The 54827-nt window shown below is 61.6% G+C and carries 54 protein-coding genes, 1 tRNA gene and 3 pseudogenes; 23 read left to right on the forward strand and 35 right to left on the reverse strand.

The genetic code is table 11. The features are described 5' to 3' along the window. The first annotated feature begins 431 nt into the window (after positions 1-431). The 4 genes from BN69_RS00455 to BN69_RS00475 all read left to right on the forward strand — a co-directional run bounded on the left by BN69_RS00455 (position 432) and on the right by BN69_RS00475 (position 3995). The gene (locus tag BN69_RS00455) at positions 432-1301 is read left to right on the forward strand and encodes an outer membrane protein (RefSeq protein WP_244434997.1); all 870 of its coding nucleotides are present in this window, start codon (positions 432-434) and stop codon (positions 1299-1301) included. Between the two features lie 38 nt (positions 1302-1339). Beyond that, positions 1340-2125 carry a 3-oxoacyl-ACP reductase FabG gene (fabG, locus tag BN69_RS00460; protein ID WP_014889568.1) on the forward strand — a complete coding sequence of 262 codons (786 nt, stop codon included), beginning with the start codon at positions 1340-1342 and terminating at the stop codon, positions 2123-2125. A 196-nt stretch (positions 2126-2321) separates the two neighbouring features. Beyond that, on the forward strand, positions 2322-2633 hold the full coding sequence (locus BN69_RS18970; RefSeq protein WP_148276987.1) for a hypothetical protein: 312 nt from the start codon (positions 2322-2324) through the stop codon (positions 2631-2633). 570 nt (positions 2634-3203) lie between these two features. Continuing rightward, positions 3204-3995, forward strand: a complete 792-nt coding sequence (locus BN69_RS00475) for a hypothetical protein (RefSeq protein WP_014889572.1) — start codon at positions 3204-3206, stop codon at positions 3993-3995. A 97-nt stretch (positions 3996-4092) separates the two neighbouring features. Here BN69_RS00475 and BN69_RS18975 read toward each other — a convergent pair whose 3' ends face one another. From BN69_RS18975 to carB, 5 genes are all read right to left on the reverse strand, one after another. Beyond that, positions 4093-4632, reverse strand: a complete 540-nt coding sequence (locus BN69_RS18975) for a hypothetical protein (RefSeq protein ID WP_148276988.1) — start codon at positions 4630-4632, stop codon at positions 4093-4095. 250 nt (positions 4633-4882) lie between these two features. Beyond that, positions 4883-4958 (reverse strand) — tRNA-Thr (locus tag BN69_RS00480). 119 nt (positions 4959-5077) lie between these two features. Continuing rightward, positions 5078-6124: a mitochondrial fission ELM1 family protein gene (locus BN69_RS00485; protein ID WP_244434998.1), complete on the reverse strand. Its 1047-nt coding sequence runs from the start codon at positions 6122-6124 to the stop codon at positions 5078-5080. A gap of 65 nt (positions 6125-6189) precedes the next feature. Beyond that, positions 6190-6663, reverse strand: a complete 474-nt coding sequence (gene greA, locus BN69_RS00490) for a transcription elongation factor GreA (protein WP_014889574.1) — start codon at positions 6661-6663, stop codon at positions 6190-6192. Between the two features lie 156 nt (positions 6664-6819). Continuing rightward, complete coding sequence (gene carB / locus BN69_RS00495; RefSeq protein ID WP_014889575.1) at positions 6820-10158, reverse strand: carbamoyl-phosphate synthase large subunit; 3339 nt, start codon at positions 10156-10158, stop codon at positions 6820-6822. Positions 10159-10610: 452 nt separating this feature from the next. Between carB and BN69_RS00505 the strand changes: the two genes are divergently transcribed. From BN69_RS00505 to BN69_RS00515, 3 genes are all read left to right on the forward strand, one after another. Beyond that, positions 10611-10913, forward strand: coding sequence for a c-type cytochrome (locus BN69_RS00505; protein ID WP_014889576.1), 303 nt, complete (start codon positions 10611-10613; stop codon positions 10911-10913). 2 nt (positions 10914-10915) lie between these two features. Further along, entirely contained in the window at positions 10916-11290 is a 375-nt protein-coding gene (locus BN69_RS00510) for a GtrA family protein (protein ID WP_014889577.1), read from the forward strand. A gap of 160 nt (positions 11291-11450) precedes the next feature. Beyond that, complete coding sequence (locus BN69_RS00515) at positions 11451-11870, forward strand: DUF2267 domain-containing protein (RefSeq protein WP_041927048.1); 420 nt, start codon at positions 11451-11453, stop codon at positions 11868-11870. On the opposite strand, the gene hemF is transcribed toward BN69_RS00515, so the two are convergent. The 3 genes from hemF to BN69_RS00530 all read right to left on the reverse strand — a co-directional run bounded on the left by hemF (position 11867) and on the right by BN69_RS00530 (position 14243). After that, positions 11867-12853, reverse strand: a complete 987-nt coding sequence (gene hemF, locus BN69_RS00520) for an oxygen-dependent coproporphyrinogen oxidase (RefSeq protein WP_041927049.1) — start codon at positions 12851-12853, stop codon at positions 11867-11869. The two genes, BN69_RS00515 and hemF, sit on opposite strands and share 4 nt — an antisense overlap. A gap of 146 nt (positions 12854-12999) precedes the next feature. Then, on the reverse strand, positions 13000-13668 hold the full coding sequence (locus tag BN69_RS00525; protein ID WP_014889580.1) for an rRNA methylase: 669 nt from the start codon (positions 13666-13668) through the stop codon (positions 13000-13002). Between the two features lie 98 nt (positions 13669-13766). Then, the gene (locus tag BN69_RS00530; protein ID WP_014889581.1) at positions 13767-14243 is read right to left on the reverse strand and encodes a tRNA (cytidine(34)-2'-O)-methyltransferase; all 477 of its coding nucleotides are present in this window, start codon (positions 14241-14243) and stop codon (positions 13767-13769) included. A gap of 294 nt (positions 14244-14537) precedes the next feature. Here BN69_RS00530 and petA point away from each other — a divergent pair, with 294 nt between their 5' ends. The 3 genes from petA to BN69_RS00545 are packed head-to-tail and all read left to right on the forward strand — an operon-like array spanning position 14538 to position 17321. Beyond that, positions 14538-15068: a ubiquinol-cytochrome c reductase iron-sulfur subunit gene (gene petA / locus BN69_RS00535; protein WP_014889582.1), complete on the forward strand. Its 531-nt coding sequence runs from the start codon at positions 14538-14540 to the stop codon at positions 15066-15068. Between the two features lie 53 nt (positions 15069-15121). Beyond that, entirely contained in the window at positions 15122-16360 is a 1239-nt protein-coding gene (locus BN69_RS00540; RefSeq protein WP_014889583.1) for a cytochrome b, read from the forward strand. Between the two features lie 34 nt (positions 16361-16394). Then, positions 16395-17321, forward strand: coding sequence for a cytochrome c1 (locus BN69_RS00545; protein WP_014889584.1), 927 nt, complete (start codon positions 16395-16397; stop codon positions 17319-17321). A gap of 33 nt (positions 17322-17354) precedes the next feature. Here BN69_RS00545 and smbP read toward each other — a convergent pair whose 3' ends face one another. After that, positions 17355-17717 (reverse strand): small metal-binding protein SmbP, encoded by a 363-nt coding sequence (gene smbP / locus BN69_RS00550; protein ID WP_014889585.1) that lies wholly within the window; start codon positions 17715-17717, stop codon positions 17355-17357. A gap of 203 nt (positions 17718-17920) precedes the next feature. Here smbP and BN69_RS00555 point away from each other — a divergent pair, with 203 nt between their 5' ends. Further along, positions 17921-19219: a homoserine dehydrogenase gene (locus BN69_RS00555; protein ID WP_014889586.1), complete on the forward strand. Its 1299-nt coding sequence runs from the start codon at positions 17921-17923 to the stop codon at positions 19217-19219. Positions 19220-19225: 6 nt separating this feature from the next. Further along, complete coding sequence (gene glpX, locus BN69_RS00560; protein WP_014889587.1) at positions 19226-20215, forward strand: class II fructose-bisphosphatase; 990 nt, start codon at positions 19226-19228, stop codon at positions 20213-20215. A 7-nt stretch (positions 20216-20222) separates the two neighbouring features. Here glpX and BN69_RS19545 read toward each other — a convergent pair whose 3' ends face one another. Further along, the gene (locus BN69_RS19545; protein WP_173370384.1) at positions 20223-20369 is read right to left on the reverse strand and encodes a hypothetical protein; all 147 of its coding nucleotides are present in this window, start codon (positions 20367-20369) and stop codon (positions 20223-20225) included. Between the two features lie 110 nt (positions 20370-20479). Here BN69_RS19545 and BN69_RS00565 point away from each other — a divergent pair, with 110 nt between their 5' ends. The 4 genes from BN69_RS00565 (at position 20480) to BN69_RS00580 (ending at position 25537) form a co-directional block, all read left to right on the forward strand. Next, the gene (locus BN69_RS00565) at positions 20480-21769 is read left to right on the forward strand and encodes an RsmB/NOP family class I SAM-dependent RNA methyltransferase (protein WP_014889588.1); all 1290 of its coding nucleotides are present in this window, start codon (positions 20480-20482) and stop codon (positions 21767-21769) included. Between the two features lie 75 nt (positions 21770-21844). Continuing rightward, the gene (locus BN69_RS00570) at positions 21845-22285 is read left to right on the forward strand and encodes an endonuclease domain-containing protein (protein WP_014889589.1); all 441 of its coding nucleotides are present in this window, start codon (positions 21845-21847) and stop codon (positions 22283-22285) included. Between the two features lie 73 nt (positions 22286-22358). Continuing rightward, positions 22359-23963, forward strand: a complete 1605-nt coding sequence (guaA, locus tag BN69_RS00575; protein ID WP_014889590.1) for a glutamine-hydrolyzing GMP synthase — start codon at positions 22359-22361, stop codon at positions 23961-23963. 317 nt (positions 23964-24280) lie between these two features. Then, complete coding sequence (locus tag BN69_RS00580; protein ID WP_014889591.1) at positions 24281-25537, forward strand: tyrosine-type recombinase/integrase; 1257 nt, start codon at positions 24281-24283, stop codon at positions 25535-25537. Here the strand turns inward: BN69_RS00580 and BN69_RS00585 are convergent. Continuing rightward, the gene (locus tag BN69_RS00585; protein WP_014889592.1) at positions 25527-25739 is read right to left on the reverse strand and encodes a helix-turn-helix transcriptional regulator; all 213 of its coding nucleotides are present in this window, start codon (positions 25737-25739) and stop codon (positions 25527-25529) included. The two genes, BN69_RS00580 and BN69_RS00585, sit on opposite strands and share 11 nt — an antisense overlap. Positions 25740-26049: 310 nt before the next feature. Here BN69_RS00585 and BN69_RS00590 point away from each other — a divergent pair. Further along, positions 26050-26578: pseudogene (locus tag BN69_RS00590) on the forward strand (DEAD/DEAH box helicase); the annotation flags it as partial. A gap of 85 nt (positions 26579-26663) precedes the next feature. Here BN69_RS00590 and BN69_RS00595 read toward each other — a convergent pair. Beyond that, entirely contained in the window at positions 26664-27035 is a 372-nt protein-coding gene (locus tag BN69_RS00595) for a hypothetical protein (RefSeq protein WP_014889593.1), read from the reverse strand. Between the two features lie 415 nt (positions 27036-27450). Between BN69_RS00595 and BN69_RS00600 the strand changes: the two genes are divergently transcribed. Continuing rightward, positions 27451-27993 carry a flavin reductase family protein gene (locus BN69_RS00600; RefSeq protein WP_014889594.1) on the forward strand — a complete coding sequence of 181 codons (543 nt, stop codon included), beginning with the start codon at positions 27451-27453 and terminating at the stop codon, positions 27991-27993. A 74-nt stretch (positions 27994-28067) separates the two neighbouring features. Next, the gene (locus tag BN69_RS19925) at positions 28068-28193 is read left to right on the forward strand and encodes a hypothetical protein (protein ID WP_256364796.1); all 126 of its coding nucleotides are present in this window, start codon (positions 28068-28070) and stop codon (positions 28191-28193) included. A 345-nt stretch (positions 28194-28538) separates the two neighbouring features. On the opposite strand, the gene BN69_RS00610 is transcribed toward BN69_RS19925, so the two are convergent. From BN69_RS00610 to BN69_RS18615, 11 genes and pseudogenes are all read right to left on the reverse strand, one after another. Further along, on the reverse strand, positions 28539-28856 hold the full coding sequence (locus BN69_RS00610) for a DUF2274 domain-containing protein (protein WP_014889596.1): 318 nt from the start codon (positions 28854-28856) through the stop codon (positions 28539-28541). 8 nt (positions 28857-28864) lie between these two features. Next, positions 28865-30070 (reverse strand): TraB/TrbI/VirB10 family type IV secretion system protein, encoded by a 1206-nt coding sequence (locus tag BN69_RS00615; RefSeq protein ID WP_014889597.1) that lies wholly within the window; start codon positions 30068-30070, stop codon positions 28865-28867. Next, a complete protein-coding gene (trbG, locus tag BN69_RS00620; RefSeq protein WP_014889598.1) occupies positions 30067-31059 on the reverse strand; it encodes a P-type conjugative transfer protein TrbG in 993 nt (330 codons plus the stop codon). Before trbG ends, BN69_RS00615 begins: the two co-directional genes overlap by 4 nt. Next, complete coding sequence (gene trbF / locus BN69_RS00625; RefSeq protein WP_014889599.1) at positions 31059-31739, reverse strand: conjugal transfer protein TrbF; 681 nt, start codon at positions 31737-31739, stop codon at positions 31059-31061. The genes trbG and trbF overlap by 1 nt, the downstream gene beginning before the upstream one ends. Then, positions 31740-32885, reverse strand: a complete 1146-nt coding sequence (gene trbL / locus BN69_RS00630; RefSeq protein ID WP_014889600.1) for a P-type conjugative transfer protein TrbL — start codon at positions 32883-32885, stop codon at positions 31740-31742. Positions 32886-32897: 12 nt separating this feature from the next. Beyond that, positions 32898-33629, reverse strand: a complete 732-nt coding sequence (trbJ, locus tag BN69_RS00635; protein ID WP_014889601.1) for a P-type conjugative transfer protein TrbJ — start codon at positions 33627-33629, stop codon at positions 32898-32900. Next, positions 33626-36061: a conjugal transfer protein TrbE gene (gene trbE / locus BN69_RS00640; protein ID WP_014889602.1), complete on the reverse strand. Its 2436-nt coding sequence runs from the start codon at positions 36059-36061 to the stop codon at positions 33626-33628. Before trbE ends, trbJ begins: the two co-directional genes overlap by 4 nt. A gap of 12 nt (positions 36062-36073) precedes the next feature. Next, positions 36074-36355, reverse strand: coding sequence for a VirB3 family type IV secretion system protein (locus BN69_RS00645; protein ID WP_014889603.1), 282 nt, complete (start codon positions 36353-36355; stop codon positions 36074-36076). Beyond that, positions 36355-36690: a TrbC/VirB2 family type IV secretion system protein gene (locus BN69_RS00650; protein ID WP_014889604.1), complete on the reverse strand. Its 336-nt coding sequence runs from the start codon at positions 36688-36690 to the stop codon at positions 36355-36357. Before BN69_RS00650 ends, BN69_RS00645 begins: the two co-directional genes overlap by 1 nt. Further along, complete coding sequence (gene trbB / locus BN69_RS00655) at positions 36683-37621, reverse strand: P-type conjugative transfer ATPase TrbB (RefSeq protein WP_014889605.1); 939 nt, start codon at positions 37619-37621, stop codon at positions 36683-36685. Before trbB ends, BN69_RS00650 begins: the two co-directional genes overlap by 8 nt. Positions 37622-39215: 1594 nt before the next feature. Continuing rightward, positions 39216-39389: pseudogene (locus BN69_RS18615) on the reverse strand (integrase core domain-containing protein); the annotation flags it as partial. Between the two features lie 3 nt (positions 39390-39392). Here BN69_RS18615 and BN69_RS19685 point away from each other — a divergent pair. The 3 genes and pseudogenes from BN69_RS19685 to BN69_RS18980 form a co-directional block, all read left to right on the forward strand. Then, positions 39393-39665: pseudogene (locus BN69_RS19685) on the forward strand (transposase); the annotation flags it as partial. Between the two features lie 506 nt (positions 39666-40171). After that, positions 40172-43219, forward strand: a complete 3048-nt coding sequence (locus tag BN69_RS18625; RefSeq protein WP_014889608.1) for an alpha/beta hydrolase — start codon at positions 40172-40174, stop codon at positions 43217-43219. Positions 43220-43296: 77 nt separating this feature from the next. After that, complete coding sequence (locus BN69_RS18980; protein WP_014889609.1) at positions 43297-43920, forward strand: hypothetical protein; 624 nt, start codon at positions 43297-43299, stop codon at positions 43918-43920. A 502-nt stretch (positions 43921-44422) separates the two neighbouring features. On the opposite strand, the gene BN69_RS00675 is transcribed toward BN69_RS18980, so the two are convergent. The 11 genes from BN69_RS00675 to BN69_RS00725 all read right to left on the reverse strand — a co-directional run bounded on the left by BN69_RS00675 (position 44423) and on the right by BN69_RS00725 (position 53741). Then, the gene (locus tag BN69_RS00675) at positions 44423-44851 is read right to left on the reverse strand and encodes a ribbon-helix-helix domain-containing protein (RefSeq protein WP_014889610.1); all 429 of its coding nucleotides are present in this window, start codon (positions 44849-44851) and stop codon (positions 44423-44425) included. 9 nt (positions 44852-44860) lie between these two features. Then, entirely contained in the window at positions 44861-46861 is a 2001-nt protein-coding gene (locus BN69_RS00680; RefSeq protein WP_014889611.1) for a conjugal transfer protein TraG, read from the reverse strand. Positions 46862-46968: 107 nt separating this feature from the next. Then, a complete protein-coding gene (locus tag BN69_RS00685; protein WP_014889612.1) occupies positions 46969-48720 on the reverse strand; it encodes a relaxase/mobilization nuclease domain-containing protein in 1752 nt (583 codons plus the stop codon). A 238-nt stretch (positions 48721-48958) separates the two neighbouring features. After that, the gene (locus tag BN69_RS00690) at positions 48959-49789 is read right to left on the reverse strand and encodes a lytic transglycosylase domain-containing protein (RefSeq protein WP_244435000.1); all 831 of its coding nucleotides are present in this window, start codon (positions 49787-49789) and stop codon (positions 48959-48961) included. A gap of 5 nt (positions 49790-49794) precedes the next feature. Next, positions 49795-50295, reverse strand: a complete 501-nt coding sequence (locus BN69_RS00695; protein WP_014889614.1) for a S26 family signal peptidase — start codon at positions 50293-50295, stop codon at positions 49795-49797. Beyond that, on the reverse strand, positions 50292-50759 hold the full coding sequence (locus tag BN69_RS00700; protein WP_014889615.1) for a DUF2840 domain-containing protein: 468 nt from the start codon (positions 50757-50759) through the stop codon (positions 50292-50294). Before BN69_RS00700 ends, BN69_RS00695 begins: the two co-directional genes overlap by 4 nt. 379 nt (positions 50760-51138) lie before the next feature. After that, positions 51139-52032, reverse strand: coding sequence for a replication initiator protein A (locus BN69_RS00705; protein WP_014889616.1), 894 nt, complete (start codon positions 52030-52032; stop codon positions 51139-51141). A gap of 16 nt (positions 52033-52048) precedes the next feature. Beyond that, complete coding sequence (locus tag BN69_RS00710) at positions 52049-52333, reverse strand: helix-turn-helix transcriptional regulator (RefSeq protein WP_014889617.1); 285 nt, start codon at positions 52331-52333, stop codon at positions 52049-52051. 182 nt (positions 52334-52515) lie between these two features. Beyond that, entirely contained in the window at positions 52516-53106 is a 591-nt protein-coding gene (locus tag BN69_RS00715) for a DUF2285 domain-containing protein (protein WP_083858668.1), read from the reverse strand. Next, a complete protein-coding gene (locus tag BN69_RS18985; RefSeq protein WP_014889619.1) occupies positions 53066-53260 on the reverse strand; it encodes a transcriptional regulator domain-containing protein in 195 nt (64 codons plus the stop codon). The genes BN69_RS00715 and BN69_RS18985 overlap by 41 nt, the downstream gene beginning before the upstream one ends. Positions 53261-53450: 190 nt before the next feature. Then, the gene (locus BN69_RS00725; protein WP_014889620.1) at positions 53451-53741 is read right to left on the reverse strand and encodes a DNA -binding domain-containing protein; all 291 of its coding nucleotides are present in this window, start codon (positions 53739-53741) and stop codon (positions 53451-53453) included. 117 nt (positions 53742-53858) lie between these two features. Between BN69_RS00725 and BN69_RS18290 the strand changes: the two genes are divergently transcribed. Continuing rightward, complete coding sequence (locus tag BN69_RS18290; RefSeq protein ID WP_244435001.1) at positions 53859-54200, forward strand: helix-turn-helix transcriptional regulator; 342 nt, start codon at positions 53859-53861, stop codon at positions 54198-54200. 48 nt (positions 54201-54248) lie between these two features. On the opposite strand, the gene BN69_RS00735 is transcribed toward BN69_RS18290, so the two are convergent. After that, positions 54249-54572 (reverse strand): DUF736 domain-containing protein, encoded by a 324-nt coding sequence (locus tag BN69_RS00735; RefSeq protein WP_014889622.1) that lies wholly within the window; start codon positions 54570-54572, stop codon positions 54249-54251. Between the last annotated feature and the right edge of the window lie 255 nt (positions 54573-54827).

Genomic DNA, 54827 nt, shown 5'->3' on the forward strand with positions numbered 1-54827 from the left:
AAACAAAAAACGCAGCGCTGCGCACCCGAAAATATCCGATCAGACATCGAAGTCTCAGCGCTGCTTATCGCTCCTTCCGCACTGGCGCGCCTGCGCGAGCGCCGATGTCGCGCCAGTTCCGGCTGCGCGCGGCTGATGCTGGCGCCGTCGTTGCGTGCAATTTCCAGAAGGACAAGGACTGCATCTCGATCTCTCCCGTGTTGGGATGCGGCGGCGCGCGAGAATGAATCTCAACGACGGAAGCGACGGCGGCAAGAACGAGCGCAATTGCTGTTGCAGAAATGGCACATCCGTCGCGAAACGGCGCAAACGCGCGGTCGATGCGAAAGGTTCGAATTGCGAAACGCCTCTCGCCTTGCTCATTTGCCGTCTTTCTGGAGTTCTTCACGGCGAGGACAATGATGGCCCATAAATTCTTGACAGGCGCTGTTATGGCGCTGGCGTTCGCAACGGGATCGGCGATCGCCGCGGATTTGCCCTCTCTCAAGGCGCCGCCCGCCTATCTTCCGCCCCCGCCGCCGGCGTGGACCGGTTTCCATGCCGGTTTGAATGCGGGCGGCGCATGGAACGCAAGCACTGGGACCAATTTCGCGTCGGCGCCCTTTCTGATCAATGGCGCCGACAATGTCCCATGGGCGGCGACTGCGGCGATCACGGGGACGGGCGGCGTCTCGACGAACGGCGCCGGATTCATCGGCGGCGGCCAGCTCGGCTATGATTTTCAATTCGGCGCGTTTCTCGCTGGACTAGAAACCGACATCCAGGGCGTCGCCGGCTCGAACGGCGCCGCCGCCGGAGTGACGCTCGCGCCGACGCCGGCGCCGGGGCTCAACCTGCTGACGAGCGTTGCAAGCAGCAAGTCGCTTGATTTTCTCGGCACGGCGCGCGGTCGGCTCGGCTATCTCGTAACGCCGACATTGCTTGCTTATGCGACCGGCGGACTCGCTTACGGCCAGGCGACGTCCACCACGAGTTTTTTCCAACACGTGCCGAATGATTTCTCCGGCTTTTTGTTGCTCGGCGCCAATCAGGCGAGATTTTCGCAGACGCGGGTCGGCTGGACGGCCGGCGGCGGACTGGAATGGATGTTTTGGCCGCAATGGAGCGCCAAGATCGAATATCTCTTTTACGATCTCGGCGCCGCCGCCTATCCCGTCGCGATCACCACCGATTGGCAGCTCACGAACCTGTTGTTCGCCAACGCTACTCAGGCGCGCACGCGCTTCGACGGTCATGTCGTCCGCGTCGGCCTGAACTACCACTTCAACTGGGGCGCCGCGCCCGTAGTCGCGAAATATTAATTCGCCCGAAGGGGACGCCAGAAGAGAGGTCCCGTCATATGCTCACCTCCATCGCCGGTCGGTCGGTCATCGTCACCGGCGGCAGCCGAGGCATCGGCCGTGGCGTCGCGCGGGTTTTTGCAGCCAAGGGCGCGCAGGTGCTGGTGGTTGGCCGCGACCTCGCGCAGGCCGAGGCGACGGCGGCGGCGATTCGCTCGGAAGGGGGACGCGCCAGCGGTTTCGCCGCCGATGTCGGCAGTCCCGGCGATGTCGAGCGGATGGCGGCCGCGGCGCTCGAGCGGCATGGCGGCGTCGACATTCTCTGCGCCAACGCCGGCGTCTTTCCGGCTGCGCGTCTGATGGAGATGACGCTGGAGCAATGGAACGAGGTGTTGTCCACCAACCTTGCCGGCGCCTTTCTGAGCGTGCGGGCCTGCGCGCCTGCGCTGGCGCGCAGCGGTCGGGGGCGGATCGTGCTCACCTCTTCGATCACCGGCCCGATCACCGGCTATCCCGGCTGGACGCATTACGCGGCGAGCAAGGCGGGACAGCTCGGCTTCATGCGCACGGCGGCGCTGGAGCTGACGCCGCTCGGGATCACCATCAACGCCGTCCTGCCGGGCAATGTGCGCACCGAAGGACTGGATGAACTCGGCGAAGACTATTTGGCGCAGATGACGGCCTCGATCCCGCAACGCCGCTTAGGGAGCGTCGAGGACATCGCCTACGCCGCGCTGTTTTTCGCCAGCGACGAAGCCGCCTATATCACCGGCCAGACGCTGGTGATCGACGGCGGGCAGGTGTTGCCTGAGTCGCTGGCGGCGCTGCAGGACATGGGGCGGTGAAGCGGTTGTGGCCGCAACGGGTCGCAGACTTGGTTGAGTTGATAAGTATGCTGACAGCGCGGACGAGGGGTCCGGGTCGTCGCAAAAGTAGGCCTGACCGTCGATGCATTGCGGGGCGGCTCTGCGCGTGACTTTATGCGCACTGGCCGCAGAGGCTCCGCAACGATCAATGGCCGCCAGCGCAAGCGCCTGTCCAATGACGGATGCCGCGCGCCGCTTCGACTGCGCTATTGGTCTGAAAGCAGTTGCCGACGTGGTGCATGGCGGCGCCTGCATCCGTCTCTGCGGGCGCCAGGGCGTAATAATCAGTGTAGCGGGCTTGCGCTCGCTCCGCCCGGCTTGCGGCCGCAGCCGGCGCAATCGAGGCGCTGAGAACGGCCACGATTGTAAAGGCCAGCGTCGCTGGCCGGAGGAGACCGCTTTTGTCCATTTCATTCCCCTGCATCAATGGAAGCCTGCCGCTTCCGTGCTCAATGTGAGCCTATCGAATAATCATGCTGCACAATAATTATTCACTAGCTTCGTCTGAGCTAAAGGGCCACGCGGCGAAAAAATGGTGGAGCCAGTGCTGGCGCGGCGGGTCATCCAGCGATGCAGGAAAGGAGAAAGCCTCGCAGCTACAGATAATTGACGAGGAGACGGCGCGTCGATGTTGGGAGCGTTTCGCCGCTCGTCCGCGCTCGCGCGATAAATGATCGATCTTCAAAGGCGCAAGCTCGTTCCGCCCAATTTCGCGGCGCTCGTCGACGCACGCATGCCCTCTTCCGCGCGGCAGGCGCCGCGGAGATCCACGTTGAGGCGGCAACAATATTCGCGAGAAGATGATCGAGGGGGCTTCGCTGGCAGCGCGGCGCTTGAGAGCGACATCGCCGCGCTCGAGCGGCATCTATCCAGTTCTGAGGCGCTCGCGACGTCACAGCTTTTCTATCAGCTGTCGGGACGCGTTCCGCAATAGTGCTGGTTTGCAGGACGAGTGGGTTCGGGCCAGGCTGCGGCGCCGATGCAGGGGCCGTATTTTTGATTGACGCTCCGACCTTCGCCAAGCAACACTCTTGAATATTGCGGCGGAGGCGTTGTCTTGAGGCTTTTAAATGCGCGCAAGTTGCGACTCGACGCGGTTTCGCGGCTTATCCTCTTCGCCCTTTTGTTTTCTGCCATACCTGTTGGAAGCGCCGCTGCGGCCGGAGCGGCGGAAAGCTACAGAGGCCATGATCCCGACTCCTACGAGTGCAGTGAGGACTTCAACATCCTGAACAGATTTTCCGCGCCCCGGCGCGCTTCGTTGCTGCGCACGACAAAATACGCGGACATTAAGTTCACCTTGGAAGGCAACGTCATCGCGGTTAAGGATCTGTCCAATTCAAAGGATTTTGTGTTTATAACCGTAGACGAAAACACGAAATATTGTGCCTATAAAGAAGTAGAATTGTATGATCGTGCAAAAGAATTTAATCCGAAATATTATCACGCTGTGGAATGTGCAATCAAGTATTTCGTCTTTCGTATGAAGATTGTACTAAACCAGGAATTACTCGTAAGACCATTTTCTTTGCCTCGCCCGCCGGATTACAGCTGGGACGAAGAAAAAATGGAGCATTTTGACAGGATGGATCATTTTATCGAGATAGATGTATACCGCGCAGTGGATAGCAAAAAAAAGCATTCGTCGGCGCGCTGCAATGAGACCGGTGAGAGCCCGCAAGGCATGTTCTTTATCATCAGCACTCTCGGCTTGATGACAAGCAATAAATCGACCGTCAATATAATTCAAGAATTGCCTGAAAAACTTCGAAATGGTGAACACTATTCTGGTGCTAGGCGCCTGGGTGTCGTCACGACGACGCGTCCAGAATCTTCCGGGCCAAAGTAGAAGGTAATCACTCCAGCGTCCCGCGGCTAAAGCTTGATTTAGGCAAAATGCTCGTGCGCCGCGCCTTGCTTCGCTCGACGATCGTGAGCCAATGTAGTCATGAACGGCTTTTCCGGAGCCTAATGACCCGCGGCGCAATGAGGACCAGCAGTGTTCCGATACCGAGCCAAAATAGAAATCCAAGCATGAATGATAATGCTTCGACGATACATTCGTCCGCGAATACATCGCAAATAAGTCGTTTGGACTCTCTCGTTAGCTCGGCTATCCGTTTTGGTGGGAGTTCGCGTTGCAGACGATCCCTCAACGCAGATGCATTTGCCGACAATTCATCACATTCTTTGCAAAGATGGCTGGCGTCTGCTGCTGCGGCCAAGGCAAGGATATAGGCTCTGCCGGGATCCGCGGTAAACTTTTCGTAGTGTGATCCAAAGGCTAGAATGCAGGAGTTTCCCCAAGATATTTCTGCATAACTGTTGCTAAAGGTTGCGCTGCGTTCGGCCGCACAGGCGTCAATCATTGCTTGCTTCACCGCATCAGGCCAAGTTTTTTCTAGTGGAGCTCCAACGGCAACTAAGGATAAATTGGCAAAAAATACGATGCCTACCCTTACAAGCCACAGAGTAGAACTGACCATAAAATTCACCCTTGCGTCATTTATGAACTGAAGAGACTAGATTTTTCTGCTGGATAACGTCGGGCTAACCTCTACGAGGGAACGATTTAAAGAGCTGTTTCGACCATGCAACTCAGCCCAATGCCATTGGCCCTGCCGCTTCTCACAAGTCGCCGCGCCTGTAAGCAGCCTCGAACGCGCTTTGGATCGAATGGGGCAAGGCTAAGACCTGGGGTTTATTCGGAATAAATTTTATTTTCAATAAATCTGCTGGTGCCGCTTGAGGGATTCGAACCCCCGACCCCCTCATTACGAATGAGGTGCTCTACCAGCTGAGCTAAAGCGGCGATTGGCGGACGCCCAAAGGCGCGCGGCGGGTCACTCTTATCGGCGCGCGGCGGGTTTTTCAAGCAGCCTCGCTGCCTGCCAGCGCCGAGGCGCTCAGAAAAGAGGAGGGCGCTCAGAATTAACGACGCGGCCCGGCAAAGGCCGAATAGGCCTGCGCGACGGCGCTTGCGATGTCGGGCGTCGCATTGACCGGCGCGCGGCCCCATTCCGCGAGCGCGCCGCTCCAGAGGCGGATCGCGCCGGCGTCGCGCAAAGCGCCGAGATAGGCGTCGATCTTGCCCCGGCGGCCGGGCGGCGGAACGACATAGACCGGCGCGACGGTCGCGATCGCCTCTCCCACCATATTGACGCTGTCGCCCGTGACGATGATCGCGTCGGCGTTCGCCAGCATCGAGAGATAGGGGTTCTCTCCCTCTCCGTCCCAGAAGAAGCCGCTCGGGGCGACGAGCGCGCCCCGAAGCCTCTCGCGCAGGGCTGTCGGCGTGCGTCGCGACGCGGTGGCCATCACGCCGCGCCCGCTCGCCAGCAGCGAAGCGGCGATGTGCGCCAGTTCGGCGATGTGCGCCGCGCCATAGGCGCCATGCCGGCTGTCGCCGCCGACGATCAGCGCAATGCGCGGGCGGGGCAGGGCCGCGATTCGGGGATCGGGCGCCGCGCGCGCTGCGGCGAGCCGCTCCGGCGTGATCCGGTTGGCCGGCGTGAGCGGCGAGAAGACATTGGCGGCGCGCAGACCATCATGGCGCGGCGCGACGATGAGATCGGCGGCGCGAGGGCCGCTCGCCGGCCTGTTCAGATAGACCGTGAAGGTCCGCCCGCCGGAGTCGCGCTTCAGGCGCCTGAGCGCCGGGATCGTTCGCCGTCCGGCGGCGATGGCGATATCGGGGTAGGGCGGGGCGTAGGCGCGCGCGTCGCCGGGATCTGGGGCCGCGAAGGGCGCGAGCGCTGCGTAAATCGCGCGCGGCGCGATGCGGCGAACGTCTGGCGTAACGCCCAGCGCTTCGGCGACGCCGAGCGTCTGCGCCTCATGCCCGGCGCGTCCGTCGGAGAGAATGCGGAGCGTCGTTCGCGGCGGAAGGTTCGGGACGCTCGAAGGGCCCCCTCCCTGTCCCTCCCCCGCTAAAGCGGGAGAGGGGACCCCAATCACGAAGGTTGCGGTATGTCGCATCGTCCCGAATCTGACTCCCTCTCCCGCGAAGCGGGGGAGGGTTGGGGAGGGGGCGACGCCGTCCCTCACCCAAAGGCGACCTTCAGGATCTCGTAGCTCTTGCCGCCGCCCGGCGTCGTCACTTCCACGGTGTCGCCGACCGTCTTGCCGATCAGGGCGCGCGCGATGGGGCTCGTGATCGAGACCCGGCCGCTCTTCACATCGGCCTCGGACTCGCCGACGATCTGATAGGCCTTCTCCTCTTCGGTGTCCTCGTCGATGATCGTGACCGTCGCGCCGAATTTGATCGTCGATCCAGTGAGCTTCGATACGTCGATGACTTCGGCGCGCGACAGCTTGTCCTCGAGTTCGGCGATGCGGCCTTCATTGAGCGACTGCGCCTCTTTCGCCGCGTGATATTCGGCGTTCTCCGAAAGATCCCCATGCGCGCGCGCTTCAGCGATCTGCTGAATGATGCGCGGACGGTTCTCCTGCTGTCTGCGGCGCAATTCTTCGGTGAGCGCGGCGTAGCCGCCGGCTGTCATAGGCACCTTCTCCATTGCTCTCGCTTTCTGGCCTTTTCTTCAGTTTCGCCAACATGCGGCGCATCGGCGGCGGTTGCGCCCGCCGCATTGCGGCCGTGCGCCAAAGCTTAGGCCGCCCAGTGGCGATCAAATATTACCGCGCCGCCGCTTGCGTCGTAGAACTCCCAAATGTCACTTGGTCGCGTTCGGCGGAAAATAGTCCTGCAGCGCCCGGACCCTAAGGTCTCCCGATACATAGGCGCGTATTCCCTGAGCCGCCGCGACCGCCCCCGCCAGGGTTGTATAATAGGGAACCTTATGCAGAAGCGCCGCGCGGCGCAAGGAGCGCGAGTCCGCGAGCGCCTGCGCCCCTTCGGTCGTGTTGAAGACGAGCGCGATCGAGCCGTTCTTGATGGCGTCGACGATATGCGGCCGTCCCTCCGACACCTTGTTCAATTTCTGGGCGGGAATTCCCCGCTCGATGAGATAGCGCGCCGTGCCGCCCGTGGCGACGATGGAGAAGCCGACCTCCTTCAGCAGGCGGACCGCCGGAATGATTCGGCTCTTGTCCGCATCCCTGACCGAGACGAAAACGACGCCCTCGCGCGGAGCCTTGGCGCCGCCCGCGAGCTGGCTCTTGACGAAGGCGGCGTCGAAGGAGCTGTCGAGACCCATGACTTCGCCGGTCGACCGCATTTCGGGGCCAAGGACGGTGTCAACGCCTGGAAATCGCGCGAAGGGGAAGACGGCCTCCTTCACGCCGACATGCGCCGGTTTCGTATCGAGCGGATCGAAGTCGACCAGCTTCGCGCCGGCCATCACCCGGGCCGCGATCTTGGCGATGGGGCTGCCGATCACCTTGGCGACGAAAGGCACGGTGCGGGACGCGCGGGGATTCACTTCCAGAACGTAGATCTCGCCGTCCTTGAGCGCGAATTGCACATTCATCAAGCCGACGACTCCAAGCGCCATGGCGAGGCTTTTGGTCTGCGCCTCCAGCGCGGCGATCGTCTCGGGCGCGAGCGAGCGCGGCGGCAGCGAGCAGGCCGAATCGCCTGAATGAATGCCCGCCTCTTCGATATGTTCCATGACGCCGGCGATGGCGGCCTCGTCGCCGTCCGCGAGACAATCCACGTCGATTTCGATGGCGTCGGTCAGATAGCGATCGAAGAGCAGCGGATTCTTGCCGAGCACCGTGTTGATCTGCCCGGTCTTGTCATTCGGGTAGCGCGCCTTGATCTCGGACGGCACGAGGCTTGGCAGCGTGCCGAGAAGATAGTCGTCGAGATCGCTTTGATCGCGAATGATCGCCATGGCGCGGCCGCCCAGCACATAGCTGGGGCGCACGACGAGCGGCAGCCCAAGCTCCTGCACGACGATGCGCGACTGCTCGACGGAGTAGGCGATGCCGTTCTTGGGTTGCTTCAGCCCCAGTTTGTCGAGGAGCCGCTTGAAGCGGTCGCGGTCCTCGGCGAGGTCGATCGAATCGACCGGCGTGCCCAGAATAGGCGCGCCCGCCTGCTCGAGGCCGTGCGCAAGCTTCAGCGGCGTCTGCCCGCCATATTGCACGATGACGCCGAGAAGCGCGCCGTTGGACTTCTCAACATCGAGAATTTCGGCGACGTCTTCATTCGTCAGCGGTTCGAAATACAGCCGGTCGGACGTGTCGTAATCCGTCGACACCGTCTCCGGATTGCAATTGATCATGATCGTCTCGAAACCCGCTTCGGCGAGCGCGAAGCAGGCGTGACAGCAGCAATAGTCGAATTCGATGCCTTGCCCGATACGGTTCGGGCCGCCGCCCAGAATGACGATCTTGTTCTTTGCCGAGGGCTGCGCCTCATTCGCGGGACTCCCGATGAACGGCGTCTCATAGGTCGAATACATATAGGCCGTGGGCGAGGCGAACTCGGCCGCGCATGTATCGATGCGCTTATAGACGGGTCGCACGTCGAGACGGTGGCGCATGTCGCGCACGTCTTGTTCTTCCAGGCCCGCAAGCGTCGCGAGGCGCGAATCGGAGAAGCCCGCGAATTTGAGCTTGCGAAGATTCTCGGCGTCCTCTGGCAGGCCATAAGTCTTGACCTTGTTTTCGAGCGCGACGATTTCCGCGATGCGCTCGATGAACCAGATGTCGATCTTGCTGGCCTCGTGAATGGCTTCAGCGGTCATGCCGAGCCGCAGCGCCTGGCCGACGACGAGCAGCCGGTCCGGCGTCGGCGTGCCCAGCGCGCCGCGCAGCACATTCATGTCGTCGCCTTTTCCGAAGCCTTCGATCTCGATCTCGTCGAGCCCGCAGAGGCCGGTCTCCAGCGAGCGCAACGCCTTTTGCAGCGACTCGGCGAAATTGCGGCCGATCGCCATCGCTTCGCCGACCGACTTCATGGCCGTGGTCAATATCGGTTCGGAGCCCGGAAATTTTTCGAAGGCGAAGCGCGGAATTTTGGTGACGACATAGTCGATCGTCGGCTCGAAGGAGGCCGGCGTCGCGCCGCCGGTGATGTCATTGGCGATCTCGTCGAGCGTGTAGCCGACGGCCAAGCGCGCCGCGACCTTGGCGATCGGAAAGCCGGTGGCTTTCGACGCCAGCGCCGACGAACGCGACACGCGCGGGTTCATCTCGATGACGATCATCCGGCCGTTCGAGGGATCGACCGCGAATTGCACGTTCGAGCCGCCGGTTTCGACGCCGATCTCGCGCAACACCGCGATCGAGGCGTCGCGCATGATCTGGTATTCCTTGTCGGTCAGCGTCAACGCCGGCGCGACGGTGATGCTGTCGCCCGTGTGCACGCCCATCGGATCGATGTTCTCGATCGAGCAGATGATGATGCAATTGTCCGCTCTGTCGCGGACGACCTCCATCTCATATTCTTTCCAGCCGAGAACGCTTTCTTCGACCAGCACTTCATTGGTCGGCGAGGCGTCGATGCCGCGCTCGACGATCTCGATGAACTCCGCCTTGTTATAGGCGATGCCGCCGCCGGTGCCCCCTAACGTAAAGGACGGACGGATGATCGCCGGCAGACCGATGTCGTCGAGCGCCTCGAGCGCGGCGGGCAATGTCTTGACGTGATGCGAGCGCGGCGTTTCAAGACCGATCTTCGTCATCGCCTCGCGAAACAGTTCGCGATCCTCGGCCTTGTCGATCGCATGGGCGGTCGCGCCGATCATCTCGACGTCGAATCTTTTCAGCACGCCCATTTTTTCGAGGCTGAGCGCGCAATTGAGCGCCGTCTGTCCGCCCATCGTCGGCAGCAGCGCGAAGCCGCCGGGCGCCGCATAGCGCTCCTTCTCGATGACCTTGGCGACGATTTCGGGCGTGATCGGCTCGATATAGGTGCGGTCGGCCATGTCCGGGTCGGTCATGATCGTCGCCGGGTTGGAATTGACGAGAACGATCCGATAGCCTTCCGCCTTGAGCGCCTTGCAGGCCTGCGTGCCTGAATAGTCGAATTCGCACGCCTGGCCGATGACGATGGGGCCGGCGCCGATGATCATGATCGTGGAAATGTCGGTTCTTTTCGGCATGCCGCCTCAGTTGTCATCCGCTCGTCAGCGCTCTTTCGCCCTCATGCCGAGGAGCGCCTTAAGGCGCGTCTCGAAGCAGGAGGGCGAGATGTGTCCAGCGGTTTCCTCGTCCTTCGAGACGGCGGCTGCGCCGCCTCCTCAGGATGAGGAAACCTTTCGTCTTTTGTCCGGCGCACGCCGCGCGGGAGGCGAGCGCGCATAAAAAAGGGCCGCGAATCCGGCCCCTGGACCGGAACGCGTCCCGAACTTGCCCGTCATTCTGTCGGCGCACCGGCGATGCGGGCGGCGAGCGGGGCGCGCCCGGCTCGAAAGTCGCCGCCTGTCTAGACGAGAATGACGGTCCTGTGAAGAGGCGGCAAGGGCGGGAGAGGGGTCACGGAGCGGCGAGATCGCGCCGCAGGCCGGCGAATTGCGCTATCATTCCCATTCCTCGTCGCTTCGAAATGGCCCCCATGCGGATTACGACCTCATTGCTTTTCCCGATGTTGCTTTTCGTCGCCGGCGCGGGGCGCGCCCAGGCCGGCGACCTCTCCGACGTTCTGGCGCAATGCGCGGCGTGTCATGGCGCGGACGGGATCGCCAAAAGCGCCGACGTTCCGCATCTTGCCGGCCAGCACGAGCTCTACCTCCTTAACCAGATCATGGCGTTCAAAACCGGCAGGCGGGCGCACAAGGAGATGCGTTACATGAGCCGCCAAATGTCGGAAGCCGAGATGCGGGACATCGCGCGTCATTACGCAACGATGCCGCGCTGAGCATGTCGACGGCGCGCCAGCTTGCGACTTACGCGTCGGTCGGCGTCGGCGCGACGCTTGCGCATTACGCCGTTCTGATCGCTCTGGTCGAAGGCGCGGGCTGGCGCGCCGTGCCGGCGACGCTGTGCGGCTATGTGGTCGGCGGGGTCGTGGCCTATATCCTCAACCGCCGCCATACCTTTGCAAGCGAGAGGCCGCATGCCGAGGCGACGTGGCGCTTTGCGCTGGTCGCCTTCGTCGGCTTTTGCGTCACCTATGCGTTGATGAGCCTCTTCGTCGATCGCTGGGGCGCGCCTTATCTCCCGGCGCAGATGGTCACCACCGTGCTGGCGATGTTCGTCACCTTTGCGCTGAACCGGCGGTGGACGTTTGGGTGACGAACTCTCGGCGCGTCATGGCCGGGCTTGTCCCGGCCATCCATGCCGCGACGTTCCACGAAGGCTGCAAGGAAGCCGCAGCGGCGCCGCGTGGACGCCCGCGACAAGCGCGGGCATGACGCTGCTGTCGATGCGCCTGATATTTAGAAAGCGAGTTCCCATGCCGATCCCGATGGATATCCAGCATGCGTCGGAAGAGTTCGAAGCCTTCCTCGCAGATGCGCGCGATCGTTCGGGCCTCGCGACGCGCAATCAGACATATACGATGACGCAGGGCGTGTTGCGGGCCTTTCGCCGCCGGCTCTCGGTCGCCGACGCCATCCGCTTCGCCGGCGTGCTGCCGCCGGTTCTCAGGGCGATTTTCGTCGCCGACTGGAATCCGGAAGAGCCGCAGGCGCCCTTCGACGACCGCGCATCGATGATTCGCGACGTTCAGTCATTGCGGCGCGATCATAATTTCTCGCCGGAAACGTGCATTGACGACGTCGCCGCCGCTTTGCGCGCGCGCGTCGACGTGCGCGCGTTCGATCGCGCGTTGGCTTCGCTTCCGGCCGGCGCGGCGGACTTCTGGCGGGTCTAGGGCCACTTCACCAGCGGCGGCATCGAGGAGAGGATCGAGTCGACATTGCCGCCGGTCTTCAATCCGAAGATCGTGCCGCGGTCGTAGAGCAGATTATATTCGACATAGCGGCCGCGCCGCACGAGCTGTTCGTCGCGCTGCGCCGCGCTCCATGGCTTGGCGAAATTGCGCCGCACGAGTTCGGGATAAATCTCGACAAAGCTTTCGCCGACGTCGCGGGTGAAGGCGAAATCCGCGTCCCAGGCGGAGTTTGCAGCGTCTCCGGCGCTGTTGAAATAATCGTAGAAAATGCCGCCGACGCCCCGCGGCTCGTTGCGATGGGCGAGAAAGAAATATTCATCGCACCATTGCTTGAACCGCGCATAGTCGGCGACGGGATGGCGCTCGCAGGCGCCGCGCATCGCGGCGTGAAAGGCGATGGTGTCGGGGTCGTCCTGCGTGCGGCGCGCGTCGAGCACCGGCGTCAAATCGGCGCCGCCGCCAAACCAGGCTTTCGTCGTCACGACGAAGCGCGTGTTCATATGCACGGCGGGAACATTCGGGTTCCAGGGATGCGCGATCAGCGAGATCCCTGTCGCAAAAAAGCAGGGGTCTTCCGCCGCGCCGGGAATCTGCTTGGCGAATTCCGGCGCGAAGGTTCCAAAGACCGTCGAGCAATGCACGCCGGCCTTTTCGAACACGCGGCCATGGATCATCCCCATGCGCCCGCCGCCCCCCGGCGCGCCGCCGATGTCTTGAGCGGCGCTTCCTAAAGTCGCGCCGCCGATGTTTCGAGCGGCGCTTCCTAAAGTCGCGCCGGCGTGATCCGTCCGGCTCCAGGGCGTCAGCGTAAAGCGGCCGGGCGCGTCGGCCTCCGGCGCGAAGGGGCCGGGCGCCTCGTCCTCCAGCGCTTCGAACGCCGCGATGATGCGCAACTGCAGCGACTCGAACCATGCGCGCGCGGCGTCCTTGCGGGCTTCGAGCTGATCGGGCGCGGCGTTCATCGACGTCTCCTCTTGTCGCCGCTTCATCCCGCCGGCGCCGCGCCTTGTCAATTCAGCAGGACTATTGCGCCAAGGCGATCGGGTGAAGGGTTTCCTCATCCTGAGGAGCGTGCGCAGCACGCGTCTCGAAGGACGAAGAAACCCGACTACTGCGCCATCTGCGCGACTTTCATCTTGGGATCATGCTGCGCGGCTGGCGTTCCTGTCGCCGCCGCAAAGCCGGCGCGCAGAAACTGCGCGAGCGCCGTCTTGACGTTTCTGCCGCGCTCGGTGAGTTCGGTGACATAGCAGGAGCGGGGCTCGCCATTCGGCCACCCACGGTTCCGCGCTTTCGCCTGGCGCATGTCTTCAAGCACCTGCGCCTTCACCTCGCGCGAGTCCTTCATCGTGATGAGTCCGTCGGCCGACAGATGCCGGTCCGCATTATAATCTTCGACCATTTTCTGGGTCGGCGACTCGAACTCGCACAGCTTGCCCTGGTCGCCCACATAAAGCAGGCGCTCCACCCAGCTGGCGCGAAGCGATCGGATGTCTTCGGGCAGCATGTCCTTCATGTCCGCCGGCAGAGCCTGATAGATCGGCGTCGCCTGCGCGATTTGATCCACGCGGAACGCCGCCTTCACATTGAAGCCTTCGATGCTCTCAATCTGCGTGAACTTTACGAACAGCTTGCCGACGGCGCCGCGCGCCTCCGAAAGATTGGTCACCAGCGCATAAAGGGCGACGCAGAGAAGCGCTGTCAGCAGCGCCGCGTTGAGAGATTTCAACAGCCGCTCCCAAAGCATCAGCGAGATGCGAAAAGTCTGGTGGGTCATCGCGCCCTCCTGAAATCAATGAATATCGCCTTAATATGCTGCGACGACCGCAGACTAAAAGGTCATGTCGCCATTGCGCTGTGCGGCGGCGCATCCGTCTAAAGCGCGCGCAACTGCCGGAGCGCCTCGCCCATGACCATCGCCGCGGCGACGGCGACATTGAGGGAGCGCATGCGAGGCCGCATGGGGATGCGGAGCGCCAGATCGGCGGCGGCGTGCACCTCTTCCGGCGCCCCGGCGGATTCGCGGCCGACGAGCAGAATGTCCCCCGCGCGGTAGTCGCAGTCGAGATAGGACCCCGCCGCCCGCGTCGATAGCAGCAGCAGCCGGCGGCTCTCGCCCGCTTGGCCGGACGCGGCCCGCCACGCCTGAAAGGCCGCGAAGGATCCATGTCGGTCAATCGTCACGTGATCAAGATAATCCATGCCGGCGCGGCGAAAGTCGCGGTCGCTGGTGGGAAATCCGGCCGGTCCGATGATCGCCGCGGAAACGCCGAGGCACGCGCATGTGCGCAGCATGGCGCCGGCGTTCTGAGGAATATCCGGCTGATACAAGGCGAGCGTAAGAGAAGTCATGGTCCGTTCGCGTGGGAGGAGATAGGAATTTGCGGCATATCGCCGCGAATATCGGCAGCGGTCTTGTGCGGCAAGGCGTTTAGCCAAATTTCCCAGTGTCGGCTTGTGGACAGCGGCGGGGATTCGCGTCACATATCACCTCCGCCCCGCCGCAGCCTTGGCATTGCCTTGGTGCGGCGCGCGATCGGCCGAAGGCGGCGAAAGGTGGAACGATCGACTCGGGCGCAGCCGCCGTCTCGGCCGCGAAGGCTTGAGAGCGTTGGAAGACTTGAGAGCGTTGGGAGAGGTTCGAGCGTGACAAGCAAAGACACCGCCGTGAAACCGGCGGAGCCAAGCCGGCGGGACATTCTCTACATCGCGACAGGCGCCGCTGCGGCAGGCGCCGCGGCCGGCATGGTCTGGCCGCTGATCGCCCAGATGAATCCGGACGCGTCCACCCTCGCTCTGGCCTCGACTGAAGTCGACCTTTCTTCGGTGCCCGAAGGCCAGATCGTTACCGTGAAATGGCGCGGCAAGCCGGTTTTCGTGCGTCATCGGACGGCGGCCGAAATCAAGTCGGCCGAGGACGTGCCCTTGTCGGCGCTGCCTGACCCCGAGCCCGACGCCAAACGCGTTCAAAAACCCGAGTGGCTCGTCGTCATCGGAGTCTGCACGCATCTCGGCTGCATTCCGACCGGCAAGGAAGGCGAATACGACGGCTGGTTCTGTCCGTGCCACGGCTCGGTCTACGACCTCTCGGGGAGGATTCGCAGCGGCCCGGCGCCGACCAATCTGGAGGTGCCGCCTTACGCCTTCATCGCCGAAAACAAGATTAAGATCGGCTAGCCAAGGCCAAGCGCCTTCAATTTCCCGCGCGAGATTCCGAGAGCACCAAGCCCATGGAAGGACATTCCCAATACACGCCCAAGAGCGGCTTCGCTCGCTGGTTGGAGCGCCGTCTGCCGATTTTGAGCTTCATGCATGATTCCTTCGTCTCCTATCCGACGCCAAAAAACCTGAACTACATGTGGGTGTTTGGCGCGATCTTGAGTTTCATGCTCGTCGCGCAGATCGTCACGGGCGTCGTCCTTGCGATGCATTACACCCCGGAGACGACGCTCGCTTTCGATTCCGTCGAAAAAATCATGCGGGATGTGAATTGGGGCACCGTGCTGCGCTACGCGCACGCCAATGGCGCGTCGATGTTCTTCCTCGCCGTCTATCTCCACATCTTCCGCGGCATGTATTACGGCTCCTACAAGGACCCGCGCGAGGTCTTATGGATTCTGGGCGTCATCATCTTCATGCTGATGATGGCCACGGGATTCCTGGGCTATGTCCTGCCTTGGGGGCAGATGTCCTTCTGGGCGGCGACCGTCATCACCAATCTCTTTTCCGCCATTCCGGTCGTTGGAACCGCCATCACGACCTGGCTGCTCGGCGGCTATTCCGTCGACAATCCGACGCTCAACCGCTTTTACGCTTTGCACTATCTGCTCCCGTTCATCATCGTCGCCATCGTCGCGCTGCACGTTTGGGCGTTGCATGTGACGGGGCAAAACAATCCGTCCGGCCTCGAGGTGAAGGACATCAAGAAGGAAACTGTTCCTTTCACGCCCTATGCGACCTTGAAGGATGCGGTTGGCATCGCCGCTTTTCTCGTCGTCTACGCCTGGCTGACGTTTTTTGTGCCGAATTACCTCGGCCATCCGGACAATTACATCGAAGCCAATCCGCTGGTGACGCCGCCGCATATTGTGCCGGAGTGGTACTTCCTGCCGTTCTATGCGATCCTTCGCGCGATCCCGAACAAGCTGCTCGGCGTCACTGCGCTCTTTGCATCGATTTTGATCACCGCGGCGCTGCCGTGGCTCGACACGTCGAAGGTGAAATCGGCCGTGTATCGGCCGCTGTTTCGCAAGGAGTTCTGGATTTTTGTCGCGGTGTGCGTCGGGCTCGGCTATCTCGGGGCGCAACCCGCGGAAGGCGTATATCTTTGGTTCGCCCGGGCGCTCTCGGCCTATTATTTCCTCCACTTCTTGGTGATTTTGCCGGTCATCGGCAAAATCGAGAAGCCGGAGCCAGTGCCTGAATCCATCGACGCTTCGATCATGCGAGGGGAAACCTCCCATGTCTGAGACGCTGACACGGTCTCCCAAGCGACAGTCCCCGATGACGCGTCGGCTGAAGCGCCTCCCGCTCTTTCCTCTCACGATCGCCGCGGCGATGGCGCTGGCTGGCCCCGCCTGGACCCAGCAGGAAGCGCCGCCCTCCGCGACCGATCAGGTGGCGGCGCCTCAGGCCAAGGAGAAGGAAGCGCGGCACGAGAGCGAGCGCCATGAGCAGAAGCCCAAGCGCTTCGATTGGAGCTTCGCCGGCGCCTTCGGTCGCTACGACAAGGCGCAGTTGCGCAGAGGCTTCAAGGTCTACAAGGAGGTCTGCTCCTCCTGCCATTCGATCAAAATGCTCGCCTTCCGCAATCTGTCGCAGCCGGGCGGACCGGAGTTTTCCGAGAAGGAAGTCGAAGCGCTGGCCGCGAGCTACAAGATCAAGGACGGCCCGAATCAGGCGGGCGAATATTTCGATCGGCCGGGTCGCCCGAGCGATCGCTTCCCCCCGCCTTTCGCCAATGAACAGGCGGCGCGCGCGGCGCTCGCCGGCAATTATCCGCCGGACATGTCGGTTCTGGCCAAGGCCCGAGGCTATTCGCGCGGCTTTCCGCTCTTCCTGTTCGATGCTTTGCCGGGCTTTTCCTACCAGGAGCACGGCGTCGACTATATCGTCTCGCTGATGGAGGGCTACGAAGACCCGCCGCCGGACGTGAAAATGCCGGAAGGACAGTTCTACGATCCCTATATGCCGGGCCGTCGCATCGGCATGCCGCCGCCGCTTTCCGAGGGCGTGGTCACCTATGAGGACGGCGCGCCGCAGACGATCGATCAATACGCCAAGGACGTCGCGGCCTTCATGATGTGGGTCGCCGAGCCGCATCTCGAATCCCGCAAGCGCGTCGGACTCGGCGTCATGGCCTTCCTGCTCGTCTTCGTCGGGCTGCTCTATTTCACCAAGCGCAAGATCTGGTCGAACGTTCCGCATTAGGCGGGGCGCTCGCCGACGCGCCGCGCGGAGCCGTCACTTGATCTTTTTCAACTCGGCGAGCGCGCTCGCCGCGTGCGTGACGGCGCGCGCCGAGTCGCCAAATCGTGCGCGCATTTCGGCCAAGCGCAGATGCCTGATCGCGCGATGCAGCAGCTTGTTGGCGGCGCGGTCCCGTTCGATGGCCTTTTCATGCAGCGCCTCGCGCGCATGGCCGAGCGCGCTCATCATATGCGTAACGATCTCCTTGGAGCCGCCCTTCGCGCCGTCGTCTATCGCCTCCTGAGTATGCTCGATCGCCGCCTGCACATGGATGCCGATGCCGGCCAGCGCATAAGAGCCGGAAAACGCCAGCGCCGCAGCGCTCAGAATCGCGAATACGCTCCTTCGACGCGTCATTGTCATCTCCTCGTCGCCGCCGGCGGCCTCGGCTTCAGCTTAACCCAGAGTTAGGGCGTCAAGCCCAGTGCTCAATCCCCTCCTGGCCCCTCCTGGCCGCCTCCTGGCGTCGGCGGTTTCTTGATTGAAGGCGCCAAATCGGGCACAAGGCGCTAGCGACACGGGGCGTCCGTCGCCCGCAAGTTTTTCCCGGAAAGGTTGCAATGTCGGAGATTATGCGCGTCGGCATCGCGGGGCTCGGCACCGTCGGCGCGGCGGTGGCGCGCCTGCTCCGCCGGCAGGCCGAGGCCCTGACCGCCCGCACCGGACGGCGCATCGTGCTGGCCGGCGTTTCGGCTCGCGACGCCGCGAAGGAGCGGCGCGCCGACCTTTCCAACGCCGAATTTTTCCACGATCCGGTCAAGCTCGCGGCCTCGCCGTCGATCGACCTGTTCGTCGAATTGATCGGCGGCGCGGAGGGGCCGGCGAGGGCCTGCGTCGAAACCGCGCTCGCGCATGGCAAGCCGGTCGTCACCGCCAATAAGGCGCTGCTCGCCGCGCATGGCTTGCATCTCGCCGCGCTCGCCGAGGAGAACCATGCCGCGCTCGCCTTCGAGGCCTCGGTCGCGGGCGGCATTCCGATCGTCAAGACGCTGCGCGAGGGGCTCGCCGGCAATTCGGTCGAGCGCGTCTATGGCATTCTCAACGGCACCTGCAATTACATCCTGTCGCGCATGGAGCAGGAGCAGCTCTCCTTCGAGGAATGTCTGAAGGAGGCGCAGAGGCTCGGCTACGCCGAGGCTGATCCGACCTTCGACATCGGCGGTTTCGACACCGCCCACAAGCTTGCGATCCTCACCTCGCTCGCGTTTGGCGCGCGCATCGCGGCGAACGCCATCGACATTGAGGGGATCGAGCGCGTGACGCTCGCCGACATCGACGCCGCCGCCGAACTCGGCTACCGCATCAAGCTGCTCGGCGTCGCGCAGCGCACCGCTGAGGGGGTCGAGCAGCGCGTGCATCCGACGATGGTCAGCAAGAATTCCGCCATCGCCCAGGTGATGGGCGTCCTGAACGCCGTCACCATCGACGCCGACGCGGTGCATGAGCTGACGCTTGTCGGGCCGGGCGCGGGCGGCGACGCGACGGCCTCGGCCGTCGTCGCCGACATCGCCGATATCGCCAAGGGCGTGCGTTCGGCGCCTTTCGGTCTGCCGACGGGGAAGCTCGCGGAGCTTAAACGCACGCCGATGCAGCGCCACGAAGGCGGTTATTATATCCGCATGTCGGCGCGCGATGTCGCAGGCGCCTTCGCCAAGATCGCGACGCGCATGGCCGAGCGCCGCATCTCGCTCGAAAGCATCGTACAGCGCGGCAAGCGCGGCGCGCCGGGCGACTGTGTCGACGTCATCCTCATCACCCATGCGACGAGCGAACATCTCGTGCGCGAGGCGCTGGACCTGATCTATCAGGACGGCGTCATCGTTTCGCGCGCGCAGGTCATCCGCATCGAGCGCGAGTAGCGAGACATGACGCGGCAGCCTGAAACCGATGCGTCGAAGATCGACCGCTATCTGACGTTGGAGCTGGCGCGCGCGTCGGAGCGCGCCGCGGTGGCGGCCGCCAGGTTCCGGGGACGCGGCGACGAAATGGCCGCCGACCTCGCCGCGGCCGAGGCGATGCGCGAGGAGTTGTCGCAGCTTCCCGTGCGCGGGCGCATCGTGATCGGCGAGGGCGATGAAGACGCCGCGCCGATGCTCTACATCGGCGAAGAAATCGGCGCGGGCGTCGGTCCCCGCGTCGACCTCGGCGTCGCCGCGCTGGAAGGATCGACGCTCTGCGCCAAGGACATGCCGGGTTCGATCGCCGTCGTCGCCATGGCGCCGGCCGGTTCGCTCCTGCATGCGCCCGACGTCTACATGGACAAGATCGCCATCGGTCCGGGATATCCCGAAGGCACGATCGATCTCGATCGCGATCCCGGCGACAACATCAGAGCGCTCGCGATCGCCAAGGGCGTGCGCGCGAGCGAAATCACGGTGAGCATTCTCGACCGGCCGCGCCACGCCGAAATCATCCGCGCTTGCCGCAACGCGGGCGCCTGCGTGCGCCTGATCGCCGGCGGCGACGTCGCGGCGATCATTCTCACCACCCATCCCTGGGAAACCGGCGTCGACATGTATCTTGGCCGCGGCGGCGCCTCGGAGGGCGTGCTCGCCGCCTGCGTGCTGCGTTGCGCCGGCGGCCAGATGCAGGGGCGGCTGGCGCTCGAGACCCGCGATCAGATCGCCAAGGCCCAGCGTTTCGGCCCGATCGATCCGCGCCGCAAATATTCGGTCGGCGACATGGCGGCGGGCGACGTCGTCGTCTGCGTGACCGGGGTCACCGCCGGGCCGCTGGTCGGCGGCGTGTCGCTCGGCAAGACGACGATCGACACCGAGACGATCGTCTATCGCTCGGCCACCGGCACCATCCGCCGCATCCACGCGACGCATCGGGCGGTGGGGAAGTTCGATTGACGCGAGATCAATACGTGCGGCCGGTCTCGAGCTGCGTCTTGGCGTCGAGCTTGCGCCTCGGCGGCGGCGGATAATCCGGCGGCGGGGGCTGTGTCGCGCAGGCGGCGAGCGACAGCCCGATAAGCGAAGCAAGGATCAGATGAAGGCGTCGCATAAGTTTCGTCCGCATTTTTCAAGGTGGAGCGCATCCTCGCGCCTGTTGGGTAAGAGCGTGGCTTTGGCGACGGGATTATGTCCGTCGCGCGCAGGCGGGACCCGGCGCCGATGACTCCCGCCGCCCATGTCTCCGCTGCGATCGAGGTGCTGGACGATGTTGCAAAGCGCCGCCGACCCGCCGCCGAGGCCTTAAAGGACTGGGGCATCGCGCATCGTTTCGCCGGCTCCAAGGATCGCGCCGCGATCGCCAGCCTCGTCTTCGACGCGCTGAGAAAACGCGCCTCGGCGGCCTATGTGATGGGGGCGGACGATCCGCGCGCGATCATGCTCGGCGCGCTGCGCGAAGCGCGCGGCCTCGACGCGGAGGCCATTGCGGCGCTCTGCTCCGGCGAGCGCCACGCGCCGGCCCCGCTTTCCGGCGAAGAGCGCGAACGGTTGGAGTCGGCCGCGCTCGACGCCGCGCCGGATCATGTGCGCGGCGACTATCCGGAATGGCTGGCGTCGCATTTTGAGGCGGCGTTCGGCGAAGGGGCCGCCGAAGAAGGCGCGGCGCTCGCCGCCCGCGCGCCTGTCGATCTGCGCGTCAATATTCTGAAATGCTCGCGCGAGCAGGCGCTCGAAAAGCTCGCGCATCTGTCGCCTGCGCCGACGCCGCTGTCGCCGCTCGGCCTGCGCATCGAGGCCGGGCAGGGGCGGGGTCCGGCGCTGACCGCCGAGACCGCCTATGTGAAGGGGCTCGTCGAGCCGCAGGACGAGGCCTCGCAGCTTGTGGCGCTGCTCTGCGCCGCTGCGCCGGGCGAGCAGGTTCTCGATCTCTGCGCCGGCGGCGGCGGCAAGGCCTTGGCGCTCGCGGGACAGATGCATAACCGCGGGCAGGTCTACGCCTATGATTCGGATGGGCGGCGCCTCATGCCGATCCATGAGCGGCTGGAGCGCGCCGGCGCCCGCAACATTCAAGTGCGCGCGCCGCGCGGCAAGGCCGATGTGCTGGCCGATCTCGACGCGCGCTGCGACCTCGTGCTGATCGACGCGCCCTGCACCGGGACCGGCGCCTGGCGGCGCCATCCCGACGCCAAATGGCGGCTTGCGCCGGGCGCGCTGGACCGAAGATTGAAGGAGCAGCGCGAACTCCTGGCGCTGGCCGTCCGCTTCGTGAAGCCCGGCGGTCGGCTCGTTTACGTCACCTGTTCGGCGCTGCGCGAGGAAAATGAGGACCAGATCGCGGCCTTTCTCGCCGCCAATCCGGATTTCGCGGCGCGCTCGGCCGCGGAGACAGTGGAAAAGGCCGGCCTGCCCGACCTCGCCCGCTTCGCCTCGCCCCATGGTCCCGGCATACGCCTGTCGCCGGCGACGAGCGGCACCGACGGGTTTTATGTGTGCGTCATGAGGCGAAAGTGAATTCGTCTGAGCTTGCGCAAATGTCGAGCGTTGGCGTCCCTCTCCCGCGAAGCGGGGGAGGGACAGGGAGGGGGCGTGACAGACGCGAAGCTTCCGAAAGGTGATTTCGCGCGCAATCTTCGCCGCGACATGTCGGATGCCGAGCGAAAACTATGGTCGGCGCTGCGCGGCCACCGGTTTCATGGGCTGCAATTCCGCCGCCAAGCGCCTTGCGGCCCCTATATCGCGGATTTTCTCTGTCACGCCGCCCAACTTGTCATCGAGGTCGATGGGGCGACGCATTCCACCGATGCTGAGCTTGCGCGCGACAGCCGGCGCGACACCTGGTTCGAGGCTAACGGCTTTTCAGTCTTGCGCGTAACCAATGCAGCGGTTTACGCAGAATTTGACGGCGTGCTGGAAATGATACGATTACGCGTCGAGGAAAGATTGCCCCCACCCCAACCCTCCCCCGCTTTGCGGGAGAGGGAGTCCGATTCGGGTCCCGACAACAAACCGCGCACTCTGCGTCGTTAGGGTCCCTCTCCCATCCGAAGTCGGTTGTTGAAGCGGGGAGGGACAGGGAGGGGGCCTATAAAAAAGAGAACCCATGACCACCGCGCCCGACGCTTTCCATCACGACATCGCCGACCGCCATGACAAGGCGCTGATCGTCGATTTCGGCTCGCAGGTGACGCAGCTCATCGCCCGGCGCGTGCGCGAGGCGGGCGTCTATTGCGAGATCGCGCCGTTCCAGACCGCCGAGCGCGCCTTCGCCGAGATCCGGCCCAAGGCGGTGATCCTCTCCGGCGGGCCGTGCTCGGTGACGGAGGAGGGGTCTCCCCGCGCGCCGCAGAGCATCTTCGATTCTGGCGTACCCGTGCTCGGCATCTGCTACGGCGAGCAGACCATGGCGGCGCAGCTCGGCGGCAAGGTCGAAGCCGGCCATCATCGCGAATTCGGCCGCGCCGAGGTGACGGCGCTGGAAAGAAGCGCGCTGCTCGACGGCGTCTGGGAGAAGGGCGGCAGCTTTCCGGTCTGGATGAGCCATGGCGATCGGGTGACGAAACTGCCGCAAGGCTTTCGCGTCATCGCCGCGTCCGAAAACGCGCCTTTCGCCGCGATCGCGGATGAACAGCGGCGCTATTACGGGGTGCAGTTCCATCTTGAAGTCGCGCATACGCCCGACGGCGCCAGGCTGCTGTCGAACTTCGTGCACAAGGTCGCGGGGCTGAAGTCCGACTGGACAATGGCGGCGTTTCGCGGCGAAGCGATCGCGGCGATCCGGCGACAGGTCGGCGACGGGCGCGTGCTCTGTGGTCTTTCCGGCGGCGTCGACAGCGCGGTCGCGGCGATGCTCATCCACGAAGCGATCGGCGACGCGCTGACCTGCGTCTTCGTCGATCACGGCCTGCTGCGGCAGGGCGAGGCGGAAGAAGTCGTGCGGCTCTTTCGCGATCATTACAACATTCCGCTGCATCACGTCGAAGCGGCGGACCTGTTCCTCGGCGCGCTGGAAGGCGTCGACGATCCGGAGGTAAAGCGCAAGACGATCGGTCGACTGTTCATCGAAACCTTCGAGGCCGAGGCGAAGAAGATCGCGCAGGACGGGCGCGGCGCGCCGCAGTTTCTCGCGCAAGGCACGCTCTATCCCGATGTCATCGAGAGCGTGTCGTTCACCGGCGGTCCGTCGGTGACGATCAAATCGCATCACAATGTCGGCGGCCTGCCTGAGCGCATGAACATGCGCCTCGTCGAGCCGCTGCGCGAACTCTTCAAGGACGAGGTGCGCGCGCTCGGGCGCGAACTCGGACTGCCCGAAGCCTTTGTGGGACGCCATCCTTTTCCGGGGCCGGGACTCGCGATCCGCTGCCCGGGCGTCGTCACGCGCGAAAAGCTGGCGATTTTGCGCAAGGCCGACGCCGTCTATCTCGACGAAATCCGCAAGGCGGGGTTGTACGACGAGATCTGGCAGGCCTTCGCCGCGCTGCTGCCGGTACGCTCGGTCGGCGTGATGGGCGACGGCCGCACCTATGATTACGTCGTCGCGCTGCGCGCCGTGACGTCGAGCGACGGCATGACGGCGGATTTCTATCCCTTCGACATGAGTTTTCTGGGCCGCGCCGCGACGCGCATCATCAATGAAGTGAAGGGCGTCAACCGCGTGGTGTACGACGTGACGTCAAAGCCGCCGGGGACAATCGAGTGGGAATGATTTTTGCCCCTCCGGCGGTATCCGAAACTACGCCACAATACGACCTAACTGACTGAAAGCTATATATAAACCTATCGAAGTCTTTCGCGGACTATCGCAGGACACGCGTCCGGTCTGACGGTATTTCTGACGGTATGCGCCCGCTTGATCCGTTGACCTTTCGAAGATACCGTCATGGTTAAGAGGGCCTTTGACGGTATTTTTTATGAGACAACACATTGAAATAACGTAGTAAATTACCGTTCAGGCGAGGCGTTTTTGGCCTGACGGTATTTTAGAGGCTCTCCCCCGTTTTTGATCCGATCCCGGAGGGAGTAATGCTGACGGATGCTGGTATTAAGTCACTGAAACCTAAAGATAAATCATACAAGGTAACGGACCGTGACGGTATGTATCTCGTGGTCCAGCCGTCCGGCACGATCGTGTTCCGCCTCGACTACCGGATGAATGGTCGTCGAGAGACCGTGACGCTGGGCCGCTATGGCGCAGCGGGGATTTCGTTGGCCCGTGCCCGCGAAAAGCTCATCGACGCCAAGCGGGCGATAACGGATGGGCGATCGCCGGCACAAGAGAAGCAGCGAGAGAAGCGGCGACTGAAGGAGGCCAAGAGTTTTGGTGAGTTCGCCGAGCGCTGGTTCCAGGAAGGGCGCATGGCCGACAGCACCAAAGCGATGCGAAGGGCGATCTACGAGCGCGACCTCCTGCCCAAGTACCGCAACCGTCTGCTCACCGAGATCACGGCAGAGGATCTGCGGGCTTTATGCGCCGCGGTCAAAGAGCGCGGTGCGCCGGCGGTCGCTATCCATGTCCGCGATATCGTGAAACAGATATACGGCTTCGCGATCCTGCACGGAGAGAAGGTCCACAATCCCGCCGAGGATGTCGGGCCGGCGTCCATCGCTCATTTTGTGCCGCGCGACCGGTCTCTGTCCCCGTCGGAGATTCGGATCATGCTCAATCAACTGGAGCATGTGCCTACCCTGCCGACGATCCGACTTGGCATGAAGCTCTTCCTGCTCACGATGGTCCGGAAGAGCGAACTGCAGGACGCGACCTGGGATGAGGTGGATTTCGAGAACGCGGTCTGGTCCATCCCGAAAGAGCGCATGAAGCGGTCGCGGCCGCACAACGTCTACCTGTCCCAGCAAGTGATCGACATCATGGTCGCGCTCAAGACGTGCGCCGGTAATTCGCGGTATCTTCTGCCGTCGCGGTACGATGCGGACGCGCCGATGTCCCGGGCCACTTTCAACCGGATCACCACCGCGGTCGTGGTGCGGGCCAAGAAGGAAGGGCTGCCGCTCGAGTCGTTCACCGTGCATGATCTGCGGCGGACGGGATCGACCCTACTCAACGAGCTGGGCTTCAACAGCGACTGGATCGAAAAGTGTCTCGCTCACGAGGATGGGCGGTCGTCGCGCGGCGTTTACAACAAGGCTGAATACGAACATCAGCGGCGCCACATGCTGCAGGAGTGGGCGAATATCGTGGACGCCTGGGCCGCCGGTCAGAAGTATGTCCCGTCGTTCTATCCGCCTTCGATGGACTTGTTGGTGCCGGAGCCTAATGTCTGACGGGGCGCGTCTTTCGCAACCCGACGTCGGGAGAAGGCGCGCGCTTGACGGTCTTCGCTCTCGAGGCTATTCGGCGCGCCTGCAGCCAGGCCTCCACCTCAGCGAGATCCCAGACCACGCAGCGCGACGTCAGATAGAAGCGCTGCGGGAATTCACCGCGCTGCTCCATCTCGTAAATCGTGCTGTCGGCCAGCGGCACCATCTCGCGCAGTTGCTGACGCCGGATCGTCCTGCTCGTCTGGAATCCCTGACTCACGACGCTTCTCCGCTTCAGAAGGTCCGGAGACAATAGAAAGCGATAGATGGAGGACCGCGGAAGGGCTCGCCGGGAGACTTGCGAGAATATCGCGCCCTAGCGTGCAGATCGGACGGGTCGTTTCATGTGATCAGGTGCCGCGCGGGATCGACAACATTCGGGGTCGGTTCCTGCATAATGATCGAGGATGGTCGATGCCGTCCGGCGGAAAGGAGCTGCTGCGGCTCCTACACGCTGACGCGTTGTCGCTCGTCATGATCATGTTGTCGCATTGCCGACCAGCGCCGGCAAGACGCGTGTTGCGGAGATCGCCGCCTTGATGACGCTGTCGTCGGCGAGGCGCGTCCTGATCGTGACGCCGTTGCGGGCGCTTTCGGCGCAGACGGAGCGGTCCTTTCGCAAGATCTTCGCGCCTCTCGGGTTCAGCGTCTCATCGCTCTACGGCACCAGTGGACTTTCAGCCGGCGACGAGGATGCGCTTCGTTCGCGCGAGATTGTGATCGCGACGCCAGAAAAGCTCGACTTTGCCCTCCGGAGCGACCCGGCGCTGATCGATGACGTCGGACTGATCGTCCTCGATGAGGGCCAGATGATCGGGCCGAGCGAGAGCGAGATTGCTACGAGAGGCTCGTCCAGCGGCTGCTGCGGCGGGCGGATGCAGCCGAGTGGCGGATCGTCTGCCTTTCGGCGATCCTCCCGAGCGGGGACGAACTCACGACCTGACGGCCTGGATCCGCGCCGACGAGCCGGGCGATGCGGTGCGATCCGACTGGCACCCGACGCGCATAGACCCCTCTCACGCTAGCTCACGGTCCTCTCCGGAATGCGGCGCGTGAGAGACGTGAGAATCTCCCTCTATCTCACGCCAGCTCACGCTTTCGCCGAACGTGACGGCACAAGCTGACAGGGGATCGAAATGGCCGGCCCGACGTACTCGCCCTCGCGATGAATTTTTCCGCTGGCTGGGACAGGCGTTTCTGCGGAAGGAGCCTTGTGTCCATCCTCGCTCGACCAGGCTTCGATCAGGTCCGCTCCGTCGTAAAGTTCGACCCGGTGATTGTCGGTGGAATTTTTATAGCGCGCCACAACGCCGCCGAAATTGCTGCGCGCCCGGCTGGCGTCGCGATCTCGTAGCGTTCCGAGTTGCTTCGCGCCCTTCCAGATGACGATATTGAAGCGGGGTTCACTCGATCGATTGGCATTCATTTTTTGCAGCCCCGATTTCGAATCGCCTGTGTTCATGCTTGCATGGCCCGGCCGGTTATGACGATGGGGACTCGGCAGCTTCTTTGGGGTGCCATCACAACCCGCCCCGCTCGCCGCTCACCTGATTGACTATCACATGCTCTCACCCGCGCCTTCGCTGAGTATCAACTTGATATAATTGCGTTTGTTCGCCATATCGCGTTCCTGTCTCGCCCCTCTCGCCGCCGCTGGACAACATGGTGCGCTCGATCAGCGATCGACCTTGCGGCTCTGGGACAGTGCTCTCGCTGCGAGCTATCAGGCAGCCATCTGCATCAGCCATGATGTTGTCGCGGGAGCAGCATTACGGCGGTCCGCTCTCTCGGACATTTTTCGCGTGGTTCCCATAGAGTCGCGCAAAAGAGCAGGATGTTCTGGCCTCATTTGGCAAGCACAACCTCGGGAGTCTTTCATGCGCCAGATGCAGCTGAAAAAGGTCTTCACTCTCATCGAGCCGGGACCGGTGGTCCTCGTGACGACCTGCCACGCGAACACGAATAACATCATGACCATTTCGTGGACCATGGTGCTCGACTTTACACCAGTGCTCGCCATCACCACGGGCCCATGGAATCATTCCTTCGCGGCCTTGCAAGAAACGAGAGAGTGCGTAATCGCAATTCCGACGGTCGACCTGCTGGACAAGGTCGTCGGCATCGGGACCTGCTCGGGCGCCGATACCGACAAATTCGCCAAGTTCAAACTTACGGCGGTGCGCGCCAAGAACGTGGGGGCGCCTTTGATCCGCGAATGCCTTGCCAACATCGAGTGCAAAGTCATTGACTTTATCGACAAGCATAACATCGTAGTACTGGAGGCTGTCGCAGCGCATGTCGACTCCGCGCGCAAAGAAAGGCGCATGGTTCACGCGGTGGGCGACGGCACTTTTGTGGTCGACGGCCGTAAGTTGAACCGCAGAAAGATGATGGCTGCCAAACTTCCAGAAGGAATCTGAGCCGGCAATTCAGCATGCATTTGCGGCTTTTGCCACATCTCTGATCGCGCAATTGAATTGGAGAGAGCGTGGCCATGATGCATGATGCCGAAAGACATACGCGCAAAGCGAAGACATGGGCGCTCAAAGAACTCTGGGCAAAGTGGCGAACGAATGCTTGGAACAAACTGGAGATGAAGGTCGCGCTGGCGTTGTATTGACAGGCGCTGGTCGCGCGTCTCTTTCGCGTGTGAGTTTCAGCCTGGCCGAGATTGATTGCGTCGCTCATTGGGCCGTTGTCGCTGGGCGAACTGGGTCGGGGCATTGACGGCGTGTGTCGCGCGAAGGACTTCTGGGGTTCGTCGCCGCCGGTTATGGCGTCACGATCGCCTCAAAAGCTGCTCGCGGAGTCGCGTTCCAAGCGTTGTTTTTTGGCGGATTGGAGAGGAGGACGCGCCTTTCGCCGTTTCGAATGGCGTGGGTTGCCAGGAACGATAATCCGGCGATGGTAGATTCGTCGTTCATGTTCGCAAAGTCGTAAGCTTATCGCCGAGAGACCCTGGCGCTCAAATTTTGTCTGACTGAGCAGAACCAGCAGGAAATCGGAATGCGCTTTCTGACGCCGATTTCGGAAACGGTTTGGGAACGGAAGTAGCCCCCGTGCTGTTAGGCTTGGCATGACGGGCTATCTTGAACCCCCTGTCGCTCGCGATGAATTTCTCCAGCATCGGCGCAATGAGTTTGGCTGGCTCAATCAGCTTTCCTGTCTCCTTGGAGAGGATCTCCGCGTAGGCGACCAGATTACGATGCAGCGCCGCCGGCAGTGTGACGGTGATCTTCGCGGGTTTGTCGTCGTCGATTGAGGCGAGTTTCAGCTTGGTCATGGATCGGCTCACTTCGCGGTCAACAATGCGCGTTCGTTGTATGGCGCGAGCACGAGGTCGCGCGTGACGATCACCCGCACCGGAAAGCCTGGACGGATCGTCAAAGTCGGCTGCATATTGAGATTTCGTCCGACGATTTGCTGGCCGGTTTGATTAAGGCTTTGTGCGCCGCCACGGCGCAGCGCCTGGATGAGCGCGTTTTCATCGCCCGTCGTGCCGAGTTGCGTGCCGACGCCGAGAATGGTCGAGAGCGCCGCGGCGCCGGCGAGACGAAGCCAATGATGATCGACCTCGTCTTCGAGTCCGGAATAGCCGGAAGCATCCGCGCCGGGCTGGCGCTCGAGAACGATCGAACGCCCGTCAGGAAGAATGAGCCTGTTCCAGACGAGCAGCACGCGGGACTGACCGAAGGCTATTGCTGAGTCATAGAGACCGATCAGTTTTGAGCCTTGCGGAATCAGCAGAAATTTCCCCGTCGGGCTGTCATAGACGTTTTCGGTCACTTGGGCGGCGATCTGACCCGGCAGATCGGAACGAATGCCTGTAAGGAGCGCCGCCGGAATAACAGCGCCTGCTTGCAGGACGTAGCGCGAAGCCGGATGTTCGAGTCGATCGGGGCTGACCGTTCTCCGATCGGTCGGCGCATTGACGAAGGCGAGCTTGCGATCCTGCATGTTCTGGATCGCGCCGGGGTCGAGCGGCGCAATCTCCGCGGAGAAGGGCGAGGCCTGATATGGAGGCTCGGCACTGAATGAATGAGGCGAAGACTCTGCCGCTGTCGCGTCGCGCTCATGCATATTGGTCGACGCAAAGAGCTTCGCCGTGCGCGCCGCCTCGCGTTCCTGACCGATGCGCTGCTCTTCCGGATCGACGGTTGTTTGCGGCAATTGACCCTGTGCGGCGAGGATCGGCCGGCCAAGATCGCCGGGCAGAGGCGGCCCAAGTTTCGGAACGTTTTTTGGAAGGCCAGTATAGTCGCGAGGCAGCGCGGCGAGCCCGTCGGCGGTCGTTTTGGCGTCAGTGTTATAGAGTTCGAGCGGCGGCTTGGCGCGCGAGCGCTCATGCAACGCCCAGAGCGTAAGGCCGAGGACGAGCGACGACGAGACGCCGGCGAGCGTGATGAGCACCTTGCGCGAGAGCCGCGTTACGGCCGTTCGTTCGGGCCGCAGCCGTAATTCCTCGGCGAGCTTCTTCTCGTGCTCCGACGCCTTCATATGGCCGGTCTTCCATCGCTGCGGACGATGCGGACCACTCTTTGATCGTCCGATCCAAAGCGCAGTTCGGCGGCGGCGAAGAGCCGGTCGACCATCATGTGATGGCCGCGCACGCGATAATTGACGAGCTGACTGTCGCCGGAAGCGCCGATGACGAAGAGCGGCGGCATTTCGCCTTGGGAGATGCCGCGCGGGAATTCGATATAGACCTTGCGGCCGTCGTCGAAGGCGCGCAGCGGGCGCCAGGGCGCGGCGTCTCCCTCGATCGCATAGCGGAAATTGAGGCTCCCGAGATCGACGCCCGTATCGACCGGCATAACTTCTTCGGCCGCAGCGTTGCGCCGTCGAAGCGCAATGAGCTCGTCCTGCGGATATTGCCAGGAGACGGAAGCCATATAGGTCTTTTCCGTTGCTCTGAGCTCCAGATGATAGGTGCGCCGATCCGTGTTGATGACGAGATTGGTCATGAGGTCAGGCCGCGTCGGCTTGACCATGATGTGGGTCTTCCTCGACGCGCCCACGCCGCTTTCGGTATCGCCAATGATCCAACGCACCGTGTCGCCGGCGGCGACGGGACCGGAGCCGACTAGCTGCTCGCCCTCCTGGAGCGCAATATCGGTGATTGCTCCGGGCGACGCATAGACTTGATAGAGCGCGCCTTCGGTGAAGGGATAGATCTGGACCGCATTGATATAGCCGGCGCGGCGGGGTTGAACGCGCGCCGCGGCGTTCGCCTGCGCCACCCTGACTTTGGGATCGGGCGCTTCCGGCGTCTCCTTGAACTTCGACAAGGGTTTGAGCTGTCCCGGCAGCGGCAGGATCTTCGGAATCTCGACGATCTTGACCGGCTTCTCCGGATCGCTCTCAATCACTGCGGGGACGGGAATATCGTCATAGGCGATCTCGGGCGGTTTGAAGCTCATGCAGGCGGAAAGGGAGGTCGAAGCGAGTAGCGCGGCGATGAATCTCTTGGATCGGATCGGCGTCATTATCCGAGCTCCTTCGACCAGTTGATTGCGTGAATGAAGAGCCCGAGCGGATTTTTGCGCAGGCGCTCGGCGTCGCGGGGCGGCTGCACCACGATGGTCAGAATCGCGGTCCAGCGTTCGGTCGAAACGAGGCTGGCGTTCTCGTAGCGCCGCTCGGTCCAAGCGATGCGGAAAGAATCGGTTGAGGCGCGAATGACGCTCGTAACGTCAACGGCGATCTGGATTTGCCCGACCTTGGCGAAAGGATCATTGGCGCGGGCGTATTCGTTGAGAGCGTGCGCGCCCCTGTCAGTCACAAAGTCATAAGCTTTGAACCAGTTCTGCCGGACGATGATCGGATCCGCTGGAATGGCGCGGACATTCTCGATGAAGCGCGCGAGATGCCAGGCGATCTGCGCATCGGTTGGTTGATAATCGGCGATCGCCGGGGCGACGGCCTGCGCTTCTCCCAACTTATCGATCTGCACCACCCAGGGAACGATGGACCCGCGCGCGCCTTGCCAGACGAGCGCCATTGCCAGTCCTCCGGCGAGGATCAGATTGCCAAAGGCGATAAGGCGCCAGTTCTTCGCCTGCACGCGCGCGGAGCCGATGCGCTCGTCCCAGACCTGCGCGGCTTTCTGGTAAGGGGTGACGGGTTCTGGCGTGCGCCCGTATCGAACGGAAGAGCGTTTGAACATTTAGCGGCCTTCAGAAAGATTGATGGAAGTTCCGGCGCCATGGGCGTCGCCAGCGCGAACGGAATGGGCGGCGAGCGAGACGCCGTGAGCGACGGACTGACTGCGCTTGAAGCGTTTGGCCCAATCGGGTTCGCCGGCGAGTGAAGCGGCGGAATTGGGGATTGCCAAACCGCCGATCGGAGACGCGCTCGAAAATTGCGCGGCGGAGGATTCAACAGCGGCCCCTGTACCCCCTCCCGGCGCTCCGCCCGGGCGCGGCGACGTTCCGCTGGGAGAACCACCGCCAGGCGCATCGGGACCGCGCGATGGCGGCAGCATCGCCGCCGCCTGCGTCTCGCTCTTTCCGGCCGGCCCCATCAAAGCGCCGCCAACAATCCGCGCCGCGCCGGCTCCGGCGACAACCGCGCCGCCAACTGTAAGTCCGGTTCCGACAACTGCGCCCGCGCCAAGTTGCGGTCCTCCCGAGACGATGCCATTGGCGACGCCGGGACCGAATATACCGAGACCCAGAAGCGACAGCGCCGCGAGGACGAGCGCCATGGCGTCGTCGACGGCGGGTTGAGCGTCAGGCGCGCTTTGCGTGAATTGCGCAAACAGCGTCGAACCGACGCCGACAATAACGGCGAGGACGAGGATCTTGACGCCTGAGGAGACGACATTGCCGAGAACGCGTTCGGCGAGAAAGGCGGTTTTGCCGAAGAGGCCGAAGGGAATGAGGATGAAGCCCGCGAGCGTCGTGAGCTTGAACTCGATCAGCGTCACAAAGAGCTGAATGGCCAGAATGAAGAAGCTTAAAAGCACGACCGTCCAGGCGAACATCAGCACGACGATCTGGACGAAATTTTCAAAGAAGGAGACATAGCCAAGGAGCGATGAGATCGATTCCAGGATCGGACGGCCGGCGTCGATCCCGACCTGTGCAATGCGCCCCGGTCGCAGAAAATCGGCTGACGACAGGCTGCTACCGGCGGCTTTGAGCCCAAGCCCGGAAAAACTTTCGAAGATGATCCTCGCGAGATTGTTCCAATTACCGATCAGAAAGGCGAAGACGGCGGCTTCAACGCCAATGAGCGACACGGCGCCGAGGACGATGCCGACGGTGACAAATCCTAGATTCTCGGGGGTGAGCCATTGCTCGATCTTCATCACAGCGCGCCTCTAATGGAACATGGCGACGTTGCCAGGCTGATAGGCCTGGCCAGGAGTAATGAAGCGGCGCATCTGCTCGCGCGCCTGTTCCTGCGCCTCGGCTTGACGCGCGAGTTCGAGCGACTGGGCGCGTCCCTGCGAAGCGAGTAGCGCCGTCACGTCGGCGAGCTGCTTGCTTTGCAATGCGAGCAGCTGATTCCCAGATTGCGACGCCTGTAGCGCGCCAACGGCCGATTGGCTCGATAACAGAAGCGTCCCGGCTTCGGATCTGGCCGTATCAATCGATTGAACGATGCCGGCCTGAACGCGCATCGCGTCCTGGAGCGCCGCGAGAGAATTCTGCCAGCGCTGCCTTGCGCCATCGATCAGCGAAGCGGAGCTTGTCGAGACGTTCGCCGGCCCATAATGGGTCGAGAAAGCCTGATCGATCTGGCCCACGTCATAGGCGATGCGCCGCGCTTCATTCAGCAGGCGCTGGGTCTCGCCGATCGATTGCTGAAGGCTTTGCAGCGAGGAGTAGGGAAGATTTGCGAGATTCTTCCCTTGATTGATCAGCATCTGAGCCTCGTTCTGGAGGCTTGTGATCTGATTATGGATCTGCCGCAGCGTATTGGCCGCCGTCATGACGTTTTGCGCGTAATTGGTGGGATCGAACACCGCCAGTTGCGCCGATGAGGGACTGTTTAGAGAGAGAAGAATGGCGACAGCCGTCGCAGCTGCGAGCGGTTTTTTTCGGATCATGACGAGGTCTCCGAAGATGCGGGATTGGGGAGAAGGTCTGCAGCCCAGCGAAGGCCGCGATGCGTCAGCCAGGCGCAGGCAAACCCCTCGCGTCCGTATTCAGCGACGATTTGAGAAATCGCCCGCTGATCATTTTTCGAGGACGCGGCGCAGAGCGCGAGGGCGAGCGGACCAAGTCCGAGTTCAAAGAGACGGTTGCCGCGCCGCGACTGACAGTAGTAGTCGCGCTTGGGCGTCGCCCGCGCGATAATCTCGATCTGCCGATCGTTAAGACCGAAGCGCCGATAGATCGCGAGGATCTGGGGTTCGATCGCTCGTTCGTTGGGCAGAAAGATACGCGTCGGGCAGCTCTCAATGATCGCCGGCGCGATCGGGCTTATTTCGATATCGGCAAGCGACTGCGTGGCGAAGACGACGGAGGCGTTTCTCTTGCGAAGCGTCTTGAGCCATTCGCGCAATTGCGCGGCGAATCCGGGATCATCGAGCGCGAGCCAGCCTTCATCGATAATGAGCAGGGCTGGCGAACCATCGAGCGCGGCTTCGATGCGGTGGAAGAGATAGGAGAGAACGGCAGGCGCCGCGGCGGAGCCGATGAGCCCCTCCGTCTCGAAACATTGAACATCAGCGTCGCTTAGATCCTCATGTTCGGCGTCAAGGAGCCGCCCATGTGACCCGCCGAGGCAATAGGGTTTGAGTGCGCGTTTTAGGGGATTGGATTGCAGAAGGACCAAGAGGCCAGTGAGGGTCCTTTCGTGAACCGGCGCCGAAGCGAGAGACGAGAGCGAAGACCAGATATGGTCTTTCACCTCCGGGGTAACAGTCACATTTTCGCGAGCGAGGATCGCAGCGATCCATTCCGCGACCCAGCCTCGCTCCGCAGTATCGATAATATTGGCGAGCGGCTGCAGCGAGACCGGCTCAAAGGCGTCTTCCGACAGAGCCCCGGCGAGATCGCGCCAGCTTCCGCCGATCGCCAGCGTCGCGGCGCGGGACGAGCCGCCGAAGTCGAAGATAAAGATGCGCGACCGCTCGTAGCGACGAAACTGCAGCGCCATCAGCGCCAGGAGCACGCTCTTGCCGGCGCCGGTCGGTCCGACAATCAGCGTATGGCCGACATCGCCGACATGAAGCGAGAAGCGGAATGGCGTCGAGCCTTCGGTCTTGGCAAAGAGCAACGGCGGAGCGTTGAGGTGGGCATCGGTCAGTGGTCCCGCCCAGACTGCCGAGAGCGGGATCATATGGGCGAGATTGATGGTCGAGACCGGCGGCTGGCGGACATTGGCGTAGACGTGTCCAGGCAGGGACCCTAGCCATGCCTCAATGGCGTTTACCGTCTCGATCATGCAGGTGAAGTCGCGGCCCTGGATGATCTTTTCGGCAAGCCGCAGCTTCTCGTCGGCGAGACGTACATCTTCGTCCCAGACAGTGAGCGTCGCCGTCACATAGGCTTCGCCAATAAGATCGGAGCCGAGGTCCTGAAGCGCGGCGTCGGCTTCGAGCGCCTTGTTATGCGCGTCGGTGTCGACGAGCGTTGCCGCCTCATTGGTCATGACCTCCTTGAGGATGGCGAGGATCGATTTGCGCTTGGCGAACCACTGGCGGCGAATGCGGGTGAGAACCTTGCTCGCGTCTACCTTGTCGAGCGAGATCGCCCGCGTCGACCAGCGATAGGAAAAGGCGAGACGATTGAGTTCGTTGAGAATCCCTGGATGGGTCGAAGAGGGAAAGCCGAGGATCGTGAGCGTTCGAAGATGCGCGTTCCCCAAACGCGGTTCGAGCCCGCCTGTTAAGGGTTCGTCGACGAGAATGGCGTCGAGATGCATGGGTGTCTCGGGGACGCGCACCTTGTGCCGCTTGGTCGAGACGCAAGAATGAAGGAAAGAAAGGGTATCGGCGTCATCGAGCCATTCGGCTTCCGGCGCAAAGCCCTCGATCAACTGCAGCAGCCGATTGCTACGATCGATGAATGAGGAAAGGACGCTTTTTGCGTCCTGTTCTGATGAGCGGCCTTCATAAAGCCAGCTCTCGGCGCTCGCTGCGTCATCCTCGGGTGCCAAATAGACGAGGGTGAGAAAATAGCCGCTCTCGAAATGCGCGCCTTCTTCCTCGAACTGCGCCCGACGTTCTTCGTCAACCAGCGCCGAAACGGGATCTGGAAAGAAACTCGCCGGATAATCCTGCGCCGGATTGCGCTGCGCCTCGAAAAAGATCGCCCAGCCGGAGCCAAGTCGGCGGAGCGCATTGTTGAGCCGCGCCGTGACGCTGACAAGTTCGGCTAGCGTGGCGCTTTCCAGGTCTGGGCCGCGAAAGCGCGCCGTCCGCTGAAAAGAGCCGTCCTTGTTAATGACGACGCCCGGAGCGACGAGCGCCGCCCACGGCAGAAAATCGGCGAGGCTTTGCGGCTTCTTGCGGTATTCGGCGAGGTTCAGCATGGAGGCTTTCCCTCAAGCGCCGAAATGCGCCGGATAGCGCAGATGCCGGCGCACGACTCCCACGAAGTCGGGATCGCGTTTTCCCGCCCAGACGGCGGCGGCCTGCGCGACGACCCAGAAGACGAGGCCGGCGATCCAGAGCCGCAGACCGAGTCCAAGCGCGGCGGCGAGAGTGCCGTTTGCAATGGCGATCGAACGCGGCGCGCCGCCGAGAAAGATCGGCTCGGTCAAGGAGCGGCGAACGGGCACACGGAAGCCCGGAACCGACGCGTCGGATGACGAAATTGTCCCCATCAGATCAGCGCTCCGCCGCCGAAGGAGAAGAAGGAGAGAAAGAAGCTGGACGCCGCAAAAGCGATCGAAAGTCCGAAGACGATCTGTACAAGGCGTCTAAAGCCGCCCGACGTGTCACCGAATGCGAGGGTCAGGCCGGTCGTGATGATGATGATCACGGCGATGATCTTGGCGACGGGTCCTTCAATCGATTGCAGGATCTGCTGGAGCGGCTGCTCCCAGGGCATGTTGGAGCCGGCGGCGAGCGCGGGTGACGAAACGATTGCAATGCCAAGTCCGAGAACCGCAATTCCAACGCGCGTCCGAAATGTCGCGCCGCTATGAAACCTATTCATGCTCTTCTCCGAAGCTGATGCGGGTAAGCTCGATGAGCGCGTAGTCGCCGTGTTCGCCGAGGCCTGTGACAGCCGCGAGCTCGATCAGCCTGCGCTCAGCCCCTCGGCCGGCGAGAACGGCGACGATCTGGATCGTCTCGGCGATGAGCGCGCGCGGCACCGTGACGACGGCTTCTTGAATGAGCTGTTCGAGACGACGCAGCGCGCCGAGCGCGGAACCCGCGTGAATGGTGCCGACTCCTCCGGGATGGCCCGTGCCCCATGCCTTCAGCAAATCCAGCGCTTCGCTGCCGCGCACTTCGCCAATCGGGATGCGATCGGGCCGAAGGCGGAGTGACGAGCGGACAAGTTCAGAGAGTGACGCCACGCCGTCTTTAGTGCGCAGTGAAACGAGATTCGGCACCGCGCATTGCAGTTCGCGCGTGTCTTCGATCAGAACGATGCGGTCTTTCGACTTGGCGACTTCCGCAAGCAAGGCGTTGGCGAGCGTCGTCTTGCCGGTCGATGTGCCGCCGGCAACAAGGACATTCTTGCGCTCGGCGATGGCTGCTCGAAGGATCGCGGTTTGATGCTTCGTAATGATGCCCGCCGCGACATAATCGTCGAGCGAGAACACCGCGACAGCGGGTTTACGGATCGAAAAGGCTGGCGCGTAGACGATCGGTGGCAATACGCCTTCAAAGCGCTCGCCTGTTTCCGGAAGCTCCGCCGAAATGCGCGGCGCGCCTTCGTGAGTCTCCGCGCCGACATGATGCGCGACAAGGCGGATGATGCGTTCGCCATCCTCTGCCGAAATCCGCGCGCCCGTATCCTCTAACCCGCTCGTCAAGCGATCGAGCCAGAGCCGACCGTCTGGATTGAGCATGATTTCGACGACGCCTTGGTCATCGAGCCATGCCGCGATCTCCACGCCCAGCGCCGTGCGCAGCATCCGCGCGCTGCGTGATAGCGCTTGCGCACTGTCGGAGTGAGTTGGCAATTGCGTCCCCGGTGCTCGTCGAATCGCGCGCTGGCGGTTCGAATCCGGGGTCGATTAAGAAAGGCCAATGCCGACCGGATGCAACAAGCCTATTAGGAGCGTAGGGCTCTAGCGTGCAAAAACCGGGGAAGGGAATGATCGAGATTGCGGTTCACGGGATCTCTGTTCGCGCGAACGATGCCGAGTGCATACGTTTCGCCTCAAGGAGGTAGGCGCCGGTGAAATTCGATGTTCTGGTCGTGACCCTGACCGGACCTTTGCCGGACCGCTGTCGGGCTACAAAGTTACGATGAACCCTGAGCACGCGAATACTAGACGGCATCCTACATCAATGGAATCTTGAGAAACCGAGCCTGTCTGTGCGGTGCTAGAGTGACGTGCGGGTTGCGTAAATCCGTTTATGGGCCAAACTTAAGTGTAAGTTGGCGGTGGTGAGGGATTTCCAATGCGATCATTGACTGCTATTTTTATTGTGCTTGCTGGAACTAGCGCGGTGGCAGCGCAGCCTGCGCGGAAGTTCATTCCTTTGACGACACAGGATGTTCCAAGAAGCGTCTTGGCCGAATTTGGCGCTGTGCTTGAGGAGCCAGGCGAGGCTGGGACAAAGGGGGTAGGCATTCCCTTTATATGCCCCGGCGCCATTGCCGCGGCGATCGCCGCAACCGAGGAGGCTGTTGAGCGGCGGGATCAGGTGCGCGACGCTCTCGGCCGCGATCTCGAGGCAGCGCGTTACGCCGCAGATCGCGCCTTCAGACAGTATGACGCCGCCGACCCCACCAATCGGTTAGTCGCCGGCGAACTCGAGGCGCGCTGGAATACTGCACTTGTCCGCGTCGCCGACCTTGAAAGCAAGATTGTTGCGCACGAGACGGCTTCTCCGACGCCGACGATCGATCCAGCCGCGCTTGCCCTGCTGGGAGCGAACCTCAAAACGGTCTGGTCGGCTCCGACGACGGACGCGCGATTGAAGAAGCGCATCGCGCGCACGCTGATCCACGAAGTCGTGGCCGATATCGACGACGACGCTTCCGAAATCGTCATCGCCGTCCATTGGATGGGTGGCGCGCACAGCGAGCTTCGCTTGCCAAAGCGCCGGCGCGGACAGCGCAACAGCACACCCGCCGACATCATTGCCGCCGTACGCGAACTGGCGTTGATCGCAAGCGACGATTTGATCGCCGGCCTTCTCAATCGTAACGGGCTCCAGACCGGCCACGGCAATCGCTGGACCCGCGAGCGCGTCACCTCGTTGCGTTCGCACCATTGCATTCCGGTGTTCAAAGCAGCCGCCGATGGCGTCGAGCCTTGGCTCAATCTCTCCGACGCCGCGCGCGTCCTGAAGATTGCTTCGAAGACTCTGCGGCTGGCGGCCGAGGCCGGCGAGATCGACGCGCGCCACCCCTTTGAGCGACGGTCCCTGGATCTTCGCACGGGCCGAACTCTTGACGGACGCCGCCAAATCAATTGCAGAACGCGCCCGACGAAGCACCAGATACCCCGCGGGACCCAACCGCGACCAGCAAAGCCTCTTCAACTCAATGGCATAGACAGATGGGTGTTCTGATGCGTGGTTGTAGTCGATCCTCCATGCTTCGATGAGACGCCGCGCTTCGGCGAGGGTCCCGAACCAATGGACGTTCAGACATTCGTCACGCAGCGATCCGTTGAAGGTCTCGATGAAGGCGTTGTCCGTTGGCTTGCCTGGTCGCGAGAAGTCGATCCGGGCCGTTTGGTCCCCGATCACAAGACCATCGCGGACTTCCGGAAGGACAACGGCGCCGCGATCCGGAAAGTCTGCGCCAAGTTCCTAGCCTTATGTCGGAACATGGGCCTCTTGCAGAATACGAGCATGACGGTCGACGGCAGCAAGTTCAAGGCGGTGAACAACCGCGATCGCAACTTCACACACGTCAAGATGGCGAGGCGGAAGGCGCAGATTGAAAGGAGCGTCGACCGTTATCTGCGCCAACTCGACAGCGCCGATCGCCAAGAGCCTTCGGACCTCGATTTCGATTTCAGGTGGGGACCGGGAGTTGGGGAGGGTCTGTCCATCGACGAGCATAGGGATAGCCAAAAAATCACCAACTCGAACTTGGCTATTTCCAGCATACTCATGCAGGAATATTTTATCAAACATGCTCATCGCAGGAATATTTTCATAAGATGTGAGTGTGGGTGGTATTTGCGATAGGATGGTCCGCCAACGCCCATCGAGTCATCGACCGATTGTCAGATTGATCGCTTTTAGCGCCCGTCACCTACCGCCCCTTGGCGACCGACCCTATTCGAGCTTATGATTTGCTTAATCTTTTGTATCGGCATGCGACGTCCCGAGCGCTTTAGAATGAGCCCAATCAGTACTGAGCGGCGAAGGGAAGCGCCGACGATTCATCGTAAACGTTGTTTTCCTCCATGGACTCGCGCGCAACCTGCTGATGCGTTGACCAAGCGGCGGGCTAGCGGCAGCTTCGTTCGCGGGCTTGAAAAGTTGCGGATCAGCTCATGAGCGGCGAAGTTGATTTGCAAGAAATCGCCGGCCCGAATGAGACTAAGCTCAACGTGATCTTCGTCCATGGCCTCGGCGGCGACGCGAAGGGAACCTGGACGTTTGACGAAACACCTTTACACGCCAAGGTGAGCGGAAAGCTAAGCCAATTGTTGCCGAATTTTCTCAGGGGAGAGCCGAGATTAAAAGAACCCACAGAAGTCGCCTTCTGGCCGGAATGGCTCGCACAGGATGTGGACGGCCTTGCAGTCTATTCGCTTGATTACCCTTCCGACCCTAAGCGCTGGAGAGCTGGCTGGAGCGTCACGAAGTCGGCCGTTGCCATTCTCGATGCCCTGATGGTCGACCGCCGACTTCGTGGGAACGGCGCGCCCATCGTCTTTGTTTGTCACAGCCTCGGCGGTTTGGTCGTGAAGAAACTAATTGTCACGGCCAATATCGACAAGGGGCAGGAGCCGAAAAAGGGCACCTTTCTTGATCGCATCGTCGGCGTCGCGTTTCTGGCAACGCCGCACCAGGGCGCGTTTCTGGCGACGTTTCTGACCGAATTTGGTTGGATGGCGGCGTCCGAGTCGTTGCGCGACCTTCAGGCCAATAGCGACGCTTTGCTGGACATGGGCAATTCCTATCGCAGTATGATCGAGGACGAAGGCCGGCGCATTGAGCATTGCGTTTATTACGAAGACGAGAAGGTTGCTGGCCTAAAGATCGTCAACGCGGGCAGCGCAAATCCAGGGTTGACAGGTGTGCGTCCTGTCGCGGTGCTTCGCGACCATTTGTGCGTCTGCAAGATGCAGAAGAAGGATCAGGTCTACAACGGCGTGCTGGCGCTCCTGGAGGAGGCCCTGAAGCCAAGACCGGACCCCTCGCGCAAAGTTCTGGAAGAAGCCAAGACCGCCGCTGAAGCCGCCAAGGAAAATACGGAGGCAATTTCACAACAACAGAAATCCGACAGCGCAACGCTCAATGAAATAAAAGAACTACTCGCCCTTGCCCACCAATCGGGTGCTGCGCAACGCGCCATTGACCAAGGAATTTCAGAAGCCGCACTACGTGCTGTCGTCGAGAGGCTGGGCGGCGAGGGTCTCTTACGGGATGATCTTATCCCTTGGCTCGACCAATGGACGGCGGCGGCCGCCCGCGAATTGCGGGACGGCGCAAATGAGGGTGAAGCGTTCGATCGCGCATTCGCTAAAGCGAGAGAACTATTCAACGCTGGCCGCATCGCTGAAGCCTCGCAGCCATTCATGGAGGAATTGGAGCGAAGGAGAAAGGCGGAGGAACAGCGTCGCGAGGAAGAAAAGCTCAGTCAACTGCGTCTCGTGGAGGAAGCGATCAAATATGACAAGTTGGCGTTGAACGGCGAGGCGGCCGCCAAGAAACTCTGCGTCATGGCGGAGATTGAGGGCCTGCGAACGCCAGAGGATCTGGGGGGATTTTTATTAGAAAAAGCGAGAGAATTTTACGAGATCGGGGATCGTTTCGGAGACAACGCCGCCTTGTTGGTCGCGATTGCGGCTTACCGCGAGGCGCTCAAGGAAGTTACGCAAGAGCGCGTTCCGCTTGATTGGGCGACAACGCAGACCAACCTTGGCAATGCCCTTGCGACACTTGGTGAGCGCGAGAGCGGCACTGTGCATCTTGAGACGGCGGTTGCAGCCTTTCATAGCGCTCTGCAAGAGCGAACCCGCGAGCTGGTGCCCCTTGCCTGGGCTGAGACGAAGAACAACCTTGGCAATGCCCTTGCGACACTTGGTGAGCGCGAGAGCGGCACTGAGCGTCTTGAGGCGGCGGTTGCAGCCTTTCATAGCGCTCTGCAAGAGCGAACACGCGAGCGAGTGCCCCTTGCTTGGGCTGCAACTCAGAACAATCTCGGCAATGCGCTAGCAGCGCTCGGTGAGCGAGAGAGTGGGACTGAACACCTTGAGGGCGCCATTGTTGCGTATCATGAAGCCCTAAAGGAATGGTCGCAGGAGCGAGTGCCATTTGATTGGGCGATGACGCAGAACAATCTCGGTAATGTGCTATCGACACTAGGCGGACGTGATGACAATACCGTTCGTCTTGAAGAAGCCGTCGTCGCATATCGCGAGGCATTAAAGGAACATACTCGAGAAAGAGTCCCGCTTGCTTGGGCCGCGACTCAGGCCAATCTTGGCGTTGCGCTCGCGGCGCTCGGTGAGCGCGAAAGCGAAATTGCTCGTCTTGAAGAAGCCGTCGTCGCATATCGCGAGGCATTAAAGGAACATACTCGAGAAAGAGTCCCGCTTGCTTGGGCCGCGACTCAGGCCAATCTTGGCGTTGCGCTCGCGGCGCTCGGTGAGCGCGAAAGCGAGATTGCTCGTCTTGATGAAGCCGTCGTCGCATATCGCGAGGCATTAAAGGAACATACTCGAGAAAGAGTCCCGCTTGCTTGGGCAGCAACGCAGAACAATCTCGGTAACGCGTTGAGGTCGCTCGGCGAGCGTGAGAACGGGACCGCACGTCTGGAAGACGCTGTTGCTGCTTTTCGCAACGCACTGCAAGAACGGACCCGCGAACGAGTCCCGCTTGCTTGGGCAGCAACGCAGAACAATCTCGGTAATGCGTTGACAGCGCTTGGCGAGCGTGAGAACGGGACCGTACGTCTTGAAGAGGCTGTTGCTGCTTATGGAGCCGCGCTCCTAGAATGGACGCGCGACAACGTTCCACTCGAATGGTCAAGGGGCAAGCACAATCTAGGTTATGCACTAAGTAAGCTTGGTGAGCGCGAAAGTGGGACGGCACGTCTTGATGAGGCTGTCGTAGCTTTTAATGATGCGCTTAAGGAAAGGAGTCACCGAAGCGTCCCTCTAATGTGGGCAAGGAGCGCCGGCGACCTAGGCTCTGCGATGACATTGATTGCACAACGTCGAAATGATCTAGCGATGGCTGAGGCAGCATTGATTCGATTAGATGCTGCATTCACTTTGTTTCGAGATGTTCGCCATGTCCCAGATGCGGCTAATTATGGAAAACGACTTCAGCGCGCTCGGGCTCTTGTTGAGCACCTACGTTTTACGTGATACAACGCGATTATTGAATTACTGATGCCTAGTGGGGGAAGAAAATGATGTGTATAAGGAAATATGCTATTGCCGTCATGTTGCCAATTCTCGTTACGACTCCGACAGTGGTACATGGTGGAACAGTACTTGTATTTGGCAGCCATGCGAGCCTTGCAAATAGATTGGGAGTTGATATCCCTGACTGGGGACCAAAAGATAAATCGCGTTTGCCAGAGAAATGCCCTTACTTTGGTGGCGATGGTATGTACGGGTTTACTTTTTCTCACGCGTTTGCCAAAAAATTCAGAAAAAAGGGATTTACAAATCTAAGCTTGTGCATGGCTATGGCAAGCGAGATTAAGTTCGATCCTCAAACAGGTAAAAGACTACCAACGTTTATTTTGGCAGATATTCCAGCTGTGAAACGAGGCGAAATTGAGTCTGGGACTTCTACAGATCAGATACCATATGATTTGCCTAATTGTTTCAGAAATGCGCAACCCCTTCGAGATTGCAAACTCAACTTTGATATGGAAACCGGAAGGCGATTAACGACCAGACAAGTTCACAAGCTGAAGAGAGGTGAAATTATTGGAAACCGTGTGCGCAACCGGCTCCTGCCCAGCGGACATGGTTACGTTCTTTATAACGACGGCGGTGCGGGCTCAGAAGCAAGCAATGATACAGTGAAAATCGTTCTAAAAAAATTCAATCAATAGCGGTTTGCTGGCATCATGCCGTTGGAGACCGTGTGAGAATGGGTGCGGGGGGCCCCGAATCTTGGTGTCCCCTGCGCGGCGATTACGGCTTCGTCATTGTGCCGCTTCTCTTGAGTGGGCACCCCCAAGGGCGCGAAAATTACTGCCCGGACCGGGCATCTCGGGGAGGACGGATGGGAACACGATTACTCAGTGATCGAGAGGTGCTGCCGGTGCCCGTGGAAGCGGAGCAGGAGAAGGACCACCGGTGGCCTTGTTTCGACGCAATATCAATGATGCCCTGGGAGGCCGTCGATTCCGACCTACGCGGAGTGACTCTTCGCATCTTAGGTGACAGCATCAAGGCGCATCGTGTGAAGCGCGTCGTATTCGATACGGACGAATTCCCGGTCCGGAGACACAGATGGAGAAGACGAAAGCCGACGTCTAAATGCGTTTGACGGAATTCACGCCCGCCGCTGCACTATAACGGACCAATGTCCATTTTCGGCGCCAAGCGGACCTATGGCTCAGATGTCTCCGGTCTGGTTGTGTCGATTTCTTGCGATACGTCTTTAGCGAATCGCTGTCCTTTCGCCAGCCTTCGTCCTAACGCTTCGACGAAAGCCTCGTATCTTTCTTTTGCTTTAGCCTGGGCTGCGGCCTGCGCCTCTCCGGGGAGTGGTGGCGTCGCGGTGAGCCAGGCGCGGATAAAGAGTGCCTGCGCTTCATTGCCGATCGACACATCTCGCTCCAGACGTTCGATCGCGCGCGTCATCTTGTCGAGGCGTCGCGTGATTGCCGCCTCACGCTGATCAGCGGCGTCTGGTGATAGAAAGGAGGCGAGGGCCGCCTCGACGATGGTCGATTTCGAGAGACCTCGGCGTGCGGCGAGCTCGTCGAGGCGCTTGAGGAGCGCAGCGTCGAAATAGCAATTCAGTCGACCCTTCATCCTTTGTCCTCAGAGCCGCAAGCCATCGTCGGGATCGAGAGAAGCTTGGCGCGCGACCGAGCGCATCCGATCACCAAACATCTTCGAGTTAACGGCGCCGGTGTCTGGCTGGTCATCATCGGCAAAGGTGAATTCCTCTGGCGACGCAGGAATCTGCGGCGTTATCGCCTCATATTCCGGCAGCATGGGTTCGCGCCGTATCCCGCTATTTGCGTCCTCGGTCTCGTCATCGCGAGGCTCAACGACCTTGCGGTGGGCCGACTTTTGTCCGGGATCCGTGACGGCGATTGGCCAAATCTGGTCCGGGCGACCATCGTTGGCAGTTCGGTGCGGCGATTTCGGCGGGACGAGTATTCTCTCTTTGAAGCGCTTGTCTTCATAATAGCGCGCCTTGCGGGCGCGGATCGGCGGCGCGCCGGAGACGAGAATGAGTTCTTCGTCCTGCGACAGCTGCATTACTTCTCCGGGCGTCAGCAGCGGGCGCGCCGTCTCCTGGCGCGAAACCATCAGATGACCGAGCCAGGGTGAGAGGCGATGGCCCGCATAGTTCTTCATGGCGCGCATTTCTGTCGCCGTGCCGAGCGCGTCCGAAACCCGTTTGGCTGTGCGTTCGTCGTTCGTGGCGAAGGCGACGCGGACATGACAATTGTCGAGAATGGCGTTGTTAGCGCCATAGGCTTTTTCGATCTGATTGAGCGACTGGGCTATGAGAAACGCTTTGAGCCCGTAGCCGGCCATGAAGGCGAGCGCGGACTCGAAGAAATCGAGCCGGCCGAGCGCGGGGAACTCGTCGAGCATAAGAAGAAGGCGCTGGCGTTTCGATTTTCGGTCGAGGTCTTCGGTGAGCCGACGTCCAATCTGGTTGAGGATTAGCCTGACCAGTGGTTTGGTCCGGCTGATGTCGGAGGGAGGCACGACGAGATAGAGGGTCGTCGGGCCTGGGTCGGAAACGAGATCATCGATCCGCCAGTCGCAGCGTGACGTGACCTTGGCGACGACGGGATCGCGATAAAGGCCAAGGAAGGACATGGCAGTCGAAAGGACGCCGGAGCGTTCGTTCTCGCTCTTGTTCAGAAGTTCGCGGGCAGTAGACGCGACGACGGGATGCGGGCGGTCGCCGAGATGCCTCGTCGTCATCATGGCGCTGAGCGTCTTTTCGATCGACCGATCCGGATCAGAGAGAAAATTAGCGACGCCGGAGAGCGTCTTGTCTTCTTCGCCATAGAGCACGTGCAAGATGGCGCCAACCAGGAGGGAGTGACTGGTCTTCTCCCAATGGTTACGCCGCTCAAGCGCGCCTTCTGGGTCGACGAGAATGTCGGCGACATTTTGAACGTCGCGCACTTCGGCGTCGCCACGCCTGACTTCGAGTAACGGGTTATAGGCGGCGCTGTCTGCATTCGTTGGATCGAAGAGTAGCGCGCGACCGAAGCGGGCGCGCCAACCGGATGTCAGCGACCAATTTTCGCCCTTGATGTCGTGAACGATCGCCGAGCCGGACCAGGCGAGCAATGTCGGCACGACGAGGCCGACGCCCTTGCCCGAACGGGTCGGGGCGAAACAGAGCACATGTTCCGGCCCATCATGCCGCAAATAGGCGTTGCCGAATGCTCCGAGCACGACGCCATCGGGACTGAGCAAGCCGGCGATGCGGATATCGGCTTCGTTCGCCCAGCGCGCGGAGCCATAGGTGGTCGCATAGCGCGCTTCCCGAGCGCGATGAACCGAGAGACCGATCGCCGCGGCGATGGCGACAAATGTCGCCGAGGTCGCGATGCCGGCGCCTTCGAGAAAAATGTCCGGCGCATAGGCGTCGAACTGATACCACCACATGAAAAAGGTCGGCGGCGGATAGATGGGCAAGTCGGGTCCTGGGGAAAACCACGGGGCGCCAAGTTCGGGCTGGAAGCCAAGACGCCAAGCCGTCCATTGCGTCGCCGCCCACACGCCGAGGAAGACGATCGACAGGACGGCGACGATCTGGCCCCAGAGAATTTTCGTCGCATACATGGCGGCGAAGATCGGCGCAGGGGAAGCACGCCGGCAAGAGGGATACAGCGCGGATCGAAGAATATCGCGCGCTCTCGCGCAAAGACTGGCGAAGGTTGCAGTGGGCGCTAAATCCCCAGCCCGCGCTTCCTCCCAAAACTCCAGTCGACGCCGCCGCCAGGCGACATGACGCCGGAAATGTGTTTGCCGAGCTTCGTCTCGAGCGACGGCGACCAGGGCACGAGTTGGAAACCGAGCCCGTCGTCGATCATAGCGAACCGTCCGGATGCGAGGCTCAGTCGCTGGCGGTAGGTTCCGCCGACATTGGCGCCTTCGGTTTTCGGCCGGTAAGGCAGCCCCGTTTCTCCGGCGAGCTTGGCGCCGATCGCGTCAAGCTCCCGACGTCGGAGCGTCCCGAGAAGATCGCGGGCAAAGATGAGATGCTGGCCTTCCCCCTGCGCGAGGCCCGTCGCGGAAAGATGATCAATCCGGGCCGAGAGCGCCTCGCGCACCTCCTGGCCGAAGCCGGCATGGGCGAGGGGCGTTTCAGAGCGTTCGACGAGGCGACGATCGAGCCAAGTCGCGCCGTCCGCCTTGATCTGCTTTTCGAGCGAGAGGTCCGAACGTACGGCGAGCGCGACGCGCTCGGCGCCGCTCGCGTCCTCAAAGCGCCTTAGTTCGACAATCGCGCCGGGCGCGGCGTCGCTTGTCGCCTCGATATTCGGAAAGCGCAAATGATGAGCGCGGCCGTCGACGCCGTCGATGATCGCGAACGCTTTCTCGGACAGTTCGTCGGCGAGGCCACGCGCGACGAGCCTCCCGATCAGCGGGGGACGGTCATTCACCCCGTGGATCGCAAAATCGATCGTGCTTCGCTCGATGCGCGCTTCGGTCAAGGCTCGGTGCATGGTCTTGATGATGTCGCCGCGCAGGCCAAGATCGCGCAATCGGCTCTCGGCGTCTTCCGCCAGCATCCATTGCGCCGGGCCAATTGGGACAGCGAGACCCAGCCGCTCCAATTTCTGGAGACGGCCGATTTTCAGTCGCTCGATGTTTGGATCACTTTGCCCCGCGCCGGGGCGCAGGTCGACGAGTCCTGTCTCATCTATTCCGGCGGCGATGGCGCGGTCGAGCCGGGTCCAACGATCGGCGTCGACCTCGCGGGCGAGGTCTTCGTGGATGCGCTGCTCCGGCTTTGGCCCCAATTCCAGACTGACCAGCCGCTCCGCTCTCGCGCGCATCCCATTCGAAATATAGTCGCGCGAGATCACGAGATCGGCGCCATCGTCCGCCTTGCCGCGAAGGAGGATGTGGATGTGCGGATTGTCCGTGTTCCAATGGTCAACGCCCACCCAGTCGAGTTTGGTCCCGAGGTCGCGTTCGGCTTCGCGCAATAGATCGCGGGTGAAGGCCCGCAGGTCCTCCATTTCGGTTGCGTCTTCCGGACTGACGATGAATCGAAAATGATGCCGGTCGTTCTTGCAACGTTCGACAAAGGCGGCGGCGTCCGCAGTATCTGAGCGGGCATCGAACATTTGCGCTTTCTGCTCGTCGTGGGTGACGCCGTCTCGACGCAGATAGGCGACATGGGTTACCAGCGGCGCTGATTGAAAATCGCGGCCCTTGTGGCGAACGACGCGCGCTTTGACGACGACACGGCGCGCGGTCGAAAAGAGTCCGCGCTCGGCGGCGAAGGCGCGTCCATGGCCGCGCCCGAAGGTCGAGCGCTTCATCTTACCAAGGCGTCCGCGTGTGCCGACGCCGCCGGCTCTGTGCGCCGCCTTCAGAACCTGCGCGACGAAGCTCTTGGGCGCGCGCCCGGGTCCGCTTTGGCGAATGTGCCCCGGACGAACTTTCAGATCGTCGCCGTCATCGCTCACGGCGCACTCGCCAGCGGCTTAGTGCCATTTGCTTTGATGGAATTCCGAAAAAATGCGCTTGTGATGGCTCGCCGCCTATCCGACCGGCACGCACGAAGGCCTTGCGTAGCAAGGGCTCGCGCGGCGGCAGTGCCGCGTCTTCTATCTTGCCATAGGTCGGTCGCGTTCGCTTCCTCCGCCGTGCTCACACACAAAGGTGCGAGTTGCTGCGCTAACATGCGATAGAGCTGGAAAGCGATCATCGAGCGCTGCGAGCAACAAAAATGTCTGCCGGCGAACGATGGACCGCGCGAAAATTTGCAATCGAGTCGCCATCCGAGAGCGAAATTCGTGCAAATATCTTGTCGTCGCGTTGCGCCGGAAAAAGAGGATGGGGGACGGCTTTCCCGCTTTTTGACTCGCCGTTCGCGGCACCATCTTCAGTAATCTCGCCCGTAGGTTTCAGTTTGGTCAGAGCGACGAAGATGTGTGATTTACTGGTGCCAGGGAAGGCTGAGAATTGCGTCGCCGGAAGCCGTTCGAGACCGAGTTTCGATGCAATTTCCACAACGTAATCGATAGTCTCGGCTGGCAACGCGCGTCCACGCAAATAGTCTTCATAACGCCCCGGGCCTGCATTATAGGCGGCGAGGAAACCGCCTTCACCGTAGCGCATGAACATCTCGGAGAGATAGGCTGCGCCCGCTAAAACGTTGTCGCCTGGATTGAATGGATCGGGTCCAAGAGCGTGCTTGAGGCGTAACTCATCGTATGTCGCTGGCATGATCTGCATCAGACCGATTGCGCCCTTTCCGGAAACGGCATATGCGTCGTCATGACTTTCAGCGCGCATGACGGCGCGAATCCATTGAGGCGGGATATGGAAGCGGCGCGACGCCTCGTCAGTCGCACTGGCGATGGCTTCCGCCGATGGTTGGGTCGAATCTCGCGCGCATTTGGCGATCTCGGCGGCGCGCGCCTGCGAATACGAAATCGTGGCAAGAGCTGTCACAGAAACGAGCATCGTCACCGCGAACGCAAATCCGTGGCAGGTTCTCCGCCAGGGAGGTCGAATTTCCTTTGGCGTCATTCGCGTCACTCCCACGTCCAAAGCGAGACTGCGTGTCCAATCAAATTTTCTGAAGGAATGGTCGCGAAGTAGCGTCCGTCGAGCGAGGATGGTTCATCCCAGTTGAGGAGAAAGACCTGGCCCGGAAGCACGGGAAGGCAGCCGCTCCAAACAGGCAGCGGTCGCCCGGCGTGGTCGCGTTCCTGCGCCTCCGCCATGTCGATTCCGTCGACGGTTACAGTCCCCCCGATGCGGCAAATTGTTTGCCCAGGTAACGCAGCGACGCGCTTGATCAGTAGCGCGCCGCCGGCGATGTAGCGACGCTCGGCAAACCAGCTTTGAAGCGCTTCGGGCGGTCGCGCGACGACAAGATCGGTGACGGCGAGTTTGCCTATAGGCTGCACGGAATAGAGACCTATGGGGACGCTAGCGGAGGCGTTCCAAATCACAAGCGGATCGTGCTTCGTTGCGAATGTTGATGCTACGGCGCAGCTTGCGAGCAACGTGAGAACGATGGGTCTGATCATTTGGAATTGGCCCTCGTGCGCAGGAGCCAGGCTTGATGGCGTTCTCGCGAATAGGACCGCGGCGGCAGGCCTGCAGCCAACCGACTGTGGACATGCCGCCAATGATCCGGACAAATATCTTGCGGCGCAAAGCCCAGCGACTCGACCGAATCGATGGCGCGCAGAACCCGCTGAACTTTGTCCCAACCTGCCGCTCGAAGAAGAATTTCAGCGCCGGGTTTGACGGCGGGGACCGTCGAATAAGGCTCGATCGATTTGCAGGCACGCAGAATATCGATGCGCGAAACAAGCGTCCCGTAACCGTTCGACGCCCAGCGGACGAATGCGAAAATTGATCCCGGCGCGAAGTAAGCGATGCGTCGCCTGCGGTCGAGCGTGCGTTCATTCACGGGCCCGCCGAAACGAATCCAGCGCTCGATCTTGCCTTTGAGAAAATAGAGCTCCACTTCGGTGAGCGGGGTCATAGCGCGCCTCCGCAAGGCGCAGAACTCTCCGAGTTACCTGCGACGTATGGATCGACGATGGAGCGAATTCTCTCGATGCGCCGCTTTTGCGCAGGCGCGCGGTCTCGGAGCGTGGCCTTGGGACGCCGACAAATGACGATGAACGCGGATCGACGGCTCTGCCCGTCACCTCTTTCCGGTAAAGCCTTGCCGCGATCATCCACACAGTGGATCGCGGCGTGGTCCGTTAGAATGAATCCGAAGGATTCAATGTTAGTACAGTTAGGAAGGCCGTGAACGATGGCATAGCAGGGTGTTAGTGGCCATTTCGGTCCCTGATAGCACGAGGATCTGGTCCCTGATGGCACGATAGGGTCGGTCCCCGATAGCACGAGCGTTTTCACAGCTTGTCCACAGAGGGGAGGGAGGCGTCGAGGCAGCCTGAAGCGCGCTCGAGCGGGGCCAGTGAAATCGGTGCGAAGACGAGACGCTCGTCGCCAAGCGGGCCGTGACGGATGGAGAGCTGGTAATTTGGAAGCGGCTGCCGACGCACGATGTCGCGCAGGTCAAACGCAAAATGTTTGAGCGGCGACAGCGCGCCGGACTTTACGTGGAGATGTCGGAAATCGAAACTCCAGCCGCCGCCCTGACGACCGCCATGCTTGCGCACGAGGCGATAGAGCCAGCGCTCCAAGCCGCCCGTGAGCGCGAAATATTCCCGATCGATTGTCAGGACCAAAGCTTCGTTGAGAACGCCAGCATAGAACCAGTCCGGCAGGATCAGTTCGACGCCGAGCGGCCGGCCGTTCGCGTCGGAAGTTTCCTTCCATTCGTTGATCCAGGAGAAGCGGTGGCGCCGCCGCTCTGCCGGCTGGCGGATGGACGTGGCGACGCTGGTTGATTGCAGCCGGTCGAGCGCGGCCTTCAGCCGTTGATAGTCTCGCGCGCTCGTCGCACGCCCGATAAAGGTCAAAATCTCATAAGGGGTGGCCGCCATTAGGCGCGAGGTTTTCAAGCCCTTGTCGCGCGCTTGGACGATCTGTGAGGCCGCCCAAATGAGCACGTCGGCGTCCCAAATAGTCGCCATGCCGTGCTCAGGCGTCGCTTCGACCTTGATGACGATCTCTCCGATTCGGAAGTCGATCGGCGTCAGGCGTTTGGATTTGGCGAGGCTGAAAAATGGGTAGGACATCAGGTCCTGGGCGTCGCGGGGCGCGAGATCGCCGGGGAGCGCGCGAAACAATTCGAGCTGCTCCCATTCGTCGCTGAGGAGACGGTCTGGTCGGCGTGCCATTGGCGCGTGGAACAGTTCAGCGTCGCGGCTGATTGGCGCGAAGGAGCACGTCGCTGGCGTGCCGACGCGCCGGCAAAACCGTTCCGACGCCGGGATCTGACGTCGACGCCTTGGTTCCGCGCTCCACCCATGCTTGCAGGTCCTCGACGCGGTAGACGACACGGCCGCCGAGCTTCGAGTAGCGGGGGCCGGTGCCATAGGTGCGGTGCTTTTCGAGGGTGCGACCAGAGAGACCGAGGAAGCGTGCGGCTTCGGGCGTGCGCAGGTAGCGCGGCGGGAGTTCTGCTGGTTGCGCGGACATGATGGAACCTTCGAATAGTGAAGCGCGCCGCCGACAACCGACGGGCGTCATCGATCACATTGGCGGAGAAGGTCCGGAGGGAGGGATGACGGATATATCGAGTGCGAGGTTCGTCACCCTCGCAGCTGCGAGTTGTCGAGGTGCCGCGAGCGACTGAACGGAATTGTCGGCGAGGGGATCGGCTATCTTGTCAGAAGCTTGCGATAGCCGCCGCGCATCAGCCCGATGCCGCCTCTCACAAGGCGGATCGTCATCGCGCGTAGCGAGGAGGTCTTCCAAGGTTCACGATTCAGTCGTTCGTGACCGAATAATTGCTGTGCAATGGCGCGATAGGACGCCTTTGCGAGATGTCCGTCGAGCGCGCGCAGCATCTCTGATATCCGCTTATCGTGAATTTGCGCCGCGCCGGCGGAGGATCCTCCGTCGATATCGCGGAGAAAGCGCAACGTGGCTGCCGAACGCGTCGGCGCCGACTTATCGACGGGGATGAGCGCGGAAAGCGACGCATCTGGGACAGGAGGGCCAGGCAACCAGAGCCGATGTTCTCGGTGTCCCGCGCCAAGGATCAAATAGTCTCCATCCGACGTGATGCGACGCGAACGTAGATCTCGCCAATTTTGCGGTGCATAGACGAGCGTCGAGGTAAGGGCCGGATGCGAGTCGAGCATCACCACGCTGGAGCAGCATTCGGGACGCCAGAAAACTTCCGCTTGGGTAGCGTTCAGCGCTGGATCAACCGCGAAATCGAAGCCCCCAACACCGCTCGGGTCCATCTATGCCGGCGTCGAGCCGCGCTCGGAATTCGGGATCGGCATATCGCGCCTGATATTCGTCGTTGCGCCGCAGATATTCCCAGGCGTAGTCCCGCCAGTTCGTATCTCGCAAATGCTCATATGCGCCTTCTGAGCGCCAATCGCCGATGGTCATGGAAATTCTCGGTAAGGAGTGGCTAAGCCCATGTTTAAAAGAATATTTGGCGAGAATTTGTCGTTAAAAAAAATTCGGGGGCTATGGCATCATTCGTTTTTGGCGAACCGATTCTCACATCATCGTCTCAATGGTGCCCTGAACAAGCCATTACGACGAGAGCGCTGCAAGCCTCGGCCCAAAGAACCAATTAGGGAGAGCCCTCGAGCAGATCCTTGTAGCCATTCGTCGTCATCCATTTCGCCCGCCTAAGATGCGTATCGTAGGCGCGCTTCGCTCGTTCCGGCTCACGGGCTGGATCGATTCCAAGGACGACCTTCGACACCTCCTCCCAGGCCGCGCCTTCTTTTGCGGCGTCCAGCAACCGTAAATAGATGACCGAATGGGCGCGGTCGTAGTCGACGACTTGGTCGTCAGTCGGCGCGACGTCGGCGATTGAGCTGGCTTTGGCGTGCGGCACGGTTTCCGATTCCGGGAACATTGGATATTGACTTTAGCCAATCTTTCTCACGAGCGTCTCGCGCGAAATTGAGGCGTAAATACATAATATAGTGGATAAACCTCAAAGTGTGTGTCGGTCCAGCCTTCTCGCATGGACATGCGAAAGCTGGTCGGACGGAACGTGCGAAGAATCAGGCTGGAGAAAGGCCTGACGCAAGAGAAGTTTGCCGAACAGTCGGGATTTACCCAACAATATATGAGCGGTCTTGAGCGCGGTCGCCGAAATCCAACGATTGTGAGCCCTTATGAAATCGCGCTCGCGCTAGGCGTCGATCATGTCTCCCTTGTCACCCCGGATGATGAAGCGCGCGAAGAAGAAGAGCGACGCCTCGAGGCGAAAGCGCGCGTACGGACGCAAAGCCGCGTGAAGCGACGGGAGCCGAAGTCTCCGAAGAAGAAGGCTAGCTCGCGCGGAAAGTCACGCGCCACGGCTCATTAACAATTGGATAAGCTGCCCCGCCCGATCTCTCAGGCGGGGCGTTGGCGTTCAGTCGCCATTCGGCTTGCGACCCCGCGACCAGATCAGGGTGTAGCCCTCACCGCCTTCGTCGTCGAAGAGGTTGGCGTAGATAGGAGCAGTGAAGCTCGGATCGTCGAGCTTGACCGAGAGATAATCGCGACCCTCGTTTGAGCGCTTGGACCAGGCGGCGCCGATTTCAGCTCGGCCGACAAACACGCGGTGGCTTGGCGCATTGTCGTTCGAGCGATTGGTTTCTGGAACGATGCGAACGGCTTTGGCCTGGACGCTGAGCGTCACGATCTCGCCGAGGAATTCGTTGCCGGATTTCTTGAATGAGCCGATGTTCGCCATGGTAAGTCTCCTTTAGGTTCTGCTGTCTTCGCGCCCGCGACCATCGCGGCCTCGATGGCGCTTCGCAGCCGAAGACGACTCGTCGACGCACCCCCCAGGGCCGCAGCGAAGCGGAGGACGGTATGGGCGCGGCTTTCTTGCTTCGCGAGGAATGACGCCGCAGGCGTCAGGGGAAGAAAGTTGCGCCTATGCTGTTGCGGCTATGGCGATCGAGGCGGAGCCGGTCTTCGGCCAGATGAAGCCATAAGAGGGGTC

Source organism: Methylocystis sp. SC2 (genome assembly GCF_000304315.1).
Lineage (GTDB): Bacteria > Pseudomonadota > Alphaproteobacteria > Rhizobiales > Beijerinckiaceae > Methylocystis.

What these genes read in the sequence shown, in the direction of transcription:
- BN69_RS00455 (WP_244434997.1), top strand. Translation starts at nt 432, where the DNA reads ATGGCGCTGGCGTTCGCAACGGGATCGGCGATCGCCGCGGATTTGCCC.
- fabG (WP_014889568.1), top strand. Translation starts at nt 1,340, where the DNA reads ATGCTCACCTCCATCGCCGGTCGGTCGGTCATCGTCACCGGCGGCAGC.
- BN69_RS18970 (WP_148276987.1), top strand. Translation starts at nt 2,322, where the DNA reads ATGACGGATGCCGCGCGCCGCTTCGACTGCGCTATTGGTCTGAAAGCA.
- BN69_RS18975 (WP_148276988.1), bottom strand. Translation starts at nt 4,632, where the DNA reads ATGGTCAGTTCTACTCTGTGGCTTGTAAGGGTAGGCATCGTATTTTTT.
- BN69_RS00485 (WP_244434998.1), bottom strand. Translation starts at nt 6,124, where the DNA reads ATGCGACATACCGCAACCTTCGTGATTGGGGTCCCCTCTCCCGCTTTA.
- greA (WP_014889574.1), bottom strand. Translation starts at nt 6,663, where the DNA reads ATGGAGAAGGTGCCTATGACAGCCGGCGGCTACGCCGCGCTCACCGAA.
- carB (WP_014889575.1), bottom strand. Translation starts at nt 10,158, where the DNA reads ATGCCGAAAAGAACCGACATTTCCACGATCATGATCATCGGCGCCGGC.
- BN69_RS00505 (WP_014889576.1), top strand. Translation starts at nt 10,611, where the DNA reads ATGCGGATTACGACCTCATTGCTTTTCCCGATGTTGCTTTTCGTCGCC.
- BN69_RS00510 (WP_014889577.1), top strand. Translation starts at nt 10,916, where the DNA reads ATGTCGACGGCGCGCCAGCTTGCGACTTACGCGTCGGTCGGCGTCGGC.
- BN69_RS00515 (WP_041927048.1), top strand. Translation starts at nt 11,451, where the DNA reads ATGCCGATCCCGATGGATATCCAGCATGCGTCGGAAGAGTTCGAAGCC.
- hemF (WP_041927049.1), bottom strand. Translation starts at nt 12,853, where the DNA reads ATGAACGCCGCGCCCGATCAGCTCGAAGCCCGCAAGGACGCCGCGCGC.
- BN69_RS00525 (WP_014889580.1), bottom strand. Translation starts at nt 13,668, where the DNA reads ATGACCCACCAGACTTTTCGCATCTCGCTGATGCTTTGGGAGCGGCTG.
- BN69_RS00530 (WP_014889581.1), bottom strand. Translation starts at nt 14,243, where the DNA reads ATGACTTCTCTTACGCTCGCCTTGTATCAGCCGGATATTCCTCAGAAC.
- BN69_RS00540 (WP_014889583.1), top strand. Translation starts at nt 15,122, where the DNA reads ATGGAAGGACATTCCCAATACACGCCCAAGAGCGGCTTCGCTCGCTGG.
- BN69_RS00545 (WP_014889584.1), top strand. Translation starts at nt 16,395, where the DNA reads ATGACGCGTCGGCTGAAGCGCCTCCCGCTCTTTCCTCTCACGATCGCC.
- smbP (WP_014889585.1), bottom strand. Translation starts at nt 17,717, where the DNA reads ATGACGCGTCGAAGGAGCGTATTCGCGATTCTGAGCGCTGCGGCGCTG.
- BN69_RS00555 (WP_014889586.1), top strand. Translation starts at nt 17,921, where the DNA reads ATGTCGGAGATTATGCGCGTCGGCATCGCGGGGCTCGGCACCGTCGGC.
- glpX (WP_014889587.1), top strand. Translation starts at nt 19,226, where the DNA reads ATGACGCGGCAGCCTGAAACCGATGCGTCGAAGATCGACCGCTATCTG.
- BN69_RS19545 (WP_173370384.1), bottom strand. Translation starts at nt 20,369, where the DNA reads ATGCGACGCCTTCATCTGATCCTTGCTTCGCTTATCGGGCTGTCGCTC.
- BN69_RS00565 (WP_014889588.1), top strand. Translation starts at nt 20,480, where the DNA reads ATGACTCCCGCCGCCCATGTCTCCGCTGCGATCGAGGTGCTGGACGAT.
- guaA (WP_014889590.1), top strand. Translation starts at nt 22,359, where the DNA reads ATGACCACCGCGCCCGACGCTTTCCATCACGACATCGCCGACCGCCAT.
- BN69_RS00580 (WP_014889591.1), top strand. Translation starts at nt 24,281, where the DNA reads ATGCTGACGGATGCTGGTATTAAGTCACTGAAACCTAAAGATAAATCA.
- BN69_RS00585 (WP_014889592.1), bottom strand. Translation starts at nt 25,739, where the DNA reads ATGGTGCCGCTGGCCGACAGCACGATTTACGAGATGGAGCAGCGCGGT.
- BN69_RS00595 (WP_014889593.1), bottom strand. Translation starts at nt 27,035, where the DNA reads ATGAACACAGGCGATTCGAAATCGGGGCTGCAAAAAATGAATGCCAAT.
- BN69_RS00600 (WP_014889594.1), top strand. Translation starts at nt 27,451, where the DNA reads ATGCGCCAGATGCAGCTGAAAAAGGTCTTCACTCTCATCGAGCCGGGA.
- BN69_RS19925 (WP_256364796.1), top strand. Translation starts at nt 28,068, where the DNA reads ATGATGCATGATGCCGAAAGACATACGCGCAAAGCGAAGACATGGGCG.
- BN69_RS00610 (WP_014889596.1), bottom strand. Translation starts at nt 28,856, where the DNA reads ATGACCAAGCTGAAACTCGCCTCAATCGACGACGACAAACCCGCGAAG.
- BN69_RS00615 (WP_014889597.1), bottom strand. Translation starts at nt 30,070, where the DNA reads ATGAAGGCGTCGGAGCACGAGAAGAAGCTCGCCGAGGAATTACGGCTG.
- trbG (WP_014889598.1), bottom strand. Translation starts at nt 31,059, where the DNA reads ATGACGCCGATCCGATCCAAGAGATTCATCGCCGCGCTACTCGCTTCG.
- trbF (WP_014889599.1), bottom strand. Translation starts at nt 31,739, where the DNA reads ATGTTCAAACGCTCTTCCGTTCGATACGGGCGCACGCCAGAACCCGTC.
- trbL (WP_014889600.1), bottom strand. Translation starts at nt 32,885, where the DNA reads ATGAAGATCGAGCAATGGCTCACCCCCGAGAATCTAGGATTTGTCACC.
- trbJ (WP_014889601.1), bottom strand. Translation starts at nt 33,629, where the DNA reads ATGATCCGAAAAAAACCGCTCGCAGCTGCGACGGCTGTCGCCATTCTT.
- trbE (WP_014889602.1), bottom strand. Translation starts at nt 36,061, where the DNA reads ATGCTGAACCTCGCCGAATACCGCAAGAAGCCGCAAAGCCTCGCCGAT.
- BN69_RS00645 (WP_014889603.1), bottom strand. Translation starts at nt 36,355, where the DNA reads ATGGGGACAATTTCGTCATCCGACGCGTCGGTTCCGGGCTTCCGTGTG.
- BN69_RS00650 (WP_014889604.1), bottom strand. Translation starts at nt 36,690, where the DNA reads ATGAATAGGTTTCATAGCGGCGCGACATTTCGGACGCGCGTTGGAATT.
- trbB (WP_014889605.1), bottom strand. Translation starts at nt 37,621, where the DNA reads ATGCTGCGCACGGCGCTGGGCGTGGAGATCGCGGCATGGCTCGATGAC.
- BN69_RS18625 (WP_014889608.1), top strand. Translation starts at nt 40,172, where the DNA reads ATGAGCGGCGAAGTTGATTTGCAAGAAATCGCCGGCCCGAATGAGACT.
- BN69_RS18980 (WP_014889609.1), top strand. Translation starts at nt 43,297, where the DNA reads ATGTTGCCAATTCTCGTTACGACTCCGACAGTGGTACATGGTGGAACA.
- BN69_RS00675 (WP_014889610.1), bottom strand. Translation starts at nt 44,851, where the DNA reads ATGAAGGGTCGACTGAATTGCTATTTCGACGCTGCGCTCCTCAAGCGC.
- BN69_RS00680 (WP_014889611.1), bottom strand. Translation starts at nt 46,861, where the DNA reads ATGTATGCGACGAAAATTCTCTGGGGCCAGATCGTCGCCGTCCTGTCG.
- BN69_RS00690 (WP_244435000.1), bottom strand. Translation starts at nt 49,789, where the DNA reads ATGACGCCAAAGGAAATTCGACCTCCCTGGCGGAGAACCTGCCACGGA.
- BN69_RS00695 (WP_014889614.1), bottom strand. Translation starts at nt 50,295, where the DNA reads ATGATCAGACCCATCGTTCTCACGTTGCTCGCAAGCTGCGCCGTAGCA.
- BN69_RS00700 (WP_014889615.1), bottom strand. Translation starts at nt 50,759, where the DNA reads ATGACCCCGCTCACCGAAGTGGAGCTCTATTTTCTCAAAGGCAAGATC.
- BN69_RS00705 (WP_014889616.1), bottom strand. Translation starts at nt 52,032, where the DNA reads ATGGCACGCCGACCAGACCGTCTCCTCAGCGACGAATGGGAGCAGCTC.
- BN69_RS00710 (WP_014889617.1), bottom strand. Translation starts at nt 52,333, where the DNA reads ATGTCCGCGCAACCAGCAGAACTCCCGCCGCGCTACCTGCGCACGCCC.
- BN69_RS00715 (WP_083858668.1), bottom strand. Translation starts at nt 53,106, where the DNA reads ATGGACCCGAGCGGTGTTGGGGGCTTCGATTTCGCGGTTGATCCAGCG.
- BN69_RS18985 (WP_014889619.1), bottom strand. Translation starts at nt 53,260, where the DNA reads ATGACCATCGGCGATTGGCGCTCAGAAGGCGCATATGAGCATTTGCGA.
- BN69_RS00725 (WP_014889620.1), bottom strand. Translation starts at nt 53,741, where the DNA reads ATGTTCCCGGAATCGGAAACCGTGCCGCACGCCAAAGCCAGCTCAATC.
- BN69_RS18290 (WP_244435001.1), top strand. Translation starts at nt 53,859, where the DNA reads ATGCGAAAGCTGGTCGGACGGAACGTGCGAAGAATCAGGCTGGAGAAA.
- BN69_RS00735 (WP_014889622.1), bottom strand. Translation starts at nt 54,572, where the DNA reads ATGGCGAACATCGGCTCATTCAAGAAATCCGGCAACGAATTCCTCGGC.